At 30.8% G+C, this 57,438-nt stretch carries 66 protein-coding genes, 9 tRNA genes and 1 pseudogene (1 of these 76 only partly in view); 16 read left to right on the forward strand and 60 right to left on the reverse strand.

The features are described 5' to 3' along the window. From KPL54_RS20920 to KPL54_RS20970, 11 genes are all read right to left on the reverse strand, one after another. Nucleotides 1–648 (reverse strand): biotin carboxylase N-terminal domain-containing protein (locus KPL54_RS20920; RefSeq protein WP_216108474.1); only part of this gene is annotated, 648 nt, incomplete at its 3' end. A 51-nt stretch (nt 649–699) separates the two neighbouring features. Next, nucleotides 700–1,155 carry a 3-hydroxyacyl-ACP dehydratase FabZ gene (gene fabZ / locus KPL54_RS20925; protein WP_216108475.1) on the reverse strand — a complete coding sequence of 152 codons (456 nt, stop codon included), beginning with the start codon at nt 1,153–1,155 and terminating at the stop codon, nt 700–702. 68 nt (nt 1,156–1,223) lie between these two features. Then, nucleotides 1,224–1,733 carry an acetyl-CoA carboxylase biotin carboxyl carrier protein gene (gene accB, locus KPL54_RS20930; RefSeq protein ID WP_216108476.1) on the reverse strand — a complete coding sequence of 170 codons (510 nt, stop codon included), beginning with the start codon at nt 1,731–1,733 and terminating at the stop codon, nt 1,224–1,226. Nucleotides 1,734–1,735: 2 nt separating this feature from the next. After that, nucleotides 1,736–2,977, reverse strand: a complete 1,242-nt coding sequence (gene fabF / locus KPL54_RS20935) for a beta-ketoacyl-ACP synthase II (RefSeq protein WP_216108477.1) — start codon at nt 2,975–2,977, stop codon at nt 1,736–1,738. Nucleotides 2,978–3,029: 52 nt separating this feature from the next. Then, the gene (fabG, locus tag KPL54_RS20940; protein ID WP_253203656.1) at nt 3,030–3,770 is read right to left on the reverse strand and encodes a 3-oxoacyl-[acyl-carrier-protein] reductase; all 741 of its coding nucleotides are present in this window, start codon (nt 3,768–3,770) and stop codon (nt 3,030–3,032) included. A 51-nt stretch (nt 3,771–3,821) separates the two neighbouring features. Then, complete coding sequence (gene fabD, locus KPL54_RS20945; RefSeq protein ID WP_216108479.1) at nt 3,822–4,757, reverse strand: ACP S-malonyltransferase; 936 nt, start codon at nt 4,755–4,757, stop codon at nt 3,822–3,824. A gap of 88 nt (nt 4,758–4,845) precedes the next feature. Continuing rightward, nucleotides 4,846–5,778, reverse strand: coding sequence for an enoyl-[acyl-carrier-protein] reductase FabK (gene fabK / locus KPL54_RS20950; RefSeq protein ID WP_216108480.1), 933 nt, complete (start codon nt 5,776–5,778; stop codon nt 4,846–4,848). Between the two features lie 173 nt (nt 5,779–5,951). Further along, on the reverse strand, nt 5,952–6,182 hold the full coding sequence (gene acpP, locus KPL54_RS20955; RefSeq protein WP_071614750.1) for an acyl carrier protein: 231 nt from the start codon (nt 6,180–6,182) through the stop codon (nt 5,952–5,954). Between the two features lie 20 nt (nt 6,183–6,202). After that, a complete protein-coding gene (locus tag KPL54_RS20960) occupies nt 6,203–7,186 on the reverse strand; it encodes a beta-ketoacyl-ACP synthase III (protein WP_216108481.1) in 984 nt (327 codons plus the stop codon). A gap of 18 nt (nt 7,187–7,204) precedes the next feature. Further along, nucleotides 7,205–7,657: a MarR family winged helix-turn-helix transcriptional regulator gene (locus tag KPL54_RS20965; RefSeq protein WP_171298966.1), complete on the reverse strand. Its 453-nt coding sequence runs from the start codon at nt 7,655–7,657 to the stop codon at nt 7,205–7,207. A 147-nt stretch (nt 7,658–7,804) separates the two neighbouring features. Next, nucleotides 7,805–8,878 (reverse strand): NAD(P)H-dependent flavin oxidoreductase, encoded by a 1,074-nt coding sequence (locus KPL54_RS20970; RefSeq protein WP_216108482.1) that lies wholly within the window; start codon nt 8,876–8,878, stop codon nt 7,805–7,807. Nucleotides 8,879–9,028: 150 nt separating this feature from the next. On the opposite strand from KPL54_RS20970, the pseudogene KPL54_RS26875 reads away from it, so the two are divergent. After that, nucleotides 9,029–9,369 (forward strand): annotated as a pseudogene (locus KPL54_RS26875) (tryptophan-rich sensory protein). Between the two features lie 32 nt (nt 9,370–9,401). Next, nucleotides 9,402–10,049, forward strand: a complete 648-nt coding sequence (locus KPL54_RS20980) for a tRNA-uridine aminocarboxypropyltransferase (protein WP_216108483.1) — start codon at nt 9,402–9,404, stop codon at nt 10,047–10,049. Nucleotides 10,050–10,134: 85 nt separating this feature from the next. On the opposite strand, the gene KPL54_RS20985 is transcribed toward KPL54_RS20980, so the two are convergent. Continuing rightward, entirely contained in the window at nt 10,135–10,449 is a 315-nt protein-coding gene (locus tag KPL54_RS20985) for a demethoxyubiquinone hydroxylase family protein (RefSeq protein WP_216108484.1), read from the reverse strand. 307 nt (nt 10,450–10,756) lie between these two features. Here KPL54_RS20985 and KPL54_RS20990 point away from each other — a divergent pair, with 307 nt between their 5' ends. After that, nucleotides 10,757–11,401, forward strand: a complete 645-nt coding sequence (locus tag KPL54_RS20990) for an undecaprenyl diphosphate synthase family protein (protein WP_216108485.1) — start codon at nt 10,757–10,759, stop codon at nt 11,399–11,401. Nucleotides 11,402–11,699: 298 nt separating this feature from the next. Here KPL54_RS20990 and KPL54_RS20995 read toward each other — a convergent pair whose 3' ends face one another. The 5 genes from KPL54_RS20995 to KPL54_RS26880 form a co-directional block, all read right to left on the reverse strand. Beyond that, a complete protein-coding gene (locus tag KPL54_RS20995) occupies nt 11,700–11,936 on the reverse strand; it encodes a hypothetical protein (RefSeq protein ID WP_216108486.1) in 237 nt (78 codons plus the stop codon). Nucleotides 11,937–12,115: 179 nt separating this feature from the next. After that, nucleotides 12,116–12,775 (reverse strand): NAD(P)/FAD-dependent oxidoreductase, encoded by a 660-nt coding sequence (locus KPL54_RS21000; RefSeq protein WP_216108487.1) that lies wholly within the window; start codon nt 12,773–12,775, stop codon nt 12,116–12,118. A gap of 55 nt (nt 12,776–12,830) precedes the next feature. Further along, nucleotides 12,831–13,493, reverse strand: a complete 663-nt coding sequence (locus KPL54_RS21005) for a hypothetical protein (RefSeq protein WP_216108488.1) — start codon at nt 13,491–13,493, stop codon at nt 12,831–12,833. Nucleotides 13,494–13,757: 264 nt separating this feature from the next. Then, nucleotides 13,758–13,883, reverse strand: coding sequence for a hypothetical protein (locus tag KPL54_RS26610; protein ID WP_268038606.1), 126 nt, complete (start codon nt 13,881–13,883; stop codon nt 13,758–13,760). 76 nt (nt 13,884–13,959) lie between these two features. Beyond that, entirely contained in the window at nt 13,960–14,052 is a 93-nt protein-coding gene (locus KPL54_RS26880; protein WP_268038605.1) for a hypothetical protein, read from the reverse strand. A 358-nt stretch (nt 14,053–14,410) separates the two neighbouring features. Between KPL54_RS26880 and KPL54_RS21015 the strand changes: the two genes are divergently transcribed. Both KPL54_RS21015 and KPL54_RS21020 read left to right on the forward strand, forming a co-directional pair. Beyond that, the gene (locus KPL54_RS21015) at nt 14,411–15,397 is read left to right on the forward strand and encodes a DnaD domain protein (RefSeq protein WP_216108489.1); all 987 of its coding nucleotides are present in this window, start codon (nt 14,411–14,413) and stop codon (nt 15,395–15,397) included. Further along, complete coding sequence (locus KPL54_RS21020; protein WP_216108490.1) at nt 15,390–16,370, forward strand: ATP-binding protein; 981 nt, start codon at nt 15,390–15,392, stop codon at nt 16,368–16,370. Before KPL54_RS21015 ends, KPL54_RS21020 begins: the two co-directional genes overlap by 8 nt. A 158-nt stretch (nt 16,371–16,528) precedes the next feature. On the opposite strand, the gene KPL54_RS21025 is transcribed toward KPL54_RS21020, so the two are convergent. The 8 genes from KPL54_RS21025 to KPL54_RS21060 all read right to left on the reverse strand — a co-directional run bounded on the left by KPL54_RS21025 (nt 16,529) and on the right by KPL54_RS21060 (nt 17,201). Beyond that, nucleotides 16,529–16,603, reverse strand: a tRNA-Thr gene (locus KPL54_RS21025). Nucleotides 16,604–16,610: 7 nt separating this feature from the next. Beyond that, a tRNA-Asp gene (locus tag KPL54_RS21030) sits at nt 16,611–16,687 on the reverse strand. A gap of 5 nt (nt 16,688–16,692) precedes the next feature. Continuing rightward, nucleotides 16,693–16,768, reverse strand: a tRNA-Val gene (locus KPL54_RS21035). A 13-nt stretch (nt 16,769–16,781) separates the two neighbouring features. Continuing rightward, nucleotides 16,782–16,856, reverse strand: a tRNA-Glu gene (locus tag KPL54_RS21040). Nucleotides 16,857–16,871: 15 nt separating this feature from the next. Next, nucleotides 16,872–16,946, reverse strand: a tRNA-Thr gene (locus KPL54_RS21045). Nucleotides 16,947–16,955: 9 nt separating this feature from the next. Continuing rightward, nucleotides 16,956–17,032 (reverse strand) — tRNA-Asp (locus KPL54_RS21050). Nucleotides 17,033–17,037: 5 nt separating this feature from the next. Next, a tRNA-Val gene (locus KPL54_RS21055) sits at nt 17,038–17,113 on the reverse strand. Between the two features lie 13 nt (nt 17,114–17,126). After that, nucleotides 17,127–17,201: transfer RNA gene (locus tag KPL54_RS21060), tRNA-Glu, on the reverse strand. Between the two features lie 337 nt (nt 17,202–17,538). On the opposite strand from KPL54_RS21060, the gene KPL54_RS21065 reads away from it, so the two are divergent. Continuing rightward, entirely contained in the window at nt 17,539–18,768 is a 1,230-nt protein-coding gene (locus KPL54_RS21065; RefSeq protein WP_216108491.1) for an NAD(P)/FAD-dependent oxidoreductase, read from the forward strand. A 319-nt stretch (nt 18,769–19,087) separates the two neighbouring features. On the opposite strand, the gene KPL54_RS21070 is transcribed toward KPL54_RS21065, so the two are convergent. Further along, nucleotides 19,088–19,273, reverse strand: a complete 186-nt coding sequence (locus KPL54_RS21070; RefSeq protein WP_216108492.1) for a hypothetical protein — start codon at nt 19,271–19,273, stop codon at nt 19,088–19,090. A gap of 62 nt (nt 19,274–19,335) precedes the next feature. Next, nucleotides 19,336–20,085, reverse strand: a complete 750-nt coding sequence (locus tag KPL54_RS21075) for an acyl-[acyl-carrier-protein] thioesterase (RefSeq protein WP_216108493.1) — start codon at nt 20,083–20,085, stop codon at nt 19,336–19,338. A gap of 274 nt (nt 20,086–20,359) precedes the next feature. On the opposite strand from KPL54_RS21075, the gene KPL54_RS21080 reads away from it, so the two are divergent. Further along, nucleotides 20,360–20,953, forward strand: coding sequence for an ECF transporter S component (locus KPL54_RS21080; protein ID WP_216108494.1), 594 nt, complete (start codon nt 20,360–20,362; stop codon nt 20,951–20,953). 40 nt (nt 20,954–20,993) lie between these two features. On the opposite strand, the gene KPL54_RS21085 is transcribed toward KPL54_RS21080, so the two are convergent. The 4 genes from KPL54_RS21085 to KPL54_RS21100 all read right to left on the reverse strand — a co-directional run bounded on the left by KPL54_RS21085 (nt 20,994) and on the right by KPL54_RS21100 (nt 25,557). After that, a complete protein-coding gene (locus KPL54_RS21085) occupies nt 20,994–21,179 on the reverse strand; it encodes a DUF1858 domain-containing protein (RefSeq protein ID WP_071614767.1) in 186 nt (61 codons plus the stop codon). A gap of 250 nt (nt 21,180–21,429) precedes the next feature. Next, nucleotides 21,430–22,716, reverse strand: a complete 1,287-nt coding sequence (locus KPL54_RS21090) for an adenylosuccinate synthase (RefSeq protein ID WP_216108495.1) — start codon at nt 22,714–22,716, stop codon at nt 21,430–21,432. A 179-nt stretch (nt 22,717–22,895) separates the two neighbouring features. Continuing rightward, entirely contained in the window at nt 22,896–24,308 is a 1,413-nt protein-coding gene (locus KPL54_RS21095; protein ID WP_216108496.1) for an NAD(P)/FAD-dependent oxidoreductase, read from the reverse strand. A gap of 286 nt (nt 24,309–24,594) precedes the next feature. Next, nucleotides 24,595–25,557: a 3'-5' exoribonuclease YhaM family protein gene (locus tag KPL54_RS21100; protein ID WP_071614770.1), complete on the reverse strand. Its 963-nt coding sequence runs from the start codon at nt 25,555–25,557 to the stop codon at nt 24,595–24,597. 308 nt (nt 25,558–25,865) lie between these two features. Here KPL54_RS21100 and KPL54_RS21105 point away from each other — a divergent pair, with 308 nt between their 5' ends. Beyond that, complete coding sequence (locus tag KPL54_RS21105; RefSeq protein ID WP_216108497.1) at nt 25,866–26,120, forward strand: hypothetical protein; 255 nt, start codon at nt 25,866–25,868, stop codon at nt 26,118–26,120. Nucleotides 26,121–26,175: 55 nt separating this feature from the next. Here the strand turns inward: KPL54_RS21105 and KPL54_RS21110 are convergent, their stop codons facing one another. After that, nucleotides 26,176–27,087 (reverse strand): C40 family peptidase, encoded by a 912-nt coding sequence (locus tag KPL54_RS21110; RefSeq protein ID WP_216108498.1) that lies wholly within the window; start codon nt 27,085–27,087, stop codon nt 26,176–26,178. A 623-nt stretch (nt 27,088–27,710) separates the two neighbouring features. Here KPL54_RS21110 and KPL54_RS21115 point away from each other — a divergent pair. Next, nucleotides 27,711–28,382, forward strand: a complete 672-nt coding sequence (locus tag KPL54_RS21115) for a VTT domain-containing protein (RefSeq protein ID WP_216108499.1) — start codon at nt 27,711–27,713, stop codon at nt 28,380–28,382. Between the two features lie 96 nt (nt 28,383–28,478). On the opposite strand, the gene KPL54_RS21120 is transcribed toward KPL54_RS21115, so the two are convergent. The 15 genes from KPL54_RS21120 to KPL54_RS21190 all read right to left on the reverse strand — a co-directional run bounded on the left by KPL54_RS21120 (nt 28,479) and on the right by KPL54_RS21190 (nt 40,052). Further along, nucleotides 28,479–28,554, reverse strand: a tRNA-Thr gene (locus tag KPL54_RS21120). Between the two features lie 32 nt (nt 28,555–28,586). Continuing rightward, entirely contained in the window at nt 28,587–28,913 is a 327-nt protein-coding gene (locus KPL54_RS21125; RefSeq protein WP_216108500.1) for a TM2 domain-containing protein, read from the reverse strand. A 147-nt stretch (nt 28,914–29,060) separates the two neighbouring features. Continuing rightward, entirely contained in the window at nt 29,061–29,450 is a 390-nt protein-coding gene (locus KPL54_RS21130) for a hypothetical protein (protein ID WP_216108501.1), read from the reverse strand. A 2-nt stretch (nt 29,451–29,452) separates the two neighbouring features. Further along, entirely contained in the window at nt 29,453–30,508 is a 1,056-nt protein-coding gene (locus tag KPL54_RS21135) for a ParM/StbA family protein (RefSeq protein WP_216108502.1), read from the reverse strand. Between the two features lie 300 nt (nt 30,509–30,808). Beyond that, complete coding sequence (locus KPL54_RS21140) at nt 30,809–32,140, reverse strand: replicative DNA helicase (protein ID WP_071614776.1); 1,332 nt, start codon at nt 32,138–32,140, stop codon at nt 30,809–30,811. A 144-nt stretch (nt 32,141–32,284) separates the two neighbouring features. Beyond that, nucleotides 32,285–34,189 carry a Lon family ATP-dependent protease gene (gene lonC, locus KPL54_RS21145; protein WP_216108503.1) on the reverse strand — a complete coding sequence of 635 codons (1,905 nt, stop codon included), beginning with the start codon at nt 34,187–34,189 and terminating at the stop codon, nt 32,285–32,287. Nucleotides 34,190–34,259: 70 nt separating this feature from the next. Next, complete coding sequence (rplI, locus tag KPL54_RS21150; protein ID WP_071614778.1) at nt 34,260–34,703, reverse strand: 50S ribosomal protein L9; 444 nt, start codon at nt 34,701–34,703, stop codon at nt 34,260–34,262. Beyond that, complete coding sequence (locus KPL54_RS21155; RefSeq protein WP_216108504.1) at nt 34,703–36,694, reverse strand: DHH family phosphoesterase; 1,992 nt, start codon at nt 36,692–36,694, stop codon at nt 34,703–34,705. Before KPL54_RS21155 ends, rplI begins: the two co-directional genes overlap by 1 nt. 14 nt (nt 36,695–36,708) lie before the next feature. Then, nucleotides 36,709–37,716 (reverse strand): DUF2232 domain-containing protein, encoded by a 1,008-nt coding sequence (locus tag KPL54_RS21160; protein WP_216108505.1) that lies wholly within the window; start codon nt 37,714–37,716, stop codon nt 36,709–36,711. A 15-nt stretch (nt 37,717–37,731) separates the two neighbouring features. Next, nucleotides 37,732–38,046, reverse strand: a complete 315-nt coding sequence (locus KPL54_RS21165; RefSeq protein WP_171298991.1) for a MazG-like family protein — start codon at nt 38,044–38,046, stop codon at nt 37,732–37,734. A gap of 346 nt (nt 38,047–38,392) precedes the next feature. Further along, a complete protein-coding gene (gene rpsR, locus KPL54_RS21170) occupies nt 38,393–38,656 on the reverse strand; it encodes a 30S ribosomal protein S18 (RefSeq protein WP_071614782.1) in 264 nt (87 codons plus the stop codon). A 25-nt stretch (nt 38,657–38,681) separates the two neighbouring features. Continuing rightward, the gene (locus KPL54_RS21175; RefSeq protein ID WP_071614783.1) at nt 38,682–39,122 is read right to left on the reverse strand and encodes a single-stranded DNA-binding protein; all 441 of its coding nucleotides are present in this window, start codon (nt 39,120–39,122) and stop codon (nt 38,682–38,684) included. Nucleotides 39,123–39,133: 11 nt separating this feature from the next. Beyond that, a complete protein-coding gene (gene rpsF / locus KPL54_RS21180) occupies nt 39,134–39,421 on the reverse strand; it encodes a 30S ribosomal protein S6 (RefSeq protein WP_071614784.1) in 288 nt (95 codons plus the stop codon). Nucleotides 39,422–39,517: 96 nt separating this feature from the next. After that, entirely contained in the window at nt 39,518–39,736 is a 219-nt protein-coding gene (locus KPL54_RS21185) for a DUF951 domain-containing protein (RefSeq protein WP_375373009.1), read from the reverse strand. A gap of 64 nt (nt 39,737–39,800) precedes the next feature. Beyond that, nucleotides 39,801–40,052 carry a DUF3343 domain-containing protein gene (locus KPL54_RS21190; protein WP_216108507.1) on the reverse strand — a complete coding sequence of 84 codons (252 nt, stop codon included), beginning with the start codon at nt 40,050–40,052 and terminating at the stop codon, nt 39,801–39,803. Nucleotides 40,053–40,392: 340 nt separating this feature from the next. On the opposite strand from KPL54_RS21190, the gene KPL54_RS21195 reads away from it, so the two are divergent. The 3 genes from KPL54_RS21195 to yyaC are packed head-to-tail and all read left to right on the forward strand — an operon-like array spanning nt 40,393 to nt 43,260. Next, complete coding sequence (locus KPL54_RS21195) at nt 40,393–41,547, forward strand: aminotransferase class V-fold PLP-dependent enzyme (RefSeq protein ID WP_216108508.1); 1,155 nt, start codon at nt 40,393–40,395, stop codon at nt 41,545–41,547. A 10-nt stretch (nt 41,548–41,557) separates the two neighbouring features. Continuing rightward, complete coding sequence (ytvI, locus tag KPL54_RS21200) at nt 41,558–42,610, forward strand: sporulation integral membrane protein YtvI (protein WP_216108509.1); 1,053 nt, start codon at nt 41,558–41,560, stop codon at nt 42,608–42,610. Between the two features lie 47 nt (nt 42,611–42,657). Next, nucleotides 42,658–43,260 (forward strand): spore protease YyaC, encoded by a 603-nt coding sequence (gene yyaC / locus KPL54_RS21205; RefSeq protein ID WP_216108524.1) that lies wholly within the window; start codon nt 42,658–42,660, stop codon nt 43,258–43,260. A gap of 49 nt (nt 43,261–43,309) precedes the next feature. On the opposite strand, the gene KPL54_RS21210 is transcribed toward yyaC, so the two are convergent. The 13 genes from KPL54_RS21210 to rpmH form a co-directional block, all read right to left on the reverse strand. Continuing rightward, complete coding sequence (locus tag KPL54_RS21210; protein ID WP_216108510.1) at nt 43,310–43,567, reverse strand: YkuS family protein; 258 nt, start codon at nt 43,565–43,567, stop codon at nt 43,310–43,312. A 79-nt stretch (nt 43,568–43,646) separates the two neighbouring features. Beyond that, nucleotides 43,647–44,150 (reverse strand): DUF4446 family protein, encoded by a 504-nt coding sequence (locus KPL54_RS21215; RefSeq protein ID WP_216108511.1) that lies wholly within the window; start codon nt 44,148–44,150, stop codon nt 43,647–43,649. Between the two features lie 39 nt (nt 44,151–44,189). Next, entirely contained in the window at nt 44,190–45,038 is an 849-nt protein-coding gene (locus KPL54_RS21220) for a ParB/RepB/Spo0J family partition protein (protein WP_216108512.1), read from the reverse strand. 5 nt (nt 45,039–45,043) lie between these two features. Beyond that, complete coding sequence (locus tag KPL54_RS21225) at nt 45,044–45,811, reverse strand: ParA family protein (protein ID WP_216108513.1); 768 nt, start codon at nt 45,809–45,811, stop codon at nt 45,044–45,046. 191 nt (nt 45,812–46,002) lie between these two features. Next, nucleotides 46,003–46,782 carry a nucleoid occlusion protein gene (noc, locus tag KPL54_RS21230; protein ID WP_216108514.1) on the reverse strand — a complete coding sequence of 260 codons (780 nt, stop codon included), beginning with the start codon at nt 46,780–46,782 and terminating at the stop codon, nt 46,003–46,005. 177 nt (nt 46,783–46,959) lie between these two features. Continuing rightward, on the reverse strand, nt 46,960–47,679 hold the full coding sequence (gene rsmG / locus KPL54_RS21235) for a 16S rRNA (guanine(527)-N(7))-methyltransferase RsmG (RefSeq protein ID WP_216108515.1): 720 nt from the start codon (nt 47,677–47,679) through the stop codon (nt 46,960–46,962). A 19-nt stretch (nt 47,680–47,698) separates the two neighbouring features. Then, on the reverse strand, nt 47,699–49,603 hold the full coding sequence (gene mnmG, locus KPL54_RS21240; RefSeq protein WP_216108516.1) for a tRNA uridine-5-carboxymethylaminomethyl(34) synthesis enzyme MnmG: 1,905 nt from the start codon (nt 49,601–49,603) through the stop codon (nt 47,699–47,701). Between the two features lie 8 nt (nt 49,604–49,611). Continuing rightward, nucleotides 49,612–50,988 (reverse strand): tRNA uridine-5-carboxymethylaminomethyl(34) synthesis GTPase MnmE, encoded by a 1,377-nt coding sequence (mnmE, locus tag KPL54_RS21245; protein WP_216108517.1) that lies wholly within the window; start codon nt 50,986–50,988, stop codon nt 49,612–49,614. 70 nt (nt 50,989–51,058) lie between these two features. Then, entirely contained in the window at nt 51,059–51,685 is a 627-nt protein-coding gene (jag, locus tag KPL54_RS21250; protein WP_216108518.1) for an RNA-binding cell elongation regulator Jag/EloR, read from the reverse strand. Nucleotides 51,686–51,737: 52 nt separating this feature from the next. Further along, nucleotides 51,738–52,391, reverse strand: coding sequence for a membrane protein insertase YidC (gene yidC, locus KPL54_RS21255; protein WP_375373010.1), 654 nt, complete (start codon nt 52,389–52,391; stop codon nt 51,738–51,740). 66 nt (nt 52,392–52,457) lie between these two features. Beyond that, nucleotides 52,458–52,667, reverse strand: coding sequence for a membrane protein insertion efficiency factor YidD (gene yidD / locus KPL54_RS21260; RefSeq protein ID WP_071614798.1), 210 nt, complete (start codon nt 52,665–52,667; stop codon nt 52,458–52,460). After that, entirely contained in the window at nt 52,639–53,010 is a 372-nt protein-coding gene (gene rnpA, locus KPL54_RS21265; RefSeq protein ID WP_216108519.1) for a ribonuclease P protein component, read from the reverse strand. Before rnpA ends, yidD begins: the two co-directional genes overlap by 29 nt. Before the next feature lie 52 nt (nt 53,011–53,062). Beyond that, entirely contained in the window at nt 53,063–53,197 is a 135-nt protein-coding gene (rpmH, locus tag KPL54_RS21270; RefSeq protein WP_071614800.1) for a 50S ribosomal protein L34, read from the reverse strand. A 541-nt stretch (nt 53,198–53,738) separates the two neighbouring features. On the opposite strand from rpmH, the gene dnaA reads away from it, so the two are divergent. The 4 genes from dnaA to recF form a co-directional block, all read left to right on the forward strand. Continuing rightward, nucleotides 53,739–55,091, forward strand: a complete 1,353-nt coding sequence (dnaA, locus tag KPL54_RS21275) for a chromosomal replication initiator protein DnaA (RefSeq protein ID WP_171299003.1) — start codon at nt 53,739–53,741, stop codon at nt 55,089–55,091. Between the two features lie 270 nt (nt 55,092–55,361). Further along, on the forward strand, nt 55,362–56,471 hold the full coding sequence (dnaN, locus tag KPL54_RS21280) for a DNA polymerase III subunit beta (protein ID WP_216108520.1): 1,110 nt from the start codon (nt 55,362–55,364) through the stop codon (nt 56,469–56,471). Between the two features lie 43 nt (nt 56,472–56,514). Then, complete coding sequence (locus KPL54_RS21285) at nt 56,515–56,721, forward strand: RNA-binding S4 domain-containing protein (RefSeq protein WP_071610914.1); 207 nt, start codon at nt 56,515–56,517, stop codon at nt 56,719–56,721. 168 nt (nt 56,722–56,889) lie between these two features. Further along, a protein-coding gene (recF, locus tag KPL54_RS21290; protein ID WP_216108521.1) for a DNA replication/repair protein RecF crosses the window boundary here: on the forward strand, nt 56,890–57,438 show its 5' portion. Its footprint extends 543 nt past the window's final position; the window shows 549 of its 1,092 coding nt (coding positions 1–549); its start codon is at nt 56,890–56,892; its stop codon lies off the right edge, out of view.

Below are 57,438 nucleotides of genomic sequence, written 5' to 3' on the forward strand. Positions count from 1 at the left end.
ATCTGCGAGTATTTGAAACTCTATATGCCTTGGTTCTTCTATAAATTTTTCCATATACATTGTTCCATCACCAAAATTAGTTTCCGCCTCGATTTTCGCAGTATTAAATGCGGATGCGAGATCTTCTACTTTGCTAACAACTCTTATACCTCGTCCGCCGCCTCCTGCTGAAGCCTTTATCATTACAGGATATCCTATTTTCTCAGCTGATTCTAAAGCATCTGTTTCAGAGGCAATTTCTCCATCTGATCCAGGAACAACAGGCACTCCAGCTTTTATCATAATTTCTCTTGCCTTTAATTTGTTGCCCATGTTATCAATATTTTGTGAATTAGGTCCTATATATTTTATATTACATTCCTCACACATTTGAGCGAACTTACTATTTTCAGATAAAAATCCATAACCAGGATGGATCGCTTCCGCACCTGTAAGAACTGTAGCACTTAATATATTTTGCATATTTAGATAACTATCCTTAGATTTAGCAGGTCCAATACATATAGCCTCATCTGCCATCTGAGTATGAAGAGCTTCCTTATCAACCTCGGAATATACTGCCACAGTTTGGATACCCATTTCATTACATGCCCGAATTATTCTTACCGCTATCTCGCCTCTATTAGCAATTAATATCTTCTTAAACATATTGTTTACCTTCCCCATACTTAAATTTATTTACTAAAGTGTTTAAATTTTTTAAATACCTACCGCAAACGTAATTTCAGCTTGTGCTGCCTTTACTCCATTTACTGTCGCTATTCCAAGACCTATTCCAACAGGTCCCTTCATTTTAATTATCTCTACCTCAAGCTTAAGTACATCTCCTGGAACAACTTTTCTCTTGAATTTTGCTTTGTTAATACCACCAAAATAAGCAATTTTACCTTTATACTCTTCCATACTTAAAAGAGCAACCGCACCAACTTGTGCAAGAGCCTCAATAATAATTACTCCGGGAAGTATAGGCTCCTCCGGGAAATGGCCTTGAAAAAAGTACTCATTCATAGTAATATTCTTATACCCAACCGCTCTTTTTCCTGGTTCTAATTCCTCTACTTTATCCACAAATAAAAATGGGTATCTATGAGGAATAATTTTTTGAATTTGTTTTACATCTAAAGTAATACCTTTTATAGGTTCTATATTTTCCATGTTAATCCTCCACATCCTGCATTATTAGGTCAATAGATAAATGTCGATTTTAAATTACCTTTTATACACTATTTCTTTATTATTTTAAATAATGGTTGACCGTACTCTACCATATCTTCATTAGAAACTAATACTTCTAAAACTTCTCCGTCTACTTCGCTTTCAATTTCATTCATAAGCTTCATAGCTTCTAATATACAAAGTGTATCTCCCACTTTAACAATAGATCCAACTTTCACAAAGTTCTTTGATTCAGCGCTTGGAGAAGTATACATAGTTCCAACAATAGGTGATTTAACTATAAATATGTTTTCATCAGGTATTGTATTCACTGTATTTTTAGAAACATCATCTTCTATTTTTTCTGCATGCACTTCCTGCATTTCTATATTTTCCCCATTCAATGGTTCATGAGTAGCTGCCTCTATATGTGTAACATTTGCAGGAATTCCTTCTACTACCACCTGTGCTTCTTTTTTCTCCATCTTTATCCTAATACCCTCTGTTTCAATTTCAAAACAAGTGATTTGTGAATCACTAACAGTTTTTATTAAATCTTGAATATTTTTATAATCCATAGTTATCTACCATCCCATTTTTTTAATAATATAGTAGCATCATGACCACCAAATCCAAAAGAATTAGACATTGCATATTTAAGCTGCTGTTTTCGGCCTACATTTGGAACGATATCCAAATCACAATCTTCATCCGGTACTTTATACCCTATAGTTGCTGGCACAAAACCTTCTTCTAAAGCTTTTACACATACTATAGCCTCTATTGCTCCTGATGCTCCAAGAAGGTGTCCTGTCATAGACTTTGTTGAACTCATAGGTATTTTATAAGCATATTCTCCAAAAGCAGATTTTACAGCTGTTGTTTCAAATTTGTCATTATATGGAGTGCTTGTTCCATGCGCATTAATGTAAGACACTTCTTCTGGGTTAATATTAGCATCTTTAAGTGCCATTACCATTGATCTTGCAGCCCCTTCTCCATCTGGTGCTGGTGAAGTTATGTGATATGCATCACAAGTTGATCCATAACCACTAACCTCTGCGTATATTTTAGCATTTCTCATCGTAGCATGCTCTAAAGATTCGAGTATAACAATACCTGCACCATCTCCCATAATAAAACCATTTCTCTCTTTATCAAAAGGAATCGATGCTCTTAGAGGATCTTCACTTTTGCTTAAAGCTGTTAGTGATGCAAAACCAGCTAAAGCAAGTGGACTTATAGACGCCTCTGAACCTCCAGCTATTATTATATCTGCTCTACCATCTTGAATTAAATGAAAAGCATCTCCGATTGCATTTGTTCCCGTAGCGCAAGCAGTAACTACACTATAACACATACCTTTAGCACCATATTTTATTGCAATGTTACCAGCTGCCATATTACCTATTATCATAGGTATTAAGTAAGGTGTCACTCTACCTGGTCCTTTTTCTAAAAGCTTTGCATGTTCTCTCTCAATAGTACCTATTCCACCAATACCTGAACCAACTATTACTCCTATTTTTTCACTGTCCTCGTTTTCTAAAACTAGTCCAGAGTTTTCAACCGCTTCTTTCGCTGCAACCATTGCATACTGACAATACATATCCATTTTTCTAGCTTCTCTAATGCCAAGCGCTACCGTTACATCAAAATCTTTAACCTCTGCAGCCAGTTTACATTTAAAATCCGTAATATCAAAAGCTTTAATTACATCTATGCCGCAAGTTCCTTTTTTTATATTATCCCAAAAACTATTTACATCATTTCCTATAGGAGTAACTGCTCCCATACCTGTTATAACGACTCTATTTTTCATAAAGTAAATCCTCCTTTATCATCACCTTAAGGTGATGAATCATCTTTAGACGCTACATTACCATTCCGCCATCTACATTTATAACTTGACCCGTTATATATGCCGCTTCGTCTGTTGCTAAAAATGCTACTACATTTGCAACATCTTCTGGCCTTCCAAGTCTCTTTAATGGAATAGTGCCCATTATAGTATCTTTTACTTTAGCTGGCAAATCTTCAGTCATATCAGTTTGAATATATCCTGGCGCTACTGCATTGCAAGTAACTCCTCTACTTCCAAATTCTTTAGCTACAGACTTTGTCATTCCTATTATACCAGCCTTTGCAGCTGAATAATTTACCTGCCCTGCATTTCCTGTAAGCCCAGAAACTGAAGATATATTTATTATTCTCCCACTTCTTTGCTTAAGCATTATAGCCGCTACATGCCTTGTGCAATTAAAAGCACCTTTTAGATTAATATCTATAACACTATCAAAATCCGCTTCTTTCATTCTCATCAAAAGACCATCTTTTGTTATACCTGCATTATTAACTAGAATATCTATGCTTCCAAATTCTTCAACAGATTTTTTTATCATGTTTTCTACATCAGTATAACTACTTATATCAGCTTGAATTGCGAGTACCTTGACTCCTAAAGCTTCTATTTCTTTAACTACTTTCTGCACTGCGTCAACGCTATTTCTATAATTAACAACTACATTTGCTCCATCTTTTGCAAGCTTTAATGCTATAGCTCTTCCAATACCACGACTAGCCCCTGTAACCACTGCTGTTTTACCTTTTAACATCAATTCTCGCTCCTTTACATCTTTCATAATGACCCTAGATTTTAATTGATCCTATCTTTTAAGCAATTCTACTGCTTTATTTAATGAATCCATATCTTCAATATTAACAATTTTAAGTTTTCTATCTATTTTCTTAACAAAACCACTTAACACTTTCCCAGGTCCTATCTCTACAAAAGTATCAACACCATCTTTTATCATTCTTTTAATAATTGTCTCCCATAAAACAGAACTCATAACTTGAAGTCTTAAATTATCTTTGATATCATCTTTATTTTTTACATAATCACCATTTACATTCGTCATTAATGGAATAGTCATATCATTAAAACTTATATTTTTTAGTTCGATCTCTAACTTCTCCGCTGCCGGCTTTAGCATAGACGAGTGAAATGGTGCACTTACAGATAAAACTATAGCTCGTTTAGCACCTTTTTCCTTAGCTTTTTCACATGCAAGTTCTACCGCTGCTATTTCCCCGGCAATTACTATTTGTCCTGGGCAATTCAAATTTGCAATTTCAACTATCCCAGAAGCTTTTGCCTCGTTACATGCTTCTTCAACTAAAGAAGCCTCAAGTCCAATAATCGCAGCCATAGTACCTATTCCTACAGGCACCGCCTCTTGCATAAATCTACCTCGCTTTTTAACAAGCTTTACAGCATCTTTAAAATCCATAGCTCCACTACAAACAAGTGCTGAGTACTCTCCAAGACTAAGTCCTGCAGTCACATCGCACTTTATACCATGTTTTTGTAATGCCATAAGTGCTGCTATGCTAACAGTTAAAATAGCGGGCTGAGTATTTTCTGTAATATTTAACTCCTCAATTTCACCTTCAAAACAAAGTTTACTTAATTCAAAATTAAGTTCTTTATCTGCTATATTAAATATATTTTTGCATTCCTCTATATTTTCAAATAATTCCTTGCCCATACCAATATATTGGGCTCCCTGTCCCGGAAAAATAAAAGCAATTTTGCTCATAATTTATCTCCTTAATCATCACTTTCAGAGCTAGTCGTTGCTACGTCTCCGAATATTATGGCTTTAATCTATATGAAATATTATTATTTTATCTAAATTTTATAATAGCTTCTTCTGCTTGCGTAAACATTTCTTCGATAATTTCCTTGCAACTTTGTTCTTTTTTTACAAGACCCGCAATTTGTCCTGCAAGAATAGATCCCATCTCTATGTCGCCTTCTTGTACTGCCCTTTGTAAACATCCTCGTCCAAGTTCCTCTAAATCCTTTATTGAAGCATTTTCTTTCTCAAGTTTCTGGAATTTTCTCGATAATTTATTTTTTAAAACCCTAACAGGGTGTCCTGTAGGTCTTCCTGTAACTACTGAATCTATATCCTTCGCACCTAGTATCTTCTTTTTATAATTCTCATGTATTGTACATTCATTTGCTACTAGGAACCTTGTTCCTACTTGAACTCCTTGTACACCAAGCATAAATACTGCTGCAACTCCTCGTCCATCGCCTATGCCACCTGCCGCAATTACCGGAATACTAACCGCATCAACAACTTGAGGAACTAGTGCCATAGTTGTAAGTTCACCAATATGTCCGCCAGATTCACAACCTTCTGCGATAACTGCATCTGCTCCTGCTCTCTCCATACGCTTTGCTAATGCAACAGAAGCCACTACTGGTATTACTTTAATCCCATGTGACTTCCAAAGTTCCATATATTTACCTGGATTTCCCGCTCCCGTAGTAACTACCTTAACACCTTCTTCACATACAAGATGTGCAATTTCTTCTGCATTATCACTTAAAAGCATTATATTAACGCCAAAAGATTTATCTGTTAACTTCTTAGCTTTTCTAATTTCATCCCTTATATAATCTGTTGGTGCATTGGCCGCCGCTATAATACCGAGACCTCCTGCATTAGATACTGCAGATGCTAAACTACTATCCGCAACCCAAGCCATACCACCTTGTATTATTGGATACTTTACACCTAACTCTTTAAAAAATACGGAATTAAACATTTTACCCCTCCTTGATTCCTTAAAACATATAGTTAAAGTCAGATAATTACAGAAAAAAAGTACATATTACTACAACTACATTTCACGTAATATATACTTTTTAATATACTGAATAAAACTAAATTTTTATACTTAGTAGTTCAGCTCTCCAATCATCTAACTCTTAATTTATATTATTTAAGTTTTTGTTCTATATATTTAACAATTCCCTGTACATCTTTAATATTTTCTATATCCTCATTTGGTATTTCAATTTCAAATGCTTCTTCGAGTGACATAACAATTTCAAAAATTTCAAGAGAATCTACACCTAAATCATCTGCAAATTTGGCCTCCATTTTAACCTCTGCTTCGTCTATTCCTAATTGTTCAACTATTACACTTTTAACTTTTTCAAATACCATTATTAATTCCTCCTAAGATTTTATTTATTCATTGTCCATTCTATTAATGAAGCTCCGTAGGTTAATCCACCACCAAAGCCTACAAGTATAATTTTATCTCCAGCTGTAAGTAAATTTTCCTTATTCATTTCGTCCATTGCTATGGCTATACTTGCTGCTGAAGTATTTCCGTACTTATCTAAATTGACGAAAAATTTATCTTTATCAGCCTTCAATTTTCTAACAACAAATTCTATTATTCTAAAATTTGCTTGATGACAAACTACATACTTAATATCATCAAGTGTGTAATTATTTTCATTTAAGATTCTACTTATGCTACTTGCAATAGTTTTTACTGCAAATTTAAAAATTTCTTTTCCATCCATACCTATTGTTGCTTTAAAATTTTCATTTCCTTTTGTATATGTATTTTTCACATCTACAGTTGGACATGTCAAAAATTTCCCCTTTTGACCTTCTGAAGCTGAATTTACAGAAATTATTCCTCTAACACTTCCTGCTTCAAGTACCGCTGCCCCTGCTCCGTCACCAAATAAAATACAAGTGTTTCTGTCTGTCCAATCAACTATTTTTGATAATACATCAGCCCCTATTATTAGTGCTCTTTTTCGCTGACCTGTTTTAAGAAATTGCATTGCTATATTAAGGGCAAATATAAACCCTGTACATGCTGCTGATATGTCAAAAGCCATGGCATTAACTGCTCCAATATTTCCTTGAACTATACATGCAGTTGCTGGTACAAATTGATCTGGAGAAGTACTTGCAACAATAATCAAGTCTATATCTTCAGCTTTAATATTTGCATCCACTAATGCTTCACTGGCTGCTTTTGTAGCTAAATCTGAAGTATTTTCTCCTGTAGATATATGTCTCTGCTTAATACCTGTCATAGAAACTATCCATTCATCAGAAGTATCTACAATTTTTGATAACTCATGATTAGTCATTATGTTTAGAGGCGCATAACTTCCCGTCCCAATTATTTGTACTTCATTCATTGCTTAACTCCCACTTCCTTAATATTCTAATCTATATTTATTTTTGAAGAAATCATTTAATTTTTCAAGAGATTTTATTAATACCTCTTCCTCTTCTTCGTTTAGACCATCGATAGTTGCATGTACCATATTAGAATGAAACCTATCATGTATTCTGTAGGCAAGTTTTCCTTTTCTGGTAAGTGTGATCATTACTGATCTTCTATCTTCTTCTCCCCTTTTTCTATCAACATACCCTTTTTTAAGAAGTTTGTTAATAGCGGTTGTAAGTGTCCCTACCGTTATTCTAAGATCCTGAGCGACCTCGGACATAGTTCTGTGTTCATACATTCCAATTGCATCAATAGTATGTACTTCCGTTACAGATATGTCCTTAAGAACCCCTTCTTTAAGTGCCCTCTGTTCTATCTGAGATATGTCACTAAAGGTCTCTACTAAAAGTTCATTTACAACTCCAACAGATCTGCTCATATTTACCACCATTTCCCATGCGTTGATTTCCATATACTTATATTTTCATGTACTTTGATACTCAAAGTATATCTATGGAGTTGTAATTTGTCAATATTTTTACCATTAATATGAAAATTTTTACATTGTGTTTTTGTCTATAAGAAACTAAAAATCACGTTCTGCTTCTTCCACAAGTTCAGTCATAAGTTCCTTAACTGTCACAATTTTATTTACACGGTAAGCATTACTTCCAACGAAAATAAGACCATTATCTAAGTTCCCTCTTACCGCTTGTATAAGTGCTTCTGTAATACAATACGGTGTAGTTTTAGGATCACATTTCTTAATGCACAAATAACACTTACTTACTTTGCAACCCTTTTCCTCTACAACTTTCATGAAATTATTGTTAATGGCACGTCCAGGCATACCTACCGGACTTTTTACTATCTTTATGTCTCCTTCTTTTGAATTAATATATGCCATTTTAAATGCTAAACTAGCATCACATTCATACGTCGCCACAAATCTAGTAGCCATTTGTACCCCAGCTGCACCTATTTTCATTAATTCTGAAATATCAGTACCAGTATAGACTCCACCAGCGGCTACTACAGGAATTTTTTTATTATATTTCTCTTCGAAAGGTTTAATTGCCTCTATAACTTCTTTAACTATTTGCTTTAAATCTTGGGCTTTCTTCTCAAGTAGCGATTCCAAAGAGAAACCAAGATGACCGCCAGCCTCTGGGCCTTCAACAACAATTAAATCTGCGGCACACTTGTTTTTTCTATCCCACATTTTTGATATAACTATAGCTGCCTTTGCTGATGATACTATAGGTGCAAGTTTTGTTTTAAATCCTTTGGCTATTTTCGGTAAATCAAGTGCAAGTCCTGCACCAGATATTATTAAATCTATACCTTCTTCTAAAGCTACCGTTGTTAGCTCTTCATAATTATTCATAGCTACCATAATGTTTATCCCAATTATACCTTTAGGACTTAATTCTTTAGCTCGCCTAATTTCATTTCTTAATGCTCTTTTGTTTGCTTCCTTTGCATTAGTTGCAAAGTCTTCTTCATTAAATCCAATTTGGGCAGTAGATATTATCCCAATTCCACCCTCATTTGCGACAGATGATGCGAGCTTTGATAAAGATACTCCCACTCCCATACCACCTTGAATTATAGGAATACGTGCTATTAATTCTCCAATTTTTAAAGGAGGTAACTTCATAATTATCCTCTCCCTTTGCTTAGATTTTCAACTAGTTTGATAGTCAAAGTATATATATTTTTATATTCCATGTCAAGATAAAAGTATCTTACAACTAATTCAAATGTTTTTTAATAACAAAGTTTTTCATTTCCATTCTTTTTAGTTTTTATAGTAGTTTACGGTATGAATTTACTTTTCCTAATATCACTAGCAATTATACAAAACTCTTATAGAATTTGGATGGTCGTAAAATCCAGGGGTGATGTAAAAAAATCATTGATTTTATATGGTTTTCAATTATTTTTAAATTTTCTTTGGTCTATTATATTTTCAGGTTTAGACTATACGCTATTGCTTTTTTAGAATTACTTCTATTATTAGTATTTATTCTTTTAACTACTTTTGAATTTTATAAGATTGATAAATCCGCAACTTATCTTATGATTCCATATATTGCTTGGGTATCATTTGCTGGAGTTTTAAATTATACTATATGGATGCTTAATTAAAAATTTTTATGATTAATTACTTAGGAGGAAATATGAACTCAGATTATAAAATAAAACAAATAACCAGTTTGTATGACAGTTGTAATCAATGTGGGCTGCCTATTATAAATTGCCTCTGTTCTACAGCACCTAAGATAAAAACATCCTCAAAATTTTGGATTTTATCTACAGAGAAAGAATTTTATAGACCTTCTAATACTGCGAGACTATTAAAACTCATAAATCCACATTCTACCGAACTTTTTCTTTGGGAAAGAACAAAAATACCAGAAAAATTAATAACAAACTTAAATAATGATATATATGAACCATTTTTGCTTTTCCCCATAGAAAATAATCAAACAAAGTGCCCAAAACTTGAATATAAAAGTGCAGGGAAAATTCCTGCCTTTATTATCATAGACGGTACATGGAAGGAAGCACGAAAAATACTTAGGAAAAGTTCCTATTTAGAAAACCTGCCAATTATTTCATTAGAACCAAACTTTAAGTCTATATATGATTTAAGAAGAGGTGCAAAGGATGGCAATTTATGTACAATAGAAACTGCAATAGAGGTACTAACTATAAGTGGTGATGAGAAGTATTCACAAGTAATAAATGATTTTTATAATTTATTTTTAAAAAGCTATAAGGCAGGCTTAAGTGGTCACAAACTTATAACTTCTAATAAAAATTGAAGATGCCATCCAAAAGTATGGCATCTTCAATTTTTTTTAATATCTAAAATATCCATATTAAAAACGAATAATATAACAATCAAAATTACTGAATCGGTTGCTGAAAATTTTGAGATTGCTGGTCTTTAATTTTTTGTTTACCTTCCTCCATGAATTGTGAATCCTTTGGAGATAACATATACAAAATTTCTTGAAGCTCCCCAACGTGCCTTCTTTCTTCATCTGCAATGTGATTTAAAATTTTTTTAACTCTTTCATCAGATGTAGACATCGAATGAGCTTCATAACCTATAATAGCCTCAAGTTCACCTGAAATATCAACACGAATTGCTTGTGCAAGCTCATCATTTGACATTTGTCTTGGTACATTTGCAATGAATGGATCTCCGAGTAAAGCCATAGTTTATTCCTCCTTTTTAATCTTAAATATATTTTTAGCATCATCATGATATTTTATTCATTTATAAGTTTGGTCCTATTTAAGATGAAAATGCGTATTCTTGTATTTTTTATAGTGCATAATATCTAGGAATATAACATAATAAAATATGTTGTATATCCTGAAATTTTTGCCAAAAACCATGTTATCCTCCAGACTTTATGAGATCAAATTATTAGTTGTTCTATAAATATTATGGATTAATGTAGCAATATTGGATATAATATGATTCATAGGTTATAAAAATTCGTAATTAAAGGGTGGTAATATGAGAATACCGAATCATATCGGAATAATTCCTGATGGAAATAGAAGATGGTCCGTAAATAATGGTTTACCTAAGGACAAAGGATATACTTATGGATTAGATCCTGGTCTATCTTTGTATAAACTTTGCAAAAATGCAGGTGTAAAAGAAATAACTTATTTCGGTTTTACTACCGATAATACAAAAAGGCCAGCAATACAAAGAGAGGCCTTTGCTAAAGCTTGTGTCGATGCTGTAAAACTTTTAAGTACACAAGATGCAGATTTATTAGTAGTAGGAAATAGCGACTCCCCTATGTTTCCAAAAGAACTAATTCCTTTCACCTCACGTAAAACCTTTGGCAAGGGCGGTATAAGGATAAATTTCCTAGTGAACTATGGCTGGGAATGGGATCTGAGTAATCTTGATCAAAACAAAAGTAGTAAAAGAAGCAATATATTGAATTGTATCAAAACTAAAGATATTTCTAGAGTAGATTTAATCATTCGTTGGGGTGGTAGAATGCGTCTTAGCGGTTTCTTACCAATACAGTCCATTTATTCTGACTTTTATGCTATAGATGACTTTTGGCCTGATTTTAAACCAGAACATTTAACTAACGCCTTAAATTGGTATGATCAGCAAGATGTAACCCTTGGTGGTTAATTTTATTTTCTCAAAGGAGTTCTTATGGTAATCGAAAAGACAAATTGTTGTAAATGTATATATTACTATATTACTTGGGATCCAGCTTTCCCCAAAGGCTGTAAACTTTATGGTTTCAAATCTCCAAATTTACCTTCCATACTAGTAAAACAATCATCCGGGATAGCTTGTTGTAAATTTACAACAAAAGAAAGAAAGTAATTGTTTATTGTAACCTCTAATAAATTTAAATTATAAACTAAGGCACATAACTAAATATATATAAATCATATTTTTAGTTATATGCTCTGTGCCCTAATTAAACCATCTCCTGGGTCGCTGCAATATTAACCTTATTATTTCGATCAACTACCTCATATGCGTAGGACTGAATTTCTTCTTGCCTTATTGTCCCATCATCGTTAATTCCCGTAACTATTGTTGGAATGTTTACTAACTTACTTTCTATGTCCCCGATTTTTACATATCTATCTAACCCAGCTTTAAGTTTTTCGCATTTTCCCTCGCCTAATTCTCTTCCCTTCATGCCTCTCAAAATTCATCACTCCTCTCGAATATTAGACTCTCCACTTATAGTTCATATATACTTTCTAATCTTTAAAAACAATTTTTAGATGAGATGATAATATAGTATTTATAAAAAATATAATATTTATTCTCAAAAAAAACAAAAACGCCTATTAAGCGTTTTTAATATGATTTTTAAAGCTATGATTACAGAACAGCTAGTGTATCCTCTTTAAATTTTTCTAGTCCTATTCTCGTTATAAAATCGCCTAATTTTTCTCCCATGTTTCCTTTATCCTTATAATACGTTATCAAAGTATCAATCAAAATTAACACTTGATCCTCAGTTAATTTTTCTGCAATAATATCCGCAACTCTAGGCGTAAATCCACCACTACCACCAGCTACTATCATGTATCCCTCTTTATCACCAATTACACCTAAATCCCTAGAATAAACACTAGTGCAAGCATTTTTGCAACCAGCTACCCCAATTTTTGTTCTACAAGGCATCTCCATACCATGGTAACGCTTATCTAAAAGCATTCCAATTTTAAGGGAATTCTGTTTTGCTCTTTTACAAAAAGCCGCTGGACACATATGGACATTTTTTACAGAGTTTAGAGATTTAACAGCTGGACTCATACCTAATTCTTCCCATACCTTTGAAACATCTTCGCAATCAAGCCCTAATATTGCAATTCTCTGACCCGAGGTCATCTTTAATACACCTTTGTATTTTTGCGCAACACTAGCTATTTTCGAAAGCTGCTTCGGAGTTATAAACCCTCCTGGAATATGAGGTGTTACACCATAAGTTCTTTTCCCATCTCTTACCTTTTGAAGTACCGCATGTTTAGGTTCCATTAAATTACCTCCTATTCCATGGAGAGCTTAACAATTATTATATCCCTCTCCACATTTACTTTCTTATAATTTGATTTACTCCAATTATACCATTATGCCCTATCCCTTTAATGAAATTATACGTATATTCATCATTTGAATTTTCAACAAATGCTTTAGTCCATTCATGTCTAAGGTTATAAAATATATTTACGTCCCCATTTACCGTTTCCCAATAAATTTTATGAATACAACTTGTAGTTTCCCATTCAAATATATCCTCTTCCGATTTTATAGGCCTTGTTACTCTATCACAAGGCATACCTTCTAATAGATAATTATTAAGTGCATTAAATACTTCTTCTGGGCTTCCCGGCATTTCCTTTGCTCTTGACATCTCACCGACTGTTTTACCTTGCTTTATAAAACATTCATGTGCAATAACTTCTGCTTCTTTTTCATTCTTCTTAATCATTTCTGTTATTATAAATGCTATTCTCGTTTCAACTTTTTCAATTTTATCCGAAAGCCACCCATGTATATTAGATACATCAATTATATCCTCTATACTTTTGCTTATGTCTATTGGACTACCGTAAGCTAGTGATCTTTCAATAACATCCTTTGCATTATCACCGTATTTATCTATATATACTTTTTTTAATTTTAACTCTAAGTCCTCTGCTAATAAAATTTTACTAAATACCCATGTGTGAATAGGTGCTAAAAAAGCGCTCATTATTATTCCTCCAATACTAATTTTTTTAATCTACAAATCTATAGCTCAATAATACTTTATATAGGCTAAACTTACTGTAACCTATGTTACCATTTTAGATAATTCTTTAATTTAATTATTATCTGTTGTAGCGACCCAGGAGATGATTTAATCTAAAAAAATAAAGAGAGCATTTAATGCCCTCCCTACCACTCATTTTTTAAAAAGCTGTTAATTATGTTTTATTACGCTTTAATACCCTTTAGAATTCTGGAAGAAATTTAATTATTTATCGGCTCTTATTGCTGATTTACGTTTCGCCTTTTTCATATCAGACGCCCCAATGGTTTCTGGTTTTTTGGGTTTATTATCCTTTTCTTTAGCCGGTGTACTCATTTCTTTATATGGCATAAAATCACTCCTTTATAAAGTATTTTTTACTTTTAATGAAATTTTATTCATATATTTATTTTCACCTTATATATTTTTAAGTAATTGTAGATTCTCCATCTACAATTACCTCAAAACGCGAATGTGGTCCTGTAATGTGTCCCGTACTTCCTACCTCTCCTATTTTCATGCCTTTCTTTACTATATCACCTTTTTTACTACAATAGCACTACAATACGCATATGAGGTTTCTATACCCTCACCATTGTTGTAATTAGCACATAGATAACGCTTTTTTAGTCTCAAACCATTCAATATTATACCTCCTATACCACTTGCTTAATATACCCTTTTGTACCATAAATTAAATATTATTCAAATATTCTTTTATTTATATTTTTAACTATATGGTATACTATAGGTTGAATAATAAAATTTTTATAGATTAAAATATACTATATAATTTATTATCTACATTATATAGATAAACTTAATTTTAGATGTTAGAATACTAACATCTAAAATATAAAAAGGAAGGTAGTGACTTTATGAGCACTTTCATGTTTAAAAATGAAAATTATAAATATACTCCTGTGAGTAATATTTTTATAGATAAGTTTATGCCTAGAGCTAGAGGAGAATTTGTTAAAGTTTATCTTCTCGGACTAAAGTATTGTGCATCTGGAGAAATAGGTGCTACATCTTCGGTAATCGCAAATACTCTTGGACTTCTAGAAACGGATGTTGTTAATGCTTGGAACTACTGGAATGATGAAACCATAATTAAAATGACTCCAATCGATAATATGGGTAATTTTAATATTGAATTTTTAGACCTTTTAGATGTTCCAAATGAGAATATACAAAGTATAAATTTACTCGAAGAATTAACCAACTCCTCAATAAAGGGCATGCTACAGGATATTGAAAAACTATTAGCCAAACCATTATCACCAAAAGAAATGACAATGTACCTAAGCTGGCAAAAAGATTATAATTTTCCCCCAGAATTAATACTTCTATTAATTCAATACTGCGTATCAAAAGGTAAAGTTGATTATAGGTACATTGAAACCATTGCCATTGCATGGCATGATGCAGATATTAAAAATATTGAAGATGCCCAATCTTATATAAAGAAACATGAGGATAAATGGATAAATATTAGAAAAATATTAAATTATCTAGGGATTAAAGCTCCCGAAATAATGAAACCTCAAGAACAAATACTAGATAAATGGATAAATGTTTATAAATTTTCTCTCGAAATTATATTTAAAGCTTGCGATATTTGTTTTGATAGACTTAACAGAGCTGATTTTAAATATATTGACGGGATTCTAAATAGTTGGTTTAAAGACGGCATAAACTCGCTTCAGGACATAGAAAAGAAAGATAAAAAACATGCACTTACTAACAAACGTAATACTGCTGGTGGTAAACCTGCTAAAGGTAGCTTTAATGATTATGAACAGAGAGCTTACGACTTTGATGAACTAGAAAAAAAATTACTAGGATGGGATAAAAATGATTAAAGGTTATCAAACCAAGATATTAAGTATATATGATCAAATAAGACAAGAAGAAGAGTCTGACTTTAGGAAAAGAAAAATTCATATAGAAGAAACTCATCCTGAAATTATTGGATTAGATAAAAAAATAGGTAAATTATGTATCGAATTATCTATTAGCGCCCTGAAGAATACTGATAATAGAGAAAGCCATTTGCATGACTTAAAAGAAAAAATAATGGATCTAAGGGTAAAAAAATCTGAACTATTAGTCTCTAATGGCTTTGACATGGAGTACCTTAATTTACATTATAGATGTAATAAATGCCGCGATACCGGATTTATTGGAAACACTAAATGCTCTTGCTTTAAACAAAAAGTAGTAGATGTTTATTATACTGGATCTGAATTAAAAAGCATGCTCAAAACTCATAATTTTGATAACTTTAAATTGGATTATTATCCTTCTAGGAAAAGTGAACTTGAATCAATATCTCCAAAAAAGAACATGGAAAAGATTTTATCTATATCTATGAGCTTTTTGAAAAACTTCGACACTACTGATGAAAATTTATTATTTTACGGGAGTTCTGGAACAGGAAAAACATTTCTGTCTCATTGTATTACAAAAGAATTAATTGATAAAGGTTCCTTTGTAGTATATAGGACGGCTGAGGAATTAATAAGGGCTTTAAAAGATATTAGATTTAATAACAATAGTGCTTTAGAAGAATTACTAATAGATTGTGACTTACTTATTATCGATGATTTAGGTACGGAGCAGCTTTCAGATTTTAATAAAGCTGAACTGTTTAACTTGCTTAATACTAAGTTATTAAAACAAAAGAAGATGGTAGTATCTACTAATTTATCTCTTGAAAGTTTACTTAAAACTTATGCAGAAAGGGTAACTTCTAGATTATTTGGCAATTTTACTGCTTGCAAATTCTTTGGAGATGATATAAGAATAAAGGAAAACTTAAGTAAATTAAAATAGTATTAAAATATAATTAATAATAGAAAGTACATATTACTGCAAATGCATTTGCAGTAATATGTACTTTCTATTATTATGCACTTTTCTGAAATGACGATAAAATCTAATGATTTTTCAGTGAATTAAAAAAAGTTCTAAACATTAGTTTAGAACTTTTTTGGAGCTAGCAATAGGAATTGAACCTACAACCTGCTGATTACAAGTCAGCTGCTCTACCGTTGAGCCATGCTAGCAAAAATATGGCGACTCAGAAGGGACTCGGACCCTCGACCTCTGCCGTGACAGGGCAGCACTCTAACCAACTGAGCTACTGAGCCATATATGGTGGGAACAACAGGGTTCGAACCTGTGACCCTCTGCTTGTAAGGCAGATGCTCTCCCAGCTGAGCTATGCTCCCATATATGTTTTGGTGGTGACTCCTAGGGGAATTGAACCCCTGTTACCACCGTGAAAGGGTGGTGTCTTAACCGCTTGACCAAGGAGCCTTATTAAATTTTAAATGGAGCTAGCAATAGGAATTGAACCTACAACCTGCTGATTACAAGTCAGCTGCTCTACCGTTGAGCCATGCTAGCTAATAAAAATGGCGACTCAGAAGGGACTCGGACCCTCGACCTCTGCCGTGACAGGGCAGCACTCTAACCAACTGAGCTACTGAGCCATATATGGTGGGAACAACAGGGTTCGAACCTGTGACCCTCTGCTTGTAAGGCAGATGCTCTCCCAGCTGAGCTATGCTCCCATATATGTTTTGGTGGTGACTCCTAGGGGAATTGAACCCCTGTTACCACCGTGAAAGGGTGGTGTCTTAACCGCTTGACCAAGGAGCCATAGTCGTTGTCACTTTATTAATTATGTAGTTGGGTCTCGCAACCCGACATAAACTATAATACCTAATTTTTCTTAATGTGTCAACATATTTTCTTGTTTTTTTCATTCTTTTTTTTTAATATAGTATATAACTCTAGCAAATTCAACGGTTTAAGCTTTAAATAAATTTTATATTTTTTTTTGATATATTACTATTCACTACTAAATTCTAGACATACTTTATGATTTTATATGAAATTATATGAAATCCATGTTCATCTTACTCATTTTAGGGTAAAATTATAATCAAACAATTTATATTATAAACATAATTTTTTCTCGAAGGGAGAGATTTTCTTGAAACATACTCTTATAATAGTTGGCGGAGGCGCTTCCGGTCTAACAGCTGCTCTTATAGCTAAGGATTCTGGTATAGATGTAGCGATAATCGAAGGAAGCGACAGAATTGGCAAAAAAATATTAACTACCGGTAATGGTAGATGTAATATTAGTAATATTAATATAAATAATGATAGATACCACAGTGATAATCCTGGTTTCTTTGCTGATACACTAAATTCTTTTTCTGCAGCAGATACTATAGATTTTTTCGCTTCTTTGGGCATACCTTTGGTAACTGTAGATGGAGGTAAAATGTTCCCTATGTCTATGCAGGCATCCTCAGTTCTTGATATATTAAGATTTTCTCTAGACGAAAAAAATATTCCGGTCTATACAAATACCAAAGTTAAGGAAATCACTAAAGCAAAGAAGGGTTTTAAAATTTATAGCTCAGATAATAGTATATATGAATGTGACAGGTTGATTCTTGCTGCTGGTGGCAAATGCGCTCCTAAAACAGGTTCTGACGGCTCTGGATATACATTAGCAAGGCAATTAGGCCACGATGTGCTTCCTCAAGTACCTGCCCTTGTACAGCTTAAATTAAACTATAGTAGGTTAAAAGCTTTATCTGGAGTGAAATTTGATGGCTATGGAGAAATATTTATAAATGGTTTATGTATTCAAAAGGAATTTGGAGAAATACTCTTTACAGACTATGGCATTTCTGGCCCTCCAATACTTCAACTTAGCAGGACTGCAGCTTATGGCTTATCTAAAAGTAATAAAGTTTCTTTAAAAATTGACATGTTACCAAATATTAGCCGTGAAGATCTACCAAAATTTTTAAACAAACATTGGTCATTATTTGAAAGTCGCGACCTTTGTGATTCATTTATTGGCATAATTCACAAGAAACTTATTCCAATAATTTTAAAAGAAGCCAAAATAGAAGATATGCATAAAGCTTGTCGCGATTTAGCTCTAATAGAAAAAGAAGCTATTTATGGTTTGCTTAAACATTGGCAATTTGAAGTATCGGGCACTAATTCTTTTTCAAATGCTCAAGTTACTGCAGGAGGTATTAATACAAAAGAAATTAACCCTCAAACTCTAGAATCTAATATTATAAAGGGCCTGTTTTTTGCAGGTGAAATATTAGATGTTGATGGAGACTGTGGTGGTTTTAACCTTCAATGGGCATGGAGTTCTGGTGCTGTTGCAGGAAGAAATGCTTCCAAATAGATTTTTTTTCTAATTAATTTCGAAGGTTTTTCATATATTATGCTATAACTAAAAGTAGAGGTTGCTTGAATGCTTCACTTAGCCAAGTGATTCTAAATTAATTTTATGGAAAGCTACTAAAAAGTGCAAACTCGCTAACGCTCAAACAAGCACTTTTCTTAACGCATCTTTCCATAAAATTAATTAAGAATTACTAAGGCACATTCAAATGCATTCTTATCAACCTCTACTTTTGTTAGCATAATATAATAAAAATATATAATTTATAATTTATAATTAACTATTACACAGGTTAAAATCAGTTATGAATATCTTTACATTATTTTTTATTTTCATGGTCTTTTGTTTCAGACTTATCAGAATAATGCCACATCATAAATATTAAAACTAAAGTTATACATAATACCCCCATGGTTATATTGAATTTTCCATAATGTATCCAGCTAAATACTATCATCATAATCCCAATAATTGTTATAATCCATTTTGCCTTAATAAGTTTCATTTATTTCCCCTTCTTAAGCAATATATACTTTCGTTAATTCTAAAAAAAGTAATTCTAATTTACTATACCCAGATACTTTCCAAAAGAGTAAGCTCAACACCCTCTTCGTTTATGATTCTATGTCTACATATTGTTTTATCAACTTCTTTTATAACCTGCGTGCTTACTTTTATGATTTCACCGTATTTTGTTTCCTTTATGTAAGTCACCTTAATATTTTTAAGTTCTTTATTTAATATTATGTCCTCAGGTATTGTCTCTATTGCCCAGGCTGCATATTTAACGTTATTTACGTGCATATTTGTATCAATATCACTGTATCTTACCTGAAAGCTTTTCTCATTATCCACTTCATTCATTGATAATATATTCTCAATGTTTTTTAATGTATTGGGACTATCCTCTATACCATAAACTTCATATAATTCTTTTGTAACTCTTATTGGTCTTCTTGTATCTGTGTTTATTAAAATCCAAATTGAATCAGCATGTCCTATTTTATTTCCTTTACCATCAAAGATATCATATTTTCTATCTGCATAAAATTTTTTAAAAGAATGTGCAAATGTCTCCACCTTTATAGTTTCGTTAAGAATTGGGTAAGACTTAATTGCTATATCCCATTTATATAAGACCCAGGCCATTTTGTTGTCTTTAAGGTAGTCTATTCCAACTCCCAAAGTTTCGCTTTGATACATTGCCATATCTCCTAGATAATTCATTATACTTGTAATCAGAACTCTTTTTTGTATATCTACTTCATAATAATGAATGTTATACTCTCTGCTTGTAACCACTGGAATTTTACTCATCATATCACCCCTATATTTTTTATAAGTACATAATATCTAATAATTTTGTTATTAATAATTTTTTTATACTTAGATTATATCAAAATAAACTGCTTAAATATCAGATAATAAGTTAATATAAATATAAACTTTGATAAATTTTTATTTATCTATGTAATTGTTATGAAATAAGTGATAAAATATTGTTGTCAGTATTCGTTATGAAACTGAACTATAAATAAGGATTATGAATAGGTCGACTTATATCCTTATGGAATAAGAGCGGAGGGAACACATGATTAATAACAACTCTATTAAAATTAGAAAAATAAAAACAAGTGAACTTACAACCATTGGTATGCTATCAGCTGTTTGTGTAGTACTTGGATTAACTGGATATGGTTTTATTCCACTTCCTGGTGCCAAAGCTACTATAATGCATATTCCGGTTATTATAGGTTCAATTATAGGTGGCCCTATAGTTGGAATGACCATTGGTTTAATATTTGGTGTTTTTAGTATTATACAAAACATAACTGCCCCCAATATATTATCTTTTGCTTTTATAAATCCTTTAGTATCTGTATTACCAAGGGTTCTTATTGGTCTTACTTCGTACTATGTTTATAAACTAAGCTTTGGTAAAAATGAAAACCTAAGAATTGGACTTGCTACCGTAATCGGTTCTTTAACTAACACATTTGGGGTTTTAACTATGGTATACATTTTATACGCAGCTAAATTTGCCGTTTCTAAGGGCATAGATCCTTCTATTGCTGCAAAAACTATTTATGGCATTGCTATAATAAATGGCGTTCCAGAAGCCATCATAGCTACCATAATTACCATTCCTGTTATAGTGGCCATTAAAAAAATAAGAAAAAATTAAAAAACAAGACACTTAGCATTTGCTAAGTGTCTTAATTTTTTTATGCGTTTATTGCAGTCATTAATTCTTCTAAATTAAGACCATGAACCATTGATGCTTCTTCTAATGTTTCAGCTTGTGCTGAAGGGCATCCAACACAACCCATTCCAAAGTTCATTAATACTTGAACTGATTCTGGTTTTTGTCTTACAACTTCGCCTATTGTCATATCCTTAGTTATTTTCATATTATATACCTCACTTTATTTTAGTTTGAAATAATTATATCAGAATTTGACTAGTTAATAAATAAAAATATTCACTAACTTTAATTCTCATTCTCATTGTATTCTATATACTTAAACTTTACTAGTACGCACTTTTTTAATCTTTAGTACCAATTTGTATACCTCATGCATATTTTCTATATTATTTATATTTTCCTATAATATAAAAAACATACATGAGTATAAAACAATTTAATATAGTATTTATATACTATATTTCAGTTAATACCATTGTTTGATCTCTTTTAGGACCTACTGAAACTATTGAAACTTTAACTCCTGTAAACTCTTCGATTCTCTTTAAGTATATTTTAGCATTTTCAGGAAGCTCTTCATAACTTCTTGCATCTGCTATACTTGTGTCCCAACCATCAAATTCTTCATATATAGGCACGCACATAGCTAAATCCTCAAGACTTGCTGGGAAATAATCTATAATACTACCCTCAAATTTATATCCTACGCAAATTTTGATTTTTTTAAGTCCTGCTAAAGTATCTATTTTTGTTACAGCAAAACTAGTGATTCCAGAAACTCTTGCTGCAGATTTTAATATAACAAGATCAAGCCATCCACATCTTCTTGCTCTACCTGTTGTTACACCAAATTCAAATCCTTTTTCGCGAATCCATTCTCCCGTTTCATCCTCAAGTTCTGTTGGAAATGGTCCTTTTCCTACTCTTGTAGTGTAAGCCTTAGCTACTCCTACGACACTTGTAATCATAGTAGGCCCTATTCCTGCTCCAACACAAACTCCACCTGCAATAGTGTTTGATGAAGTTACAAAAGGATATGAACCATAATCTATATCAAGTAAAGTACCTTGTGCTCCTTCAAATAAAACATTTTTTTCAGCTTTTATTGAATCATAAACTTTAACTGATATATCTTTGACATATGGTCTCATTCTATCTGCATACTCTAAATACTGTGTATATATTGTATCAAAATCTAAAGCTTTTCCACCCAAAACTTTTGTTATTATATCATTCTTAATTGTTAGATTAGTTTTAAGTTTTTCTTTTAGAACATCTTTTTTCATTAAGTCACAAACTCTAATTCCACTTCGTTCAAATTTATCAGTGTAACAAGGGCCTATACCTTTTTTGGTAGTTCCAATATCATTTTTACCTCTGGCTATCTCATATAAATTATCTAACTCTTTATGGTAAGGCATTATAACCTGTGATCTATCACTAATCATTAGTCTTTCAGGTGTTATATTCTCACCTAAATCTTGTAGATAGTCAATTTCTTTAAATAAAGCTTCTGGATCTACAACAACACCATTACCTATTACATTCAATTTATTTTTGTATAGTATTCCTGATGGTATTAAGTGAAGTTTGTATTCCTTATCTCCTACAACAACAGTATGACCTGCATTGTTTCCGCCTTGGAACCTGACTACAACGTCTGCTCCCTGCGCAAGATAATCTGTCATCTTACCTTTACCTTCATCACCCCACTGGGCCCCTAAAACAATAAATGCTGACATATAAATTCCTCGCTTTCTTTCAATTCGCAATAAATTTCTTAGATCCCTTGTCACTCAAACTTCATTGCCTATTATGTTTACTTTATATTTGAATTATACACTTTAAACATTCATATAACCAATTATTTAAATTAATCATCATCGAAGGTATTGTAATCATCATCTTCGTTGCTGTAGTCTTAATCTTCCTTTGTAGTTATATCTCTTGCTACTATGACTCCAGTTGCAGATGCTTGCATTAACCCTCTAGTTATTCCTGCCCCATCCCCTATAGTATACAAATTATTAATCGCTGTTTCAAACTTATCATTTGTACTAAATTTACTAGAATAAAACTTAACTTCCACGCCATATAGTAATGTATTTTTGCTATATAATCCTGGCGCTATTTTGTCAAAAGCTTTTAATGCTTCTACAATAGACGTTAGATGTCTTTGTGGTAATACAAAACTTAAATCACCCGGCACTGCTGATTTTAGGGTAGGCACTGTAGTTGACTTACTTAACCTATTAACATCTGTTCTTCTTCCCTTTAGTAAATCCCCGAGTCTTTGAACCATTATTCCTCCACCAGTTAACATGTTGCCTAACTGAGCTATATATTTTCCATACCCAATAGGCTGATTAAATGGCTCTGTAAAACTAGTAGATACAAGCATTGCAAAGTTCGTATTGCTTGTTCTTAGTTTTTGATCTGAATAACTATGCCCATTTACAACTGCAATGGTATTATCATCATAATACTCAGCTGATACTACTCCACCTGGATTCATACAGAAAGTTCTAACCTTATTACCAAATGTATCAGAATAATAAACTAATTTTGCTTCATACAAGTCCTTTGTTAGATGATCCATAACAGAATTAGGCACCTCAACTCTTACCCCAATATCTACCGCATTGTTAGTAACCTTTATGCCATGTTTTTTAGCTTCATTTGCAATCCACTCAGCCCCACCTCTACCGGGAGCAGCTACAACGTATTTTGCATTAACCTTAAATACACCATCTTTATTCTTTAATAATACTCCAGTAGCTTTATTGTCCTCAATTATTATCTCTTCTACTTCACTAAGTTCAACAAAGTCTGTATTTGTATTGTCTATTAAATGATGATACATAGATTTTAAGACTTCATACGCAAGTTCTGTTCCTAAATGTCTTACAGGGCACTCAACAAGACGAATATTGTGTTTACTTGCCTCATATTTAACATCCTCTACTTTATCACTATTAAGTCCATAGACCTTTTCATTTGCTCCAAACTCCATGTATATATCATCACAATATTTTATTAATTTTTTTGATTCATCTTCAGACAAATATTCTAGAAGTCTTCCACCAACTTCTGGACTTAGCGAAAGCTTACCATCTGAAAAAGCTCCAGCTCCAGCCCATCCATATGTTATTCCACAGGGATTACATTTGACACATTTGCCATTGATCCTCGCTGGACATTTTCTTTTCTCTATATTTCTTCCTTTATCAACTATAAGTACATTAAGTTCAGGTTTTTTATTAGCAATTTCCAGTGCGGTAAATATTCCTGCTGGACCGGCTCCTACAACAATTACATCGTAAAAATTTTTCATTTCATATGCCTCCTTATACTACTCCGTATAGAATAAAAATTATCACTGGTTGCCATACCCCTTAATATTAGCAGAGCAATATTAAGGAGTCAATACAAAATACGAATATTAGTAATTTATTTGCGATAATAGTTCGTGTATATTATTACTAAATTACTCTACATATAAATTAAAAACAAAAATGCACTTATTCATATTTATTGAATAAGTGTATTTTTCTATTAGTTAATTGCAAACCTCTCCATTACACTTGCTATTTTTATCACTTTTATTAAGATACTCTTGTCTATTTCTTAAGAAAACTATTATAAATACTTATATTATCTAATGATCTTATTCTTTCTGAAAATTTCCCTTCTTTTGTATCCCCTAAGGCTTTATTCATATCATACATTCTTGCATCCATTATGTCTAAATGATGTAGCATTTCTGCTTCTGGTATCATTGGTTTTTTAGGACTTCCATATTCTGCTTCATAATGATGAGCCAGTACCATATGTTCTAACAACATTGTTACTTCTTTATCCGCTTTAACCTCAATACTTGCTGTTTCTATCATTTTAACTCCTTGAATTATATGTCCTAGAAGTTGTCCTTCCACTGAATACTCACTTACAATTCCAAGCTCACTAGCATTCATCTCATATATTTTTCCAATATCATGAAGTATTATACCTGCATATAACAAATCTGTATTTAGAAAAGTATAAATCTCGCTTAATTTTTCTCCTGCCTTAAGCATAGTGGTTGTATGATATAAAAGCCCTGATCTTATAGCATGGTGATTAGACTTAGCTGCAGGGTAATGCATTAATTTCTCTTCATTATAAGTTAAAATATTAGTAACTATATTCTGAATATCTATATTTTCAATTTTAGATAAGTAGTTTAAAACATCATCATACATTTTTTCTGGCGAGTAAGGTGCTACTGCCACATAATCACAAATATTTACGTTGTCTTTTTCCTCAGTTAATCTTATTGCTTCAATTTTTAATTGAAGTTTTCCTCTCCACTCATTTACAGTTCCCTTAATTTTAACTAATATGCTTTGTTTAAACTTATTTTCTAATTCATCATTACACTCCCAAAGTTTTGCATTTATATCACCTGAGGCATCACCTAAATTAAAATCCAAATATTTGTTTGTATTGCTATTATTGGAAACTTTTGTGTCTACAGACTTTATAACAAAAAAGCCTTCAATTCTATCCCCTTTTTTTATTTCGCTTATCTTCTTCATTTCCATATTTATCTCCTTATGTTGTAATAAATGTATTATATAAAATACGTTATGATGATACAATCAATTAATGTTTCTACACTTATAAAGTGAATCACATAACTTTAATATCTATATCAATTATACATCATTATCCTTTATAAATTAAACTAATTGTTTTATAGCTTAGCTATTAATCCTCATTTAACAAATACTTCGATCTAACAGATTAAAATATTAAATAAAATATAAGTTTACTAATGTTTTCCAGAATATTTTACCTTTGCTAAACTATATTGTTTAAGTTATAATTTTTTAATAATGGAGGTGTACACATGAACGTTAATTTTTCTAATATTAATCTTAATACCATTATTATGTTTGCATTAGCATTGTTACTTGCTTATCTTGGTATTGCCGTATTTAAAATGGTTGGAAGGATATTAAGTATCGCACTTGGTATATTTCTTTTAATATATGTCCTTCAACAAGTAGGTATTACTGTTCCTGTATTAACTGATATTCTTGCCATTTTATTAAATGTGATAACCCCAATTATAGATGCTGTTAGACATTTAATAGGTTTATAAACATCAGCAATATTTATTCTTAATGAAAAGATTAATAGGACAAGCGTAAATTAGCTTATTTTATTAGTCTTTTTCCTGTTACAAAATTATTATTGTAGTATCCAGTTAATAAAGATGTTTTAATAACATCACCTGTCTTTGGTGATTGTATAAACTTATTGTTCCCAACATATATACCAACATGAGATACTTGATTAGGTATTGCTAAATTTGTCCTAAAAAACACCAAATCACCCTTTTGAAGACTATTTATATTAATTGAGGAACCTACATTTACTTGATCCATAGTTGTTCTAGGTAAATTTATACCTATGCTTTTATAAATATACTGCACAAGACCTGAACAATCAAAACCACCACTTACATATTTACCTACAGCATTAAATTTAGCCGGTGTTGAACCTCCCCATAAATATGGCATGCCCAAAAATGTATTTACGTACGCCATTAATCTTTCAATATTCTTAGCCCTAGATGATTGTGAATTAACTAGGCTTATGTAAGTTTTAGATATATACCCTACTTTACCATTGAATATAATTTTATAAAAACTATTTTGTGTTCCATATATATTTACTTTAAGACCTTTTTTTATAATTTGTATAATGTTATCACCTATAGTAGCTTCTTTTCTCACATTTAAACTATATGCTGTAACAATCCCCGTTCCCATAGATTGTAACAGTGATCTATTTACACTGCTTGTACTATTTATTGTGGTTATTTTAACATATGAACTGTATATGTATCCAATTTTACCTTTATAATTTATTTTATAGAAGTTTCCCTCTTTTCCAAGTGTATTCACCATAGTATTTCTCGAAAGTGAAGTTATAATAGAAGATGAAAGTGAAGATTTTTGCCTTACACATAATGAACTTGCATTTATTATTCCACTATCAGCAAATGCAGTATGCGAACTTGCCATAATAAATAAAACTGCTATAAAAGTTATTATTTTTTTCATGCACTCATCTCCAATAATTATATATTACATATTATTACTTTTATTGTTATTATTGTAACATAAATTGGCTGTTTTTTATATACTTATAATTAAATATTATAATATATACTGTTACTTTTATACTTTGCAACAAAAAATTACTAGGTTATAATTATACCAAGAGGTAGAAAAAAGTAGTTAAGATTAAACCTTAACTACTTTTCTAACTCACTATTATTTTAATTTAATAACCTTCTCTATCCTATGCTTAAAAATTCTTGCCACAAGCAACTAATCTTTTATCACTTTTTATTAATTTACTTTTGTCTATTCCAACTTTAACTTTTATCTTTTTCATATACATTCAACCTCACCTTATATGTAATTACGCTTTAAGTGCTTAAACAGTAGCCTTTTAACTTCTTATTTTTCTTATCTACTAGTATTATCACCAATAATATTTTATCTTAATCAACTTCCATTATTATATATATGTTTAATTTATATAAATAATACTTTTATATAAATAACATAATATTTACATACCCATTTGATATTTATACAACAATTTGTAGTTATAATTAAATTAACGATAAATAAGTTAGCGAAACAAATAGAAATAAAACTACTACAAGGGAGAAAATATGGATATTTTAACTAATTTTATAAATGTAATAATGCATATTGATACATATTTAACTTTGATCGTGCAACAGTATGGGATTTTAACTTATATTATTCTTTTCTTAATTATATTTTGCGAAACAGGCCTGGTCATCACACCATTTCTACCGGGCGACTCCATGTTATTTGCCGCTGGAGCTCTCGCAGGAATTGGATCAATGAATATATTTACTCTTTTAATAGTGATATATCTTGCAGCAGTACTCGGAGATACTGCTAATTACCATATTGGCAAAACTATAGGAAAAAAGATATTAGAAAAAGATAACATAAGGTTTATTAACAAAGATTACTTAAAAAAAGCTCAAATATTTTATGAAAAGCATGGCTCGATGACAATCGTAATAGGCCGTTTTATTCCAATAATTAGAACCTTTGTACCCTTCGTAGCTGGTATTTCTAAAATGAATTACTCAAAATTTATACCTTACAATATGCTTGGTGGTGGATTATGGGTAAGCTTGTTTTTAGGCGGAGGATACTTCTTTGGTAATTTGTCTTTTGTTAAAACTCATTTTTCTTATATGTTAATAGCTATAATGATCATTTCATTACTCCCGGGAATTATAGTATTCATACAAGAAAAAAGTAAAAAAAATGGAGATACACAAAATGATCTTCCAAGTACTTAGATATACTTATTAGATATTTATACCTAGGCAAGAAAAAATGAGTGTATCAAGATGATTTTTAATCATCTTGATACACTCATTTTTTTGATTTACAATTGGAGCTGAAAAAGGGGATCGAACCCTCGACCTACGCGTTACGAGTGCGTCACTCTACCAACTGAGCTATTTCAGCATATATTAAGAATTTCTAACTGTTACATTTGTTTAATAACGATACAAATTTTTGTTAAGCTTTAATCCATTTGCATCAGTAAATGCATTGGTAACAATCAAAATTAAATCAACTAACACCCATATTCCAAAACCACCAAAAGTTAAAATCATTAAAATCCCTGTACCTATTTTCCCTACATAAAACCTATGAATACCTACTGCACCAAAGAAAATACATAGCAGCAAAGTGAGTAGCCAGTTTTTTGAACTAATATCCCGCTCCTGCGTCATATTAGTTTGAATCAATAAATTAATGCCACAAATTTTGCAAAAATTAGATCCATCATCATTTTGAGAATTACAATTATGACAGAACATTAAATCACCCTTTTTTTATATTATTTGGAATACCTCATTTATATTTTATCATATGTGTCAATACTTTACTATATATATAAATGAAGTATTTATTTACTAGTTATAAACCTGCACAATAGATAGGAGTGACTTTTACGTCACCCCTATCTATAAAGACATATCTTTTACGCAGCTAAGCCTTTTCATATAATCACTTTCAACAGAATCTATATCTTTTTTTTGTTTCTCTTCTTTTATTTTCTTAACATCAACTGAATCACTAGTCTTTAAATCAGAATCTGGCATAGCGCTTTTAAAAAGATCCCCAACTATATTACCTATATATTCTTTAACTTCAGGATTATCTAAAATGTTTGCAATATCTACAGTATCTAATTTCTTAACTTTATCACCATAGTCCCTATAAAACCTCAGCGCCTGCTTAATAAGTTTGGAATTATTTATACCCTTTTTCTCCATACTGCCCACATAATTTATTAAATCTTTGTCTGTTTCATCTCCTAAATTTGATGATACAGTTTTACGGAGTGCCCCCATGATTATTTCCTCTCAACATTGGTTGCAGCAACTTCTTTATTTCCATCCAAGTATTCTAATACTAAAAGCTCTTTATATCTTTCAGCAAATAGTATAGCATTTGCACATTGAGGATTCTTATTTTCAATTAATTTTGGCTCAGTTTTTATAAACTCAGTTTGTAAATATTCTAGTAATAGAGTAGCCGGTCCACCTATTATTCTTATGTCTTTACAAGTATTCGGTTTAAAAGAGCTATTAATTGAACTGATTGCTTTCTCTACATAAGGTCTTAACACTAGATCTTTAATGTCTTGCAATATATTTTCCTCTCCAAAAGGTAGTTCATTGTCCTCTAAAAATTCAATAGCATCTGATATATCATAATTACCATCCGATCCTTCAGCTGAGTTAAATTTAGTAAGAAGAGCTTCTATTGTTGGTTCAAAACCATGCTGTGCAAAACTACTAGCCTTAGTCATTCCAAGCACTTTATTACCAAATTCATCTTTTTCATATTTCCAATGAGACACATCTAAAGTACCACCACCAAAATCAAGTAAGAGCATTGGGTAACTAAATGTTTCCATAGTTTCAGCACTTAACGTCCCCCCTTGTTTAAATACTTGTACATCTAAAATTTCTATATCATATGTTACATTATTTATAGTTATAGTTTGCTTCTCCATCTTCTTGATTTCATTTTTTAGTGGAACACTATGGTCTATATAATATTCTGCTGGGAGTCCCACAGCCAGTCTTACCCTTATCTTAGTTTCACCCTTAAAGCTTAGTGCAATAGCATTAAGTAGGTTTAACTTATAATGGTCTGACATATATTTGTTAGCTTCCATATTTAGTTTACCTTCCTTGTTTCCTACTGTAAATAATTTACCATTCCAAATAACATTACTTATTCCTGTAGCCCTTGAGCCATGCTTACTTACAGCAGATACACGACTCGCAAAAGTTACATTAGTACTTGTTTTTGTAAATGTATTTCCTATATCTACAGTTAATACTGACGCCAACACTTTATTTAATGCAGGATATTTTTTTGATATTTCTGTTAAGTTCATTTCTTTTTCCTCCTAAATTTTTCTATTTGTTCTTTCTTGTTATATATTCTATATTTTAGGTTAATATCCTTCTTTTAATTTCTTTATTTGTAAATATTTATAAATAAACCTGTAATTGTTTATTTACATACCTATAAATATATATATGTATATTTACAAATGTAAACATACATATATATATTTTTTTAAGAAAAACCACTTAATAACACTCCTGCTATAACAACCTCTTCATTATTATTCATGCGCAAATAAAAATAGGATAACAAAATTTTATAAATTTTGTTATCCTATTTTAATTTATTAGTCCCTATGAATTACATCAAGCCTTGCAAATTTACTAAATTGGCCTATCCATGCAAGTTTTACTGTTCCTATAGGACCATTTCTTTGTTTTGCTATTATAAGTTCTGCTACGTTTTTATCTTCCGTTTCCTCATTATAGTATTCATCTCTATATAAAAACATAACAAGATCAGCATCCTGCTCAATAGATCCTGACTCTCTAAGGTCAGATAGCATAGGACGATGGTCCGTTCTTTGCTCTGGAGCACGTGATAGCTGTGATAATGCTATAACCGGACACTGCATCTCCTTTGCGAGAGCCTTAATAGATCTTGATATTTCTGATACTTCTTGTTGTCTACTTTCTGTATTGCTTCCAGTCATAAGTTGAAGATAATCTATGACTATCATATCAATTCCATGTTCCATTTTTAATTTTCTACATTTTGAACGCATATCCATAACAGAAGTTCCTGCTGTATCATCAATGAATATTTTAGCAGCCGCAAGTGGTCCGGATGCTTTTGCTATGTTTTCCCAGTCTCTATCTTCTAAATCACCATGTCTAAGCTTTGACATATCAACATTTGCTTCTGAACATAATAGTTTATAGGAAAGTTGTTCTTTAGACATTTCCAAAGAAAATACAGCTACACTTTTCCCCTGTCTAAGAGCTGCATACTCGGCAAGATTTAATGCAAATGTAGTTTTACCCATAGATGGTCTTGCTGCAATAAGGATCATATCACCCTTTTGAAATCCAGCTGTTTTATCATCAAGCTCTGGGAACCCACTAGATATACCAGTTGTTTCGCCTTTATTATTAAAGATTCTTTCTATTTCTAGAAATCCTCTCTCAAGCACTGTATTCATAGGCTCAAAGTCTCCTGCATTTTTTTTCTGTGATATATTAAATACTTTTTGCTCTGCAAGATCCATTACTGCTTCTACGTCATCTTGTTTATTATAACAATTTTCTATAATTTCAGTAGAAGATTTAATAAGTTTTCTTAAAGTAGATTTATCCTCTACAATTTTTATGTATGAACTTAAATTAGCTGTGGAGGGTATTGAGTTACTTATCTCTGAAATATAAGTAATTCCCCCTGAAGCTTCTAGTTTTTCAGCCGAACGTAAATGCTCAAGTAATGTAATCATGTCAATAGGTGTGTCCTTTTGATATAATTCATATATTGCATTAAATATAACTTTATGAGAATCCCTGTAAAAATCATCGCCCTTTAAAACCTCCACCACTCTTGATATTGCGGTTTTATCTATAAGCATTGATCCAATTACTGATTGTTCTGCTTCTAAGTTATACGGTAAACTTCTAAGGGGTGTATCCATTATATATCTCTCCTAAATTAATCTTTTATGCCCTTCTAAAAATGCAGCACCGAAGGTGCTGCATTTTTAGGGCCATTAATTATAGTTTATTTTTAATAATTACATTATGTTAATAAACAGACCTTACGTTGATACACAGTAACTTTACGTTAATGAAAATACTAATTTCATTAATTCTTCGATGTTTGAAGCAGTTTTAGTTTCAATATCCTTAAGGCCCGTAGGTACTTCTTTTTCATTATCACTAGGAAGTATAACTAGCTTAATGCCTTTTCTTCTTGCACCATAAATCTTTTCAAATATACCGCCTACTGGTTTTATAATTCCTCTTAGAGATATCTCCCCTGTTACTGCAATGTCCTGCCTTAAAGGTTTATCTAAAAGTGAACTAATTATACATACGGTTATAGCCGCACCTGCAGATGGTCCATCAATTTTACCTCCACCTACTATATTTACATGTATATCATAATCATTTATATCCTTATTAGTCGTTTTTCTTATTACTGATGCAGCATTAAATACTGAGTCCTTAGCCATGCTTCCAGCAGTATCATTAAACCTTACATGTCCTTTACCTTTTTCCTTGGCTTCAAATACCGATGTTTCTATTTCTATAGTAGACCCTATATACCCCGATACTCCAAGTCCATATATATGTCCAACTTCAGCTTTAACATCTTTATCTAATTCCTCATATGGAAACAATCTACTTATAGATATAACTTCTAGCAAATCTTTCATATCAATTCTAACTTTAGACTCATCTACTAGTTCACTATTATGCAATACATATCCATAGGCATCTGCTAAAATATTTATAGCCTTTCTTCCTTCTATAGTATATCTACCAATAGTTCGTGCAACCCCATCTTCTATTTCAACTTCTAATTTAGAAGCAGCATTTACTACTATATTTTCTATATCCGTCGCAGCTAAAGGCTCAAAATACACCTCAGTGCATCTTGATCTTAATGCTGGATTTATTTCAGATGGTTCTTTGGTCGTCGCTCCTATTAAAACAAAATCTGCTGGTGCACCTTTATCAAATAAATATTTTATATATTTAGGTGTATTTTCATCTTCAGGATCATAATAAGATGATGAAAACTCAACTCTCTTATCCTCAAGAACCTTAAGCAACTTATTTTGAAGAATACTATCAAGTTCACCTATTTCATCAATAAATAAAACTCCTCCATGAGCTTCTGTTACAAGACCTGGTTTTGGTTCGGGTATTCCACCCTCAGCTAAATCTCTTTTACTTCCCTGATATATCGGGTCATGAACTGAACCTAATAGCGGATTTGTTATTTCTCTTGGATCCCACCTAAGTGTTGTTCCATCTACTTCTACAAACTTAGCCTCTTTATCATAAATAGTATAACTTAGTTTTTTTGCTTCCTCAAGAGCAAGTCTTGCCGCCGTAGTCTTACCAACTCCTGGTGGTCCATAAAGAATAATATGTTGGGGATATGGCGATGCCATCTTGGATAACAAAGATTTTATAGCTCTTTCTTGCCCAACTATTTCGCTAAAACTCTCTGGTCTTAACATTGCTTGTATATTTTTAGTAAGTTTTCTGCTATCAAGTGCTCTTAGGTCATCATATTTTTTAATTGTTTTAGCATTTTCGGGACCCTTTTGTTTCTTAATTATCCCTAGTCTAACTTCATCAATATATTTATCTTGTTTCTCCATTAGGTTTTTTTCAACTTCTGCTTCAATCTTGTTTTGCACATATCTTTTGGCTATTTCATCAGTTAACCATACATTGGTGCTATCTAACACCTCTTGTATGTTTTTTTCATTAGGAATCATATCTATTCCCTTACCATTGCTGATAATTTTATTTAAAGCATATAATCTTCTATATACGTCTTCACTTTTTATATGTTTTTGAAGTTTAAATTTTATAGTTTTAGCCTTAATACTGCCTTCATCTATTACATTTCTCATTATTTCATACAAAACGTCGATTTGTGTATCTAATGGCAATTCATCCTTTATTAACTGTTCTGCATTTTTATCTTCGTATAATATCTTCAAACTTAATACGCCTTAATAAATTGTATTATCATTTATTTACTAAAGCGTTACCTCCCTTCGTTTTATATGATTATTCCTCACAAACAAGAACTTTAATTTTAGTAGATATTTCTGGATATATTTTAATCTCTACATCATAAGTTCCTAATAATTTTATTGTATCTGTTACTACTTTCTTTTTATCGATATCTAAATTACATTGCTTATTTAATGCTGAAGCTATATCTTTACTTGTAATTGCTCCAAAAAGTTTTCCATTTTCCCCTGCTTTACCAATTATCTTAACTACTTTATCTTTAAGTGCATTTGCTATGTTTTGTGCATCCTCAATTTCGGATGTTTTCTTTTTTCTTTCTATATCGTTCTTCTTATTTAGTATATGCATATTAGGATCAGTAGCTTCCTCTGCTAATTTCCTTGGAAATAAATAATTCCTCGCATATCCATCTGCAGCGTTTACTACATCACCCTTTTTACCCATACTTTTAATATCTTTTAATAATATAATTTTCATTATTTTTCATCCTCCTTTAAATATTTTTCTATAGCTTCCTTTAATTTATCTACTACTTCGGAAAGTTTCATCGAAGTAAATTTTGTGCCAGCCATAGTCATGTGTCCGCCCCCACCTAATGTCTCTAGTATTAACTGTACATTTATTTTTCCAAGGGACCTTCCACTAATAAATATTTCATCTTCTATTTTAACAATAACAAATGATGCTTCAATACCCGTAATATTTAGAAGTTCATCTGCAGCCTGAGCCGCAACTACTGTATCTTGTATTTCTTCTGGGCAAACTGCTATCGCAATTTCATTTTTAATTTCTGCCGACCTTATAATATCAGCTCTCTTTAAAAAAACATTTAGATCATCAGAAAACATTTTTTTAACATCCATAGTATCTGCACCATGACGCCTTAAAAAGGCTGCTGCTTCAAAGGTTCTAACTCCTGTTTTAAAACAAAAATTCTTTGTATCTACACATATTCCAGCTAAAAGGCTTACCGCTTCTATATGCCTAAGCGATGGCTTATCTACCATATATTGAATCATCTCAGTCACTAATTCAGCGGTAGATGATGCGTATGTTTCCATATAACTAAGCACCGCACCTTGTATAAAATCTTGTGCCTTTCTATGATGATCGATTATAACTACTTTCTCAACTTCTTTAACTATTTCTAAATTCTGTACATGACTTGCATTATGAACATCTACTAATATAAGTAGACTATTTGAATTTTTAACATTTTTAAATCTTTCACCAGTTATAAAAGTATTTCTGTACTGCTCATCATCAAGTATTATATCCATCATGCTTTTTATTCCACTATTTATTCCTTCAAGAATAATATAACACTCTTTGTCTAAACTCTTAATAACGCTATATAAACCAATAGCCGCACCTAAACAATCAGGATCAGCATTTTTATGGCCCATGATAAAAATTATATTGCTCTCATTTACTAAATCCATTAGTGCATGAGCTATAACTCTTGCACGGACTTTGGTTCTTTTCTCAACTTCTTTTGTTTTACCACCAAAGAAAGATAATTTATCACCTTTTTTTACAACTACTTGATCACCACCACGACCCAATGCAAGTTCTTTCGCAGAAGTCGCAAATTCATAATTCTTGAGTGGTGTATCTTCGCCTCTTCCTACGCCTATGCTTAAAGTAACTGCAAGTTTATTACCATTCCTTATCTCACGAACACTATCTAATATGTCAAATTTCTTTTCTATTTCTTTTTCAATGTACTTATCTTGAACTATAATAACATACTTATTAGATGTATACTTCTTTACCATAGCATTAACACTCTGACTATAGCTATTTATTGTTCTCTCGATTTCTGCTACAAGCATTGGCGCCTTATCTTCTTCTGTAGTTTTTATAACATCATCAAGGTTATCAACCTCCACCATCATAATACTTTCACGGTCACCATTAATACCATTAATAAGATTAGTTTTTTCAGTTATATCGTAAAAATATAAGAGCATAATCTTATCTTTAACATTTTTGTTCTCATTTGTATCCACAATATTTGTGTAGATTTCATAACATTTATTTTTTATTTTAATGTTTGGAAATATATTCTTTTTACCCTCTAAAACTTGTTTTAAATTAAGTTCCTTTATTATGTCCCTAATGTTTTTGTTTAAAAGATCTTCCCCTTCGAGCATTGTTGTTACACTTTGATTGTACCATAAAACGTTTCCCGTATACCCAATTATTATTAATGGAAAGGGAAGTTTTACTAAAGTGCTTGTAGTTGCTATATCCAGTTTAGATGAAAAATTTTCGATAAATATTTTCCATTCATTTTTTTTGATTTTAGAATTGTATATATTGTACACTACAAGCATTGCGTATAAACCAAGTGCTACAAGTCCCACTTGAAAATGACCATAATAAAATATTATATATATGAGTATGGCCATGGTCACCATATATATTTTATTATTAACATTAAAATAATTATATTTGTTATCCATAATTAGCACCCCAATTATTTTCTTCTGATTCTATATGGATCAAGCTTTCTAAAATCAAAAGCCATTTCCATGAGTCCTATTGAAAAGTAAATACTGCTCAGAGGAGAAATCATAGTTATTCCTAAAATCAATATTACTATTGGTTTAGATAATTTTTTTTTCACTCTTAAATAATATGTACTTGCCGCAAGTCCATTTATAATAAATACAATTTGCACCAGAAACTGAGAAGAACTTCGTATATACTTCCCACCAGTTATATTCTTTGATGCAAGAATTATACCTATACACACCATCCCTATTAAAACAGCACCTACTATGTTAGAAACGCAAACTTTGCTAAAAGGTAATACTGGCTCCATCTTATAGTTTAGCTTGTTTAGTATCGCTCTAGACACTATATAATTCAAATAAGCTGATATTAATGAGTTGATAAAAATAGCTGCTGGTATTATTGCCAAAAATAAAGCAACATCAATTTTATTTATCATTTCATAACTTCTATCTAAAACCTTTAATTGATCTGGAGTTATACCATTTTGCATATAAGTATTTTTTGCTCCATCAATTGAAATTTTCATCGCTTGCTTTATAGCGCCAATGAATTTAGAACTAAAATCCATAAAATTGACTTTTGCTATGAATGACAAAGAAAAAGCTATTGTTAGTACATTTGATATCGAACATGCTATAGTTAAAAACAATAAGGTTATAGATGACCCTTTACTTTTCTTAACACAATAACCAAGTACTATTCCAATAATGATACAAGGGATAGCTGCATATATTGCCCTTATTGGATTAAATAATATAGATGTTAAAATTATGCTGAGGAATATAGCAGTAACCGTCACCTTCATATTATACCTTATATAAAGTATTGCCACAGGAATTGGTAATATTAATGTGCCTATAAATGATACCATTGGCAAATAGCTCGTTAAAATCATTATTACCGAAATTATAACAGATATAAGAGCGGCCTCTACAATAGCCTTTGTACTATAATCTTTATTTTCCATCTTATCCTCCATTAGTTATCGACCCTTTAGGTGCGTATAGAGTTTACTTAAGTCCTTTCCTTCCTTTTCTATATTATCTCCCTCAACGATTCCCACCTTTAGCTTCTTTTTCATGCTCTCATCCACTTCAATATTTGAATATCCTAACCTTTCACCTAATATATATAAAAGTATTATTGCCCCTGAAATACAATCTAGTATAGCATCTTGGGCAACATTACTTCCTTTGCTTAGCAACTTGAAGAAATCACCTATTATACATAATAGCTCAGCCTTTAAACTTTCAATTAACTTAACATTAGACATTATATTAAAATCATCCCTTTTCATAGTATATCATCTCCCCTTGTAGGCTTATGCTTATAACTCTATTTTAGTTAGTTTTCTATATTTATGCAACTAAAGTTTGTTTCTATATAAACAACAATCAACCAACATCCAATATTTGCATGTTTACATTTTATGGGTTGCAATTATAAGTATACTACAAATTACACTTGATGATATATAATTTTACATTTATATTTTCATTATTAATTAAAATATTTTATTTAACATCATTTTAGCTACCCAGGAGATGATTTAACTTTAAAAAAATAAAAGCAGCCACCTTAAGGCGCTGCTTTTAGTCATTTATTATGTATAGAAAACTTTCCTATTTGCTAGTAAAAATTTTCTATTCAGTAGTAAATGGTAGTAATGCTATATTTCTTGCTCTTTTTATAGATACAGTAAGCATTCTTTGATGTTTTGCACAGTTTCCAGAAATTCTTCTAGGAAGAATCTTTCCTCTTTCTGTAACATATTTTCTTAATTTATTTATGTCTTTATAGTCGATTGCAGTTGCCTTATCCATACAGAAAGCACAAACTTTTCTTTTCATTCTCTTTCTGTTACCACCGGCACCGCCGCCGCTTCTTTTATGATCATTCATAGCCATTATTTTTTTCCCTCCTTACCTAATATTAGAATGGTATATCTCCATCATCAATTGGTGTTATATCGCTAGCACTTCCAAAATCATTAGATTTAGTATTTGCTTCGCTACTATTTCCACCTTGATTAGTATTCGTGTCTGACGATTTATTTCCTCCCCATTCAAGGAAGTCAACTTCATCAGCAATTACTTCAGTAACATATCTCCTAGTTCCATCTTTAGCCTCATAATTTCTAGTTTGAATGTTTCCAGAGACGCTTAAAAGCTTACCTTTACTCATGTAATTAGCAGTAGCTTCGGCTTGCTTTCCAAATACCACTATCGGTATAAAGTCTGCATCTGGTTGACCTTCTCTTTTAAATCTTCTATTAACGGCTACAGTGAAAGTGGCTACAGCTGTTCCTGTTCCTTGAGCGAATTTAAGCTCAGGATCTTTTGTTAATCTACCAACTAAAACAACTTTATTCATAAAAACACCACCTATTTTTCTGGATTTATTATGATATGTCTTATAACACTGTCAGTAATTCTGAATACTCTATCTAATTCTTTAGGTAATTCTGGATTTGCATTGAAATTGATTAATGTATAGTGACCTTCACCAACTTTTTGTATTTCATAAGCTAGTTTTCTTTTGCCCCACGCATCAACATTTTCAACTTCTCCACCATTATTTTCTATTACACCTTTAAACTTTTCAACGTTAGCTTTAACAGCTTCTTCGTCTAATGAAGGATGTAATATGAATATAGTTTCATATTTTCTCATTAATTTCACCTCCTCCCCTCGGACTAACGGCCATGCATTGCACGGCAGGGATTACAATAATAGATTATATCATTTAATTTTAAAAAAATCAAGTAATTATTCCTTAGTAATTCCTTTTTCTTTATTTAACGCATTTTCTTTTATTATTTTCTTTACTCCTGAGTCAAACTTAACTCTTGGAAGCATAACTATTCTCGCACACCCTAAGCATTTTATTTTAATATCTGCACCCAATCTAATTATTTCCCAGTCTTTACTACCACAAGGGTGAACTTTTTTCATTTCAACGATATCTCCTAAATTAAATACTTTCATCAAACATCCCACCTTCACTCAATTGTTAATTCATTTTTTCAAAACTGTATCATAATAATTTAAACTATATGGTAATATTTTTTACACTTTCCCCATTATTCATAAAAATTTCCTTCACTTTAATGTTTTCTGCTTTTATGAGGTTAATAATACCTTGAATGTCTTCTTCACATACCTTTAAACTAATTCCACAACTTTTAGTTATATATGTTGGCGTCGGAATAACTACTACTTTAATTTGTTTTTTTACAGTTTCCCTTTCAGCTTTCATAGCTTCATGTGTATTTTGAAATGTTACTATATAATGCTTACTCATTACTTTTCACCCTATTTCTTTACCTTATAGTTTTTATGTTTTCTAAAGCTGTTTGTTTCATATACATTTACCTAAATTTCGATTATAATATTGTATTATATGGAAATCTCAAAATATGTATTTTTATTAAAATGAACATGATTTTTATCTTATATAAAATTAAACATCTATCACATATAATAAACTTTGCCAACAATATATTTTTTATATATAATTTTATTATAATCTATTTATAGTTTTAATTATAGGAAAACAGCATCTAAACCTTATTATTTGCAATATTTTATTTCCTATAGATATAATCAGAATATTAATCTATTGTTTAAAATTGGAGGAACTTATGAAAATATATTTAGATAATGCCGCAACTACATTCCCTAAACCACCAAAAGTTTATACATCAATGATGAATTATATGATGAATATTGGATCAAATCCAGGTAGAGGCGCATCTAGCACTTCTCTTGCTGGAAACAGAGTGATTTTAAATTGCAGATACGCATTAATGGAATTCTTTCATTTTGATAAAGTTGAAAATGTAATTTTTACTCCAAATGTTACTACTTCATTGAACACTCTTATAAAATCTTGTGTACAAAAAGGCTGGCACATAATAACCTCATCAATGGATCATAATGCTACCCTAAGACCCTTAAGTTCTCTTTGCAAGCATGGCATAGTAGAACTAGATATAATTCCTTGTTCAAAAAATGGTTTAATTAGTGTTGATGACTTTATAAATACACTTAAACCTAATACAAAATTAGTTATTTTATCTCAAGCATCAAATATTATTGGAAGCATTCAGCCACTCGAGGCTATCGGCAAGATATGCAAAGACAAAGATATATATTTTATTATAGACGTCGCACAAACTGCCGGTGTATTACCCATTGATTTCTATAAATTAAATTGTAATGCCCTAGCTTTTACAGGACATAAAAGTTTACTTGGGCCTCAAGGCACAGGTGGTTTTTTAATTGATGATAAATTAAATGAACTATGCTCATCATTTATAGAAGGAGGCACCGGTAGTCTGTCATCCAGCATTATTCAACCAAATTTTTTACCTGACAAATTTGAGAGCGGTACATTAAATGCCCCAGGTATAGCAGGACTTTTAGAAGGCATTAATTATATTAATGACCAAGGAATAGATTCCATTCGTGAAAATGAAGAATATTTATGTAAAAAACTTATAGATGGGCTTTTAAATACTACTTCCATTAATGTTTATGGTAATACCTGTGTTTCTACAAGAACCTCTACAATCTCTATCAATTCAACTAAAATCGACAATTCCCAGCTTGGCTTTATGCTAGATAATGAATATGGAATTACAACAAGAACTGGCCTGCACTGTGCACCACTTGCTCATAAAAGTATTGGAACTTACCCATCTGGTACTTTAAGATTTGGTATTGGTCCCTTTAATGATACCAAAGACATTGACTATACACTTAACTCCCTTAATTCTATTATTAGAAAGGTGTGATTTTATTTACATGGAAAACATTCTAAAAAAAATAGATAAATTAACTATCTTCTTCGTCTTATATACATTTGTTTTTATAATTTTTTTTGGAACTATAGCCTATACACTTCCCTTTGTATTCGCTTTTATTTTAGCCTCATTCCTTAAAAAGCCAACAAGATATTTAATGATAAATTTCAGGATAAAAAATGCTACGGCTTCATTACTTACAACAAGCATATTCTTCACTTTTATTATTATATTGTTTTCTTTAATTATCACCACTTTAACCTCAGAATCAATACAACTTGGAAAGAACATTCAATTATATATTACCTTAAACAAGGAAATTCTATTGAATTTTTTTAACAATTTACAAAATTATTATAAAAATTTAGATCCAAGTATAATTAGTAATATTGAATCCAATATTACTAATTATATAACTAAAACCATAAATATTAGTATGAACGCCTCCACAAAAATATTTTCACAAACTTTAGGTTTTGTATCTACCATCCCTTATATTTTAATGGTTTTATTATTTACGCTACTTACTACATATTTTTTCACAAGGGATTTGTCGTCTTTAAATAGAAAAAACTTTAATATAATTCCCCCTAAAAGTGAAGATAGAATCCATTATATATTTGATGAATCAAAAAAAATGCTTAAAAACTACTTACTTTCTTACTTACTTATAATCACTATAACATTTTTAGAAACATTAGTTGTTTTCTTAGTTTTTAAGGTAAAATACGCTGTAACCTTAAGTATATTATGTGGCATATTTGACTTACTCCCAATTTTTGGTATAGGAGCTATATATCTTCCCATAATAATAATCTTTTTTATTTCTAAAAATGTTATTGCAGCTTTAGGCCTTCTAATATCTTATATAATTATAACTATAATAAGACAGGTTATTGAACCTAAGATTGTGTCTCAATCACTAGGTCTTCACCCAGTCGCAGTGCTTGCCGCTATTTTTATAGGACTTAAAGCAAATGGTATTGTCGGAATATTATTTTGTATGTTTTTATTAGTCTCTTACAATATATTGAAAAAGGTTGATGTACTATAGAATATAAAACCTCCTATGTGGTTAAAATCCAAATAGGAGGTTTTATTATTATGGATAAAGTTGTTTTAGATTCTATGTCAAGAGATTGTACTTTTAAATTAAGAGATATTATAAGTCAATATATTTCCCCCATAGTTAAGTCATCGCGTCCCATTGTTGTTTTATGTATTGGCACAGACAGATCTACAGGAGATAGTTTAGGACCACTTGTTGGAAATAAACTAAACTTTCTAATTAGGAACAAAATTCATATTTATGGTAATCTTGAATGCCCAGTTCATGCAAAAAATTTATGCGAAACAATTGATGAAATTAACTATACATATACCAACCCTTATATTATTGCGATTGATGCTTGCCTTGGAAGTTTACAAAATGTAGGTAAAATAGTAGTTGAAGAAAAACCCTTAAGCCCCGGTGCCGCTATGAACAAAGACCTACCTAAAATTGGCGATCTAAGCATAACCGGAATTGTAAATATATCCGGCGCCTTTGAATTTATGGTTCTTCAGAACACAAGACTATACACAGTAATGATACTTGCTGACGCCATTTCCAAAGGTCTTTATCATTCAGTGCTAAAAACTATTGGTGGGATAAAATTAAATTCAATCTATGATGATTCTAATATAAATAATGTTGAAGGATAATTCTTTATTAAAATAAAGACATCTACTTATAAAAGCAGATGTCTTTATTTTAAAATATTGAACTATATACTCTAGTCGTTAATATATACTCGATTTCATCTATGGATTTACTTCCACTATCAACAATTAAAGTTCCCTCTCTCTTTGTACTACTTTGCATCATTAAGTTTTTAAGACCGCCTTCTTTAAGGTTACATATTATTGCATCACAGCAGGTATTATTATCTGTATTGTTTATCACTGTGTAACCCCTTTGCGTTAATTCATCTTGTAAATATTCAAGATCATGTGAAACACATATTACCATAAAAAACCTCTTTTGTTTTTAGTATGCCCCAAAAGAGACTTTTTATTACTAATATTCTAATATACATTAATTACTTCTGCTATTTTCTTGATTTTACAGCTTGCTCTAATGCTTCGCTTTCTTCATCTGATAATTCATACCTAGATATTCCCTTATCTACTGGTTTAGCATAAGTAGTACTTTCATCTCTTCCATAAATACTTGTTAATATAAACCCATTACTATTTCCATCAAGCAATGCTATAGAAAAACTTAAATCACTACCCATATCATCAAATGCCTTATATCTTATAATTGAAGTTTTTTGTATACAAGTTTTTAAATCTTCATCTATTCGTTCATACATTTGTCTTACATTTCTATTTTGGTCTTTAACTTCATCTACTTTATCTAAATACGATATAACCATATCTTCTAAATTTTTATTGTCTACACCTCTCATTAACTTCCTGTATTTACTTTCTAATTTATTTAAAGCTATATATGTTATTGAAACTAGTATAATTAGTATAAGTACAAGAACAATAAGTCCTATTACTATATATAATTCAGAATTTTTTATAAAATTAATTATGTTCTCCATTATAAGCTACTTCCTTTCAAATATGTTTCACGTGAAACATTATATATTAAAAACTTCTAATATTCTTTCAAAATCTTCCTCTGAATAATACTCAATTTCTATTTTGCCCTTGTTTTTATTTTTAGCATTAATAATAACTTTTGTACCAAAACGACCCTCTAATTTACTCATTATATCTTTATAATATATATCATTATCGCTATTAACCACTTTTTCAACCTTTTTATTTTCAAAGTTTTTCACTAATTTTTCGGTTTCGCGCACATTAAGACTATCATCTATAACCATTTGGGAGACTTGATATTGAAGTTCTTTATCATTTATTCCAAGTATTGCCCTCCCATGACCCTCTGATATTACTCCATCCATTATATAATCTTGAACCCTTTCATCTAAGTTTAATAACCTCATAGTATTTGATATAGCTGCTCTTGACTTAGATACCTTCTTACTAATTTCTTCTTGAGTAAGATTAAAATCTAACAATAATCTCTTATACGCAATAGCTTCTTCTATAGGATTTAAATCCTCTCTTTGAATATTCTCTATTAATGATATCTCTAATACTTCTTTATCAGTTATATTCATAATAATTGCTGGTATTTCCACCAAACCAATACTTTTAGCTGCTCTAAATCTTCGCTCACCTGCTACAACTATATATATATTGTCTTCTTTATTTAATATAATAGGTTGAATTACACCATGTTCTTTTATTGATTGAGCCAATTCAAATATTTTTTCAGAATCAAAGTTTTTTCTTGGTTGATCCTTATTAGCTTTAATTAAATTCATTTGTATTTTAAAAATAGTAGAACTATCTTCAATAATTTCTTCTTCTGGTATTAAAGCCCCTAGTCCCTTGCCTAGGCCAAATTTCTTATTCAATATTATCATCTCCCTTGTCTATCTAAAAATTCACTTGCTAAGTCTTCATAAGCGCGTGCTCCTTTGCACTTATCATCATAAAGCATTATTGGTAATCCAAAACTCGGTGATTCAGCCAATCTTATATTTCTCGGTATTGTTGTTTTATAAACTTTGTCATTAAAATATTTTTTCACCTCTGCCACTACTTCATTACATAATTTTGTTCTATTATCATACATACTTAAAATTATACCCTCAATTTCCAACTTTTTATTTAAAGATTTTTTAACTAATTGAATAGTATTTACTAATTGTCCAACACCTTCTAAAGCATAAAATTCACATTGGATAGGCGTAATAACACTAGTCGCTGCTGTAAGCGCATTTATCGTTAAAATTCCGAGTGATGGAGGACAATCTATAAAAATGTAATCAAACTTACCTTGAATTTCTTTAAGCTTTTCTTTTAATATATTTTCACGGTTATTTATATTTATAAGTTCTACTTCTGCACCCGCAAGTTCCATTTTTGAAGGTACTATGTATAAATTATTTACTAGCTCACATTCTTTTATAGTATCATTAATAGAAATATCTGAAGTTAACAAGTCATAAGTTGATAAACTTATTTTTTTCTTATCAATTCCGAGTCCACTTGTAGTATTCCCCTGAGGATCAATATCTATTGTTAAAATCTTTTTCCCTTGCATAGCTAAGTAAGAACATAAATTTATATTTGTAGTAGTTTTACCTACCCCTCCCTTTTGGTTGAAAATACATATTGTTTTCATGACTACACCTACCCTTCATAATATTATTTATACGTGTATAAACTTATATTTGTAAATATATATAAACTTATATAGTGTACTATATAGTTCATTATATATTTATGTTAAATATTTTAATAGTACTTTTTAAAATTTTTTAAGAAAATATAAAAAAGCAGAATGTTTCACGTGAAACATTCTGCTTTTTTAAATCATTTTTTAGGTATTCTAATTGTTACTTCTATACTATCCTCTAATTCCTTAGACTTATATTCCGCATTTATGCCGTATTTATCAAAAACTTGTTTAATAGTATTTATGTAAACTCTAGGCGCGAAAATTCCTTTTATCTTTTTCTTTCCACCAGCCGCCACTTCACTTCTACATAATTTCAATAATTCTTTTTCAATAAGTTCTTCTGTATTTTTGACATTGAGTGATTTACTAACTACTATTTTCAGTACTTTTTTTTGAAGATTTATATTAGGTAATCGAAGCAATGCTCTAGCATGCCTCTCTGTAAGCTTATTCTCCACTAAAATACTAGTTATTTCTTTATCCAATTTAAGTAATCTTAATTTATTTGCAATTGTTGATTGTTTCTTACCTATCATTTGTGCTAACCGTTCTTGTGTATACGAATGATCTTGTATAAGATTATAATAAGCCATAGCCTCTTCTAAAAAATTCAAATCTTCCCTTTGTAAATTTTCTAGTAGTGCAATTGCTGCAGATTCTTTATCTGTTATATCTACAATAATTACCGGAACTTGTTCAAGTCCTATTTTTTTTGCTGCTCTTAGTCTTCTTTCCCCAGCAACTAATTCATACCTGTTTTCCCCGCTTTTTCTAACTGTTAATGGTTGAATTATTCCATAAGATTTTATTGACTGCGACAGTTCCTCAATAGTTTCTTCATTAAAGTGCTTTCTAGGTTGATAAGTATTTGGAGAAATTAATTCTATAGATACGTGATTTACATTATTTTGCATAATATACCATCCCTCAATTTTTACCTTATATTAACAATTCTCTTTTATTGTGTTATTTCCTTCTTTTTTTTTATTCTTTCGTACGACAAATTATAACATTAATCATCACTTTCAGTGCTGCAATCATCACTTTCAGTGCTGCAATCATCACTTTTCGTACTATTCACCAACCCATATCTAAAACAAAGGGACCTTAGCCACCATACCTGCTTTTCTAGGATACTTTTTATGTGTTTGTGAAATCTTTTTTATTATTACTAAATTATGATTTAAATCACTGCCCTCTATTTGTACCTTTTCTATATGTTCTATTTGCCCACCAAGCATCCTGATTGCATTCTTTGACAACTTAATTTCCTCTTCAACTGCAGGACCTTTCATTGCTACAAAGTACCCTCCAACCTTTACATATGGTATACAATATTCACTTAAAACAGTTAAATTAGCGACAGCTCTTGATACTGCCACATCAAATTTTTCTCTATATTGTTTTTCTTGTGCAAAATCTTCTGCCCTACCATGAATAGCTTTAATGTTTTTTAGATCCAGTTGATTAATTACTTCATTCAAAAAAATAATTCTCTTGTTAAGTGAATCAAGTAACACTATATTAACTTCAGGCTTTATTATTTTCATAGGAATGCCTGGGAAACCTCCACCAGTTCCTATATCTATAACATTTTTGGCATTCTTTAGCTGATCAAACTTAAAAACCTTCATAGAATCAATAAAATGTTTTTTTACTATTGCTTCATCTTCTTTTATAGCCGTCAAATTTATTTTCTCGTTCCATTCCTTTATAAGATCTTTATATAACATAAATTGATCATATTTATGTTGATCAAATTTAAGTCCTACATTATTGCTAGCCTCATTTAATATATCAAAGTACTCCACATTTCACCCCCATACAATTTTATAATTTATTTTCACTTTCTGAAATGTTGTTAAGTCTTTTTTGTTGCTCAAGATATATCATTAGTACAGACATATCCGCAGGCGATACTCCTGATATTCTAGAAGCTTGACCTATACTTTCAGGTTTGATTTTTCCTAATTTTTGCATAGCCTCTATCCTCAAACCTTTTATTTTGTCATAATTTATATCTCTAGATATACTTTTACTTTCAAACTTTTTAAATTGTTTGATTTGATCTAATTGTTTCTGGATATAACCTTCATATTTTGAAACAATATTAACTTGCTCGCATATGTATTTATTTAATATAGGTCTATCTATATCTAGTTTTTCAACCATAAAATAGTCAAGTTCTGGCCTTTTTATAAGTTCATATAAACTAATAGGTTTTTTTAGTGGCGTAGAATTACAAGAAATTAAAAATTCCTCGATCTCCTTTTTATTTGTAACTTGTAAGCTTTTTATTCTTTCAATTTCCTCTTCTATTTGCATTTTCTTTTTTGTAAAAATTTCATATCTATGTTTATCAACTAAACCTATACAATGTCCTATTTCAGTTAACCTTAAGTCAGCATTATCTTGTCTTAAAAGTAACCTATACTCAGCTCTTGAGGTCATCATTCTATACGGTTCATTAGTACCCTTAGTAACTAAATCATCAATTAGAACTCCTATATATCCATCAGATCTTTTTAATATTAATGGCTCCTTATTTTGAGTAAGAAGTGATGCATTAATACCAGCAATAATACCTTGTGATGCAGCTTCTTCATATCCTGAGCTACCATTTATTTGACCAGCTGAGAATAACCCACTAATATCCTTAAATTCTAATGAAAGCTTTAAATTTGTTGAATCTATACAATCATATTCTATGGCATACGCTGTTCTCATAATTTCTACATTTTCTAGTCCTGGTACTGTTTTTAACATTTCCACCTGTATTTCCTCGGGAAGTGAACTAGACATACCTTGAACATACATCTCCTGCGTATTCTCACCTTCAGGCTCAATAAATATTTGGTGTCTTGTCTTATCTGTAAATCTCATTACTTTATCTTCAATAGATGGGCAATATCTAGGACCTGTACTCTTAATTGAACCATTATATAATGGCGATCTCATTATGTTTTTTCTAATTACATTATGAGTATTTTCGTTTGTATAAGTTAAATAACATGATAGCTGATTTCGACTTATATCATCACTAATAAACGAAAATGGAACTACCTCATTATCGCCAAGTTGCTCCTCCATCTTAGAAAAGTCAACTGAACGTCTATTTACTCTAGCTGGGGTTCCTGTTTTAAATCTTCGAAGTGTTATTCCCATTTCACATAATGAATTGGAAAGCTCATTCGCAGGTTGTAATCCACTAGGTCCCTCACTATAGCTAAGATCTCCAATTATGACCTTTGATTTTAAATATGTTCCAGATGCTATTACAATAGACTTAGTCGTGAAATATGCATCATTTTTCGTAAGAATGCCTTTAATTTTCCCGTTCTCTACATCTATTGATACTACCTCTAATTGTCGGAGTTGCAAATTTTCCTGATTTTCTAATACTTTTTTCATTCTCATGCCGTATGCCTTTTTATCTGCTTGAGCTCTTAATGAGAAAACAGCTGGTCCTTTAGAAGTGTTTAGCATTCTTGATTGTATGTAAGTATTATCAATATTTACTCCCATCTCACCACCAAGTGCATCTATTTCCCTTACTAAATGTCCCTTAGCAGTCCCCCCAATATTAGGGTTACAAGGCATTAGAGCCACACTATCTAAATTTATAGCACAAATTAAAGTTTTACATCCCATTCTTGCCGCTGCAAGGCCTGCTTCACAACCCGCATGACCGGCCCCAATAACTATAACATCAAAATTCCCTGCATCGTATTTCATATTTACCCCTACTTTCCTAAACAAAATTCTGAAAATATCTTATGAATTATATCCTCATCTAGTGCTTCACCTGTAATCTCGCCTAAATTCATCCATGCATTTCTTATATCAATTGAAGCTAAATCTATAGCTGCAGTATACTCTAAAGCATTTAGTGATGATTCTAAATTTTCCTTTGCCCGGATTAAAGCCTGCATATGTCTATTATTTGTAACGAATACACCTTCTGTTTTAATTTCACCGTTAAAAAATAAATCCTTTATATTATTTTTAAGGTCATCTAATCCCAAACCAGTTTTTATTGAAATATCAGTAACATACTTAGATTTTAGATTTCGTAATTCACTTATATCTATTTTACCACCTAAATCACTTTTATTTAATAGTACAATGTATTTTTTTTCTTTAATATAATCAATTATTTCGATATCCTCACGACTAAGGTCCATACTTGAATCCAACATCAATATAACTAAATCTGCCTCATTTATTTTTTGTTTAGATGTTTCTACGCCTATTTTTTCAACTATATCATCAGTTTCACGAATTCCAGCAGTATCTACTATTTTAACTGGTATGCCCTCGATACTTATATACTCTTCTATGGCATCTCTTGTTGTACCTGGTACCTCTGTAACAATAGCTCTTTTTTCTTTAACAAGAGCATTAAGCAGTGATGATTTCCCCACATTAGGTTTTCCAACTATAACGGTACTTAGACCTTCTCTTAAAATTTTTCCCTCATCCGCAGTACTCAGTAGCATATCTATCTCACTTATTATAAATGTAACTTCTTCGCGTACTTCATTTGCAGTTACATCTTCAATATCCTCTTCTGGGTAATCAACAGTAACCTCTATATGTGCAATTACACTAAGTAATTTGTTTCGTACGATTTTTATTTCCCTGGAAATTGACCCTTCTGATTGCATAAGTGCTGACCTCATGCTAAGTTCTGTTTTTGCCCTTATTATATCCATAACTGCTTCTGCTTGACTTAAGTCAATTCTACCATTTAAAAATGCTCTTTTAGTAAATTCTCCTGGCTCTGCTATCCTCGCACCAGAACGAATAACCTCTTGTAGAATTCTATTAGTACCAACTACCCCACCATGACAATTTATTTCAATAGTATCCTCTGCTGTGAAACTTTTAGGGCCTTTCATATACGAAATAATAACTTCATCAAGTCTAACTCCATTTTTATCAATTATATGTCCGTATCTCATAGTATAAGATTTAAAATCATTAAGCTTTCTATTATTATTACCTACAAATATACTATCCACTATATTTATAGCTTTATCACCAGATATTCTAATTATGGATATACCACCTTCTCCTATGCTAGTTGATATTGCAGCTATAGTATCAAATTCTTTCATTAAATATATCCTCCCAATTTTATAAATATTTATTATATTGTTTAGTTTTACAAATTTAAAAAGAAAGCCCTTAGGCTTTCTTTAAATCAACTACAACTCTTCTATAAGGTTCTTCACCTTCACTAAATGTATAAATATATGTATCATTTTGAAGTGAGGAGTGTATTATTCTTCTCTCATAAGGGTTCATAGGTTCAAGTTTTAATACTCTGCCACTTACCCTAACCTTATAAGCAATTTTTGATGCAAGTCTTTTTAAAGTTTCTTCTCTTTTTGCTCTATAATTTTCAGTATCTAATAATACTCTTTTATACTCTTCATCATGATTTTTATTTACAACTAAACTTACAAGGTATTGAAGGGCATCTAAAGTTTCACCTCTATATCCAATTAATAGTCCCATATTCGGTCCGATTAAATCAATGTGAATTTCATTATTTTCATCTTTAAGCTTAACTTCTGCTTTCATACTCATAGACTGTAGTACTTCCATTAAAAAGGTTTCAGCTTCTTTTAAACTATCTCTTTTAACCGTAACCCTAATTTTAGCTGGTTTTACCCCTATGATATTTAAAAATCCTTTACTTCCCTCATCTAACGTTTCAACTTCTACTTTATCTCTTGTAACTTTTAATTCATCTAGTGCTTTGCTTATAGCATCATCAACGTTTTTTCCCATCATTTCAATAATCTTCATATCGTACTACACCCGCCTTCCTTAATGTAAAAATTAGGCACTTGTGTTGATCTTATTTGTTGTTTTTATTACCTGCTAATAATACTTCATCTGCTTTTTTATTTAATTCAATTTTATTTATAACTACAGTTTGAATTATTTGTATTACATTATTTATAACCCAATATAATACCAATGTACCTGGAAACTTAAGACTCATGAATCCCATGAAAATAGCCATCACAGTGTTCATTGTTGAAGTTTGTTTGGATTGAGCACCATCTGTTGACGGCGGCTGCATAAGTTTTGATGAAAAATATGTTGTAACAGTAGATAATATTGGTAATATATATATTGGATCTGATTTTGTTAAATCATGCATCCATAAAAAACCGGCGCCATGCATATTTAAGTGTTGAAAAACAGCATATAAAGAAAATAGAATAGGCATCTGAACAATCATTGGCAAACAACCACCCATTGGGTTTACTCCATTTTCTTTATAAAGTTTCATTACTTCTTGCTGAGCCTTTTGTGGGTCACTTTTATATTTTGCTTGAACTTTTTTCATTTCTGGTTGAATTGCACCCATTTTAGCAGTTGATCTAAGTTGTTTAACACTTAAAGGCAACAATATCATTCTTACAATAATTGTGAAAACAATTATTGCGAGTCCATATGATAAATCATTATTTGGTATAACTGTATGAATTGCACCATTTACCATGTAAAAAAACTTAGTAAGTGGCTCAGTTAAAAACTTTATATTCAAATTTAAAAACCTCCTGAGCGCTTATTTAACTGGATCAAAGCCGCCCTTATTATAAGGATGACATCTGAGTATTCTCTTTATTCCCATTATCAAGCCTTTTATTGCTCCATACTTTTCAATAGCTTCTAAAGTATACTGAGAACATGTAGGATAAAATATACAACAAGGCCTCTTAAGAGGTGATATATATTTTCTATAACATTTAATACCCAGTATAAGTATTTTTTTCATTATTAATTAAACCAGCTTTCTTAAGTAATTTAGTCAAGGCACTCTCTATTTCTTTATAATTTTTAGAATTAGAAGGGTTCCTTGCAATAAATACTAAATCATATCCTGTCTTTAATATCTCATTATTAAGCCTATAGCTCTCACTTATTAATCTTTTTACTCTACCGCGAATTACGCTGTTTCCTACCTTTTTACTTACAGATATTCCACATCTATTAAGTTCTTTACCATTTTTATAAATATATAATACCAATAATAGGTTAGAAAAAGATTTTCCTCTTCTATATACTGTTCTAAATTCAGTATTCTTTCTAATTCTGTACTTCTTAACATTAATCTTCATATTAGCCGCCCTCTTTTCCGCAAATTGCAGAAAAAGGCCACATTAGCGGCCCTTATGCTGTCAATCTTTTTCTACCTTTTTGTCTTCTTTTTTGAAGAATATTTCTGCCAGAAGCGGTTTTCATTCTCTTTCTGAATCCGTGCTCTTTTTTTCTTTGTCTTTTTTTGGGTTGGTAAGTCATGAACATATCTGCTACACCTCCTTATTTAACCATACATCATAGCAATCATCTTTCAATCGCATATTTATGGTTTTACTATTAGATTATATAGTCACATACGCGTCTTGTCAAGATAAGCATTTTTATTAGTATTGTTAATATTTTTTATATTTATATGTTTTTTTGTGGATAACTTCTTGAACACCTTGTTAATTTTTGATATTATATAAGAATGAACTGTGCATAACCTGTTTTTTAATAAAGTTATTCACAACTTGTGGACAAAACTGTGAATAACTACTACAATATTGTCTTAAACTTCTTTTTTCTTATATACTTTTTACTATATTAGCGTATTTATTCTTTATTTTATCTGTTAATAACTTTTTTTATATATTGTTAACAATTTATGATTAGCTAAATATATAAACATAGTTATTAACATGTGTATATTTTTAACGCTATTTATCAACAGCTTTCAGTATATTAATTTATTGTTTATAACTCTGTTTATATATTGTTTGTTTTTACATAAAAAAATTTTTTTATTTGAACTGGAGGGTAGAAAATGAGCACCCAAATTAAAGATATCTGGGAAAAAACCTTAAGTATAATAAAAGGTGAGCTTACAGAAGTTAGTTTTAATACTTGGATTAAAAGTATAGAACCTATGGCCTTAGATAATAATACATTTAAATTAGGTGTTCCTAATAACTTTACTAAAGATATTCTTGAAAATAGATATAAGGATTTAATAATGAATGCTGTTAAATTACTTACCTCTAAAACATATAAAATAGAATTCTTTATATTATCTGAAGAAGTCGCCGAAATTGAAACACCTAAATCAAAACGACAATCTGAGAGACATAACCTCATCGTTAGTGATGAAATGTCTGCAACACTAAATCCCAAATACACCTTTGATTCTTTTGTCATTGGTAATAGTAATAGGTTCGCTCATGCTGCATCTCTCGCTGTAGCTGAATCACCGGCTAAAGCATATAACCCACTATTTATTTATGGTGGTGTTGGACTTGGAAAAACACATTTAATGCATGCTATTGGTCATTATATATTAGCAAATAATCCAAAATCTAAGGTTGTTTATGTTTCTTCTGAAAAATTTACAAACGAACTTATAAATTCTATTAAAGATGACAAAAACGTAGAATTTAGAAACAAATATAGGAATGTAGACGTACTTTTGATTGATGATATTCAATTTATCGCAGGTAAAGAACGTACACAAGAAGAGTTCTTTCACACATTCAACGATCTTCATGAAGCAAATAAACAAATTATTTTATCTAGTGATAGACCTCCAAAAGAGATTCCTACTCTAGAAGATAGATTGAGATCACGATTTGAATGGGGACTTATAGCAGATATACAACCGCCTGATTTTGAGACTAGAATTGCTATTTTGAAGAAAAAAGCAGATGTAGAAAACTTAGACATACCGAATGAGGTACTAGTTTATATTGCAACCAAAATAAAGTCCAATATAAGAGAATTAGAAGGTGCACTTATTCGAATAGTAGCATTCTCTTCACTAACTAATAAAGAGATTGGAATAGATTTGGCGTCAGAAGCTCTTAAGGACATTATTTCTAGCAGAAATTCAAAACAAGTAACTATCGAACTTATACAAGATATCGTCTCTAGTTATTTTAATCTAAAAATTGAGGATTTTAAATCTTCACGGCGAACTAGAAACATAACATTTCCAAGGCAAATTGCAATGTATCTATGTAGAAAGCTTACAGATATGTCCTTACCTAAAATAGGTGAAGAATTTGGAGGTCGTGATCATACAACTGTAATCCATGCATGTGAGAAAATATCAAATGGTCTTAAGGTTGATGAGAATCTACAAGATAATATAGCAGAATTAACTAAAAAGATAAGTCAAAAATAATATAATGACGTTACTAACAATTGTTAATACTATTTATATATAGTCCTGTGCATAAAATAATACATAAAACCTGACTGTTGATATTGTGGATAACTGTGATTTTTTTTTGCATACTTATCCACAATTAGTTTTAGCAAGCTTTGTTGCGTAGTAAAGCCTGCAATAGGTTTTTAACATATCAACAGCCCCTACTACTATTACTACTATAAATTATTATTATCTTACCTATCTTTAATCAATTTCCCATGTGGATAAGGAGGTCCTTTTTTTATGAAGTTTATATGTGAAAAATCAATGTTACAAGAAGCAATTTCAAACGTTCAAAAAGCAATTACTGGAAAATCAACAATGCCTGTATTACAAGGAATATTACTAGATGCTAGAAACGGCGAAGTAACCCTCATAGGATCTGACATCGATTTGAGTATTGAGGCTAAAATTACTGCAGACGTTATGGAGGATGGTAGTGTTGTTTTAGATTCTAAACTTTTTGGTGAAATTATAAGAAAATTACCTAATAGTGCAGTGGAAATAAGTTCTGATGAAAACAATTCTATTAAAATAGTTTGTCAAAAATCTTATGCAACCATAATACATATGGATAGTGAAGATTATCCTAGTTTGCCTGATATAATTGAAAACATGGTTTTTTCTATATCGCAAAGATTATTGAAAAATATGATGAAGGGAACTATCTTTGCAGTTGCTCAAGATGAAACTAGACCCATTCTTACAGGCGTTTTGTTTGAAATAAAAAATAAAAAACTGAATTTAGTAGCATTGGATGGATATAGAGTTGCATTTAGAAGTGAACCAGTGGATAATGATTCCAGTATAAATGCTGTAATTCCAGGTAAAACATTAAGTGAAGTATCAAAAATACTAGAAGAAACAGATGAAGTAGTAAATATAACATTCACACCAAATCATATTTTGTTTAATCTTGGGAAAACTAAGGTTATATCAAGGTTATTAGAAGGTGAATTTATAAAATATAGCTCAATAATACCAGAAGAATATAATCTAAAAATCACAGCTAAAAGGTCTGAATTACTAAATTGTATAGAAAGAGCTTCTCTAATGGCAAAAGAGGGAAATACCAATTTAGTTAAATTTAATATAGAAGAAGATAACATGATAATTACATCCAATTCTCAATTGGGAAAGGCAAGAGAGGAAATAAATATAATTTTGCAAGGCGAGCCTCTTCAAATTGCATTTAACTCAAAATACCTAATTGAACTGCTAAAAATAATGGATGAGGAAGAAATTGTTATGGAGTTTTCTAGTGGAGTTAATCCTTGTGTTGTAAGAAATAAAGAAAAGGATAATTGCACATACATGGTGTTACCAGTAAGAATAAGAGCAACAAACAACTAAAAAGTATATATATATAATAATTTAATAAAAAGGCGGTTTTAAAATGAATGAAATACAAGTAGATACAGGTATAATAAAATTAGATGCTTTTCTAAAATGGGCTGGAATAGCATCACAAGGCTCTGAAGCAAAATTTTATATAAAAAATGAAGAAGTTAAGCTTAATGGTGTTGTAGAAACTCAAAGGGGTAAAAAATTAGTTAAAGGTGATATAATTGAATTTAACAATGAGTCTTACAAAATAATTTAAAGAAATTTCAGAAGGAAAGTTTTTACTTATAAAAAAGTGCATCGAAAAATTATAAAATAATATTCGGTGCACAATTTATGCCTAAAATAAAAATAAACATAAGAATTTATTTATACATATAAAATAATAAAATTATATATATATGTTATAATCTTAATAGGTGATTATATGCATGTAAAATATTTACAACTCAAGGATTTTAGAAATTATACTGAATTAGTTATAGAATTAAATAAAGGCATTAATGTATTTGTAGGAGATAATGCTCAAGGGAAAACAAATATTTTAGAGGCAATTTATTATTGTAGTTTAGCTAAATCTCATAGAACTAATAGAGATAAGGAATTAATAAACTGGAATGGCGCGGAGGCGTATATAAAACTTTATGTATGTAAAACAAGACTCGATAAAAAAATAGAAATAAAAATTTTTAAAGAAGGTAAAAAAGGCGTTAATATAAATTCTATAAAAGTTCAAAAATTATCTGAGCTCGTAGGTAGTTTTAATGTGATTATGTTTTCTCCTGAAGATTTAAATATAGTTAAAGAATCACCATCATACAGACGTAAATTTTTAGATATTGAATTGTGTAAACTAAGCCGTAGGTATTATTATAATTTATCTCAATATAAAAAAATTTTGAATGAGAGAAACTTAGCTATAAAAAAATGGAATACAAATATTGATATTATAGATGTATATGATAGACAACTTAGT

This window comes from Clostridium estertheticum (assembly GCF_018861295.1).
GTDB classification, from domain to species: domain Bacteria; phylum Bacillota; class Clostridia; order Clostridiales; family Clostridiaceae; genus Clostridium_AD; species Clostridium_AD estertheticum_D.

Bases quoted from the DNA above. Each gene is read 5' to 3' on its own strand.
- jag (WP_216108518.1), bottom strand. From the start codon at position 51,685: ATGAAGATTATTGAAATGATGGGAAAAAACGTTGATGATGCTATAAGC.
- acpP (WP_071614750.1), bottom strand. From the start codon at position 6,182: ATGGTATTTGAAAAAGTTAAAAGTGTAATAGTTGAACAATTAGGAATA.
- rpsF (WP_071614784.1), bottom strand. From the start codon at position 39,421: ATGAGAAAATATGAAACTATATTCATATTACATCCTTCATTAGACGAA.
- KPL54_RS20990 (WP_216108485.1), top strand. From the start codon at position 10,757: ATGAGAATACCGAATCATATCGGAATAATTCCTGATGGAAATAGAAGA.
- yidC (WP_375373010.1), bottom strand. From the start codon at position 52,391: ATGGTAAATGGTGCAATTCATACAGTTATACCAAATAATGATTTATCA.
- yidD (WP_071614798.1), bottom strand. From the start codon at position 52,667: ATGAAAAAAATACTTATACTGGGTATTAAATGTTATAGAAAATATATA.
- KPL54_RS21195 (WP_216108508.1), top strand. From the start codon at position 40,393: ATGAAAATATATTTAGATAATGCCGCAACTACATTCCCTAAACCACCA.
- fabD (WP_216108479.1), bottom strand. From the start codon at position 4,757: ATGAGCAAAATTGCTTTTATTTTTCCGGGACAGGGAGCCCAATATATT.
- dnaA (WP_171299003.1), top strand. From the start codon at position 53,739: ATGAGCACCCAAATTAAAGATATCTGGGAAAAAACCTTAAGTATAATA.
- KPL54_RS21285 (WP_071610914.1), top strand. From the start codon at position 56,515: ATGAATGAAATACAAGTAGATACAGGTATAATAAAATTAGATGCTTTT.
- KPL54_RS21090 (WP_216108495.1), bottom strand. From the start codon at position 22,716: ATGTCAGCATTTATTGTTTTAGGGGCCCAGTGGGGTGATGAAGGTAAA.
- rplI (WP_071614778.1), bottom strand. From the start codon at position 34,703: ATGAAAATTATATTATTAAAAGATATTAAAAGTATGGGTAAAAAGGGT.
- rnpA (WP_216108519.1), bottom strand. From the start codon at position 53,010: ATGAAGATTAATGTTAAGAAGTACAGAATTAGAAAGAATACTGAATTT.
- KPL54_RS21185 (WP_375373009.1), bottom strand. From the start codon at position 39,736: ATGAAAGTATTTAATTTAGGAGATATCGTTGAAATGAAAAAAGTTCAC.
- dnaN (WP_216108520.1), top strand. From the start codon at position 55,362: ATGAAGTTTATATGTGAAAAATCAATGTTACAAGAAGCAATTTCAAAC.
- KPL54_RS21105 (WP_216108497.1), top strand. From the start codon at position 25,866: ATGAACGTTAATTTTTCTAATATTAATCTTAATACCATTATTATGTTT.
- KPL54_RS21225 (WP_216108513.1), bottom strand. From the start codon at position 45,811: ATGAAAACAATATGTATTTTCAACCAAAAGGGAGGGGTAGGTAAAACT.
- KPL54_RS21015 (WP_216108489.1), top strand. From the start codon at position 14,411: ATGAGCACTTTCATGTTTAAAAATGAAAATTATAAATATACTCCTGTG.
- KPL54_RS21075 (WP_216108493.1), bottom strand. From the start codon at position 20,085: ATGAGTAAAATTCCAGTGGTTACAAGCAGAGAGTATAACATTCATTAT.
- KPL54_RS21080 (WP_216108494.1), top strand. From the start codon at position 20,360: ATGATTAATAACAACTCTATTAAAATTAGAAAAATAAAAACAAGTGAA.
- KPL54_RS20970 (WP_216108482.1), bottom strand. From the start codon at position 8,878: ATGAAGTTACCTCCTTTAAAAATTGGAGAATTAATAGCACGTATTCCT.
- KPL54_RS21000 (WP_216108487.1), bottom strand. From the start codon at position 12,775: ATGGAACCTAAACATGCGGTACTTCAAAAGGTAAGAGATGGGAAAAGA.
- KPL54_RS20985 (WP_216108484.1), bottom strand. From the start codon at position 10,449: ATGGCTTTACTCGGAGATCCATTCATTGCAAATGTACCAAGACAAATG.
- KPL54_RS21190 (WP_216108507.1), bottom strand. From the start codon at position 40,052: ATGAGTAAGCATTATATAGTAACATTTCAAAATACACATGAAGCTATG.
- KPL54_RS21020 (WP_216108490.1), top strand. From the start codon at position 15,390: ATGATTAAAGGTTATCAAACCAAGATATTAAGTATATATGATCAAATA.
- KPL54_RS21085 (WP_071614767.1), bottom strand. From the start codon at position 21,179: ATGAAAATAACTAAGGATATGACAATAGGCGAAGTTGTAAGACAAAAA.
- KPL54_RS21140 (WP_071614776.1), bottom strand. From the start codon at position 32,140: ATGGATACACCCCTTAGAAGTTTACCGTATAACTTAGAAGCAGAACAA.
- KPL54_RS21115 (WP_216108499.1), top strand. From the start codon at position 27,711: ATGGATATTTTAACTAATTTTATAAATGTAATAATGCATATTGATACA.
- KPL54_RS21070 (WP_216108492.1), bottom strand. From the start codon at position 19,273: ATGAAACTTATTAAGGCAAAATGGATTATAACAATTATTGGGATTATG.
- fabF (WP_216108477.1), bottom strand. From the start codon at position 2,977: ATGAAAAATAGAGTCGTTATAACAGGTATGGGAGCAGTTACTCCTATA.
- KPL54_RS21155 (WP_216108504.1), bottom strand. From the start codon at position 36,694: ATGGATAACAAATATAATTATTTTAATGTTAATAATAAAATATATATG.
- KPL54_RS21210 (WP_216108510.1), bottom strand. From the start codon at position 43,567: ATGGTAATATGTGTTTCACATGATCTTGAATATTTACAAGATGAATTA.
- mnmG (WP_216108516.1), bottom strand. From the start codon at position 49,603: ATGAAATACGATGCAGGGAATTTTGATGTTATAGTTATTGGGGCCGGT.
- KPL54_RS21165 (WP_171298991.1), bottom strand. From the start codon at position 38,046: ATGAAAAGGGATGATTTTAATATAATGTCTAATGTTAAGTTAATTGAA.
- KPL54_RS21095 (WP_216108496.1), bottom strand. From the start codon at position 24,308: ATGAAAAATTTTTACGATGTAATTGTTGTAGGAGCCGGTCCAGCAGGA.
- KPL54_RS21125 (WP_216108500.1), bottom strand. From the start codon at position 28,913: ATGTTCTGTCATAATTGTAATTCTCAAAATGATGATGGATCTAATTTT.
- ytvI (WP_216108509.1), top strand. From the start codon at position 41,558: ATGGAAAACATTCTAAAAAAAATAGATAAATTAACTATCTTCTTCGTC.
- KPL54_RS20980 (WP_216108483.1), top strand. From the start codon at position 9,402: ATGAACTCAGATTATAAAATAAAACAAATAACCAGTTTGTATGACAGT.
- KPL54_RS26610 (WP_268038606.1), bottom strand. From the start codon at position 13,883: ATGCCATATAAAGAAATGAGTACACCGGCTAAAGAAAAGGATAATAAA.
- fabZ (WP_216108475.1), bottom strand. From the start codon at position 1,155: ATGGAAAATATAGAACCTATAAAAGGTATTACTTTAGATGTAAAACAA.
- KPL54_RS20965 (WP_171298966.1), bottom strand. From the start codon at position 7,657: ATGAGCAGATCTGTTGGAGTTGTAAATGAACTTTTAGTAGAGACCTTT.
- fabG (WP_253203656.1), bottom strand. From the start codon at position 3,770: ATGTTAAAAGGTAAAACAGCAGTGGTTACAGGGGCTAGTCGTGGTATT.
- KPL54_RS21130 (WP_216108501.1), bottom strand. From the start codon at position 29,450: ATGGGGGCACTCCGTAAAACTGTATCATCAAATTTAGGAGATGAAACA.
- KPL54_RS21215 (WP_216108511.1), bottom strand. From the start codon at position 44,150: ATGGAGAACATAATTAATTTTATAAAAAATTCTGAATTATATATAGTA.
- accB (WP_216108476.1), bottom strand. From the start codon at position 1,733: ATGGATTATAAAAATATTCAAGATTTAATAAAAACTGTTAGTGATTCA.
- KPL54_RS21005 (WP_216108488.1), bottom strand. From the start codon at position 13,493: ATGAGCGCTTTTTTAGCACCTATTCACACATGGGTATTTAGTAAAATT.
- fabK (WP_216108480.1), bottom strand. From the start codon at position 5,778: ATGTTTAATTCCGTATTTTTTAAAGAGTTAGGTGTAAAGTATCCAATA.
- mnmE (WP_216108517.1), bottom strand. From the start codon at position 50,988: ATGAAAGAATTTGATACTATAGCTGCAATATCAACTAGCATAGGAGAA.
- KPL54_RS21135 (WP_216108502.1), bottom strand. From the start codon at position 30,508: ATGAACTTAACAGAAATATCAAAAAAATATCCTGCATTAAATAAAGTG.
- KPL54_RS26880 (WP_268038605.1), bottom strand. From the start codon at position 14,052: ATGAAAATAGGAGAGGTAGGAAGTACGGGACACATTACAGGACCACAT.
- noc (WP_216108514.1), bottom strand. From the start codon at position 46,782: ATGCAAAATAATGTAAATCACGTATCTATAGAATTAATTTCTCCAAAT.
- rpsR (WP_071614782.1), bottom strand. From the start codon at position 38,656: ATGGCTATGAATGATCATAAAAGAAGCGGCGGCGGTGCCGGTGGTAAC.
- KPL54_RS21100 (WP_071614770.1), bottom strand. From the start codon at position 25,557: ATGGAAATGAAGAAGATAAGCGAAATAAAAAAAGGGGATAGAATTGAA.
- KPL54_RS21175 (WP_071614783.1), bottom strand. From the start codon at position 39,122: ATGAATAAAGTTGTTTTAGTTGGTAGATTAACAAAAGATCCTGAGCTT.
- KPL54_RS21110 (WP_216108498.1), bottom strand. From the start codon at position 27,087: ATGAAAAAAATAATAACTTTTATAGCAGTTTTATTTATTATGGCAAGT.
- KPL54_RS21160 (WP_216108505.1), bottom strand. From the start codon at position 37,716: ATGGAAAATAAAGATTATAGTACAAAGGCTATTGTAGAGGCCGCTCTT.
- KPL54_RS20960 (WP_216108481.1), bottom strand. From the start codon at position 7,186: ATGAATGAAGTACAAATAATTGGGACGGGAAGTTATGCGCCTCTAAAC.
- rpmH (WP_071614800.1), bottom strand. From the start codon at position 53,197: ATGTTCATGACTTACCAACCCAAAAAAAGACAAAGAAAAAAAGAGCAC.